Source organism: Pseudomonas sp. Marseille-QA0332 (assembly GCF_054950175.1).
The window spans coordinates 729,373-784,933 of record NZ_CM143106.1 but is presented as its reverse complement, the minus strand read 5'-3'; the positions used below and the strand labels follow the sequence as shown (position 1 = coordinate 784,933).

Here is a 55,561-nt window from a genome sequence, read left to right as displayed (position 1 = left end):
CTAACGCCTGAGAAAGGGCGAGGAGAACCCTCGCCCCGGCCCATCAGTACTTGCCCGACAACAGCGAACCGAAACCAGGTACGCAAGTCTCGAGGCCGAGCCGCTTGAGCATCATAAACGTGGTCGCCACCGACGATGAAAGCACGGGTAGACCGACACGGTCTTCGATGGCCTGGATCGCCTGCAGGGAAGGCATCTGCACACACGCCGAGGCCACCACCGCATCGACCCCGGAGGTCTGAAGCTTGCGGGTAATTTCAATCGGTGCGCGCGAATCCTGGCGCCCTACTTCCAGGTTGTCAGCGATCTCCAGCGAGATGCTGTCCACTACCTCGATGCCTTCACTTTCGATGTAATCGATGACCAGGCGTGTCAGTGGCTTCATGTAGGGCGCCAGCAGCGAGATCTTCTTAGCACCCACCGCGTGCAGGCCATCGACCAGAGCGCCCGCACTGGTTACCACTGGGGCTGGCGCGCCGTTGTCACAGGTGCGCTGATGCAGACGGCTTTCGGAAATGCGGTGATAGCCGTTGCCCATGCTCATGATCGCCACCAAGCAGGCATAACCAAGGACATCAACCCGAGCGTCGGACAGTTCCAAGGCACAACGATCACTGTCCGCGTCCATCGCTGCCAGCTCTTCCTTGGTCACGCGCTTCATCCGCATGCGGCTGGAGTGGAAGGTGAAGCGGTCAGCGGCGATCGCTTCACGCGCGCGCAGAATCGCAGGGATTTCCGTCTCCATGGTGGTGTTGGACGACGGCACGATTTGCCCGATGCGGTAATTTCGGCTGGCAGTCACGAAGCATTCTCCTGAAGTGGTTCCGCGGCGTTGTTTTGCGCCACGCTTACTGTGTCATTTGGGACATCCTCAAACCGTGCGGCCTGCAGTGAGCGCCGGTTCACCTTGAGGTCGAAGATGTCGAAGCGGTTGTAGTGCCCCGCAATGTCATGCATCTGCCGTGGCTGAATGCAGCGCGACAGGTCAATGTCGGCGTACACAATGCCTTCGGCATCGATCAGCGGCTCGCCGATCACCCGCCCATCAGGGCCGAGGAACCCGGAGAATGCGCTGTTCTTGCGGGTAAGCAGCTCCCGTGCGCGCGGGAAGTCCTTTTCCAACGCCGTGATGATCTCTTCCGAAACGGTTGAGCACGACACGGCGGTGAACAGCTTGCCTTCAAAGCAGTGAGCCGCCGCCCGCACCTTGATGGCGTCAGCCATGTCGTAGTCCGGCGGTGCGACAGGCAGGGAGATGTAACTCGCCACGTGCATCAACTCGCCTTGGGCTATGAGGGAGAAACGCGCCAGTGTATTGGTGTTCTCACCGCAAGCGAGTGCCCCAAGCGGGCCAACACTGGTTTCATGAACGCGGAGCGCCGACGCATCACCCGGAGCCCAGGTCAGTTTCTCGGCCCAGGTCGGCACGAGCTTGCGGTGCCGCCCCAGAATGCTGCCATCTTCGCCGATGGTGACCAGCGTGTTGTACAGCGTGCCGATACCCTGAGGGTTGCGCTCGTTGACGCCGATCACCACGTTGATCTTGTGACGGGCAGCGGCCTGCGCGATCTTGCTGATCTCCGGTCCCGGGATCTCGATCGCCGAGCGCGCTAGGCGTTCGAACCAGGCGCTCCCTTCGATCGGATTACCGATCCAGCTCCAGTAGGGATAACCGGAAATGAACACTTCTGGGAAGGCGACCAGCTTGGCGCCATTGCTCGCGGCTTCTTGGATCAGGCTGACGGTCTTCTCAACCGTGGCGTCCGTATCGAGGAAGACAGGGGCGGTCTGCACCGCCGCTGCTTTGAAACGAGGTAATTCGAGCATGAAATTTCTCTCTGCTTAAGAAACGGCTCATCAGCCCTGAGGGGTTGCGCCAGTGCGCGGCTCGCTACCGACTGCCACCACTGGGTTGCGCAGCTCACCGATCTTCTCGACATAGGCCTGCACCACGTCGCCTGGCCACAGCCATTCCTGCGGCGTGCGACCTGCCCCGACGCCGGCAGGCGTGCCGCTGGCGATGATGTCACCCGGTTCCAAGGTGATGCCGGCGCTGATGTCCGCGATCAGTGTCGGGATGTTGAAGAGCAGGTGACGGGTGTTCGATTCCTGCTTAACGACACCGTTGACCTTCAGGCTCAGGTTGAGGTTGTGCGGGTCAGGCAACTCGTCAGCGGTGACGATGACCGGACCGAACGGAGCATAAGTGTCCTGCCCCTTGGAGTAGATCCACTGGCCGGCACGACGGTTGTCGCGGGCGCTGATGTCGTTGATTACGCTGTAGCCGAACACGTAGTTCAGCGCATCCTGACCGCTGACACCCTTGGCCCGCTGACCGATGATGACGGCCAACTCGACCTCCCAGTCCATCTGGCGGGTGATGCTCTCGTTGTGTTCGATCGCGTCGCCAGGGCCAATTACGGTGGTTGGCGGCTTGGAGAAAATTACCGGCTGCTTCGGCAGTTCCTTCGCTGTGTCCAGGGTGCGGCTCGACTCCTCGACGTGTTCGACATAGTTGAGGCCGATCCCGAAGATGTTCTTACGCGGCCGCGGAATCGGAGCCAGCAGTTTGACGTTCCCGACCGGCGTTGCGGCCCCCAGGGGCCATTTACCCGCATAGCTGTTTAGCAAGGCGGTCGTGCTCGCCACGGCCTGTGGGCCCAGGTCGATGAAATCCAGCATGTTGTCCGGGATGGCGTGGCCTGCGTGCACGCCGACAGCGTGCAGATCGATCACCAGGCCTTCGACAATTGCACCCAGGCGGGCGGCGGCGTTGACGTTGCTGCGGTAAGTAACCAGGCGCATAAAAACTCCAGAATCTAAGTATGAATTGCGGTGAGTTAATGGTTGGATACGACGGGCTGGTGACCGTCGTTGTCAGCAAGCGCTTCTTCGCGGTACAGGCCGAGTTTTTCCATTACGGGCAGATCACTGAAGCAGAACAGGCAGGCGTCATCGGAGGCGCTATCGTTGATGTGTTCATGCCAGGCCCAGCTCGGTACGCAGAAAATGTCGCGCTCCTGCCAGTCGAGCCGTTGCCCATTGATGATCGAATGGCCTTTGCCCTTGGCGACTTGGTACAGGAAGCTGCCGGTATGCCGGTGGGCCTTGCCCACGAAACCGGGTCGAAGCAGTTGCATGCTCGCGCCGATCGTGGCCATGACGTGGCCACCGCTGACCGGGTTGGTGTAGTGCATCAGGGCACCGTCAAACGGGCTGTCCTCGCGTGCGGCGGCGTAACGGCGTAGCGCCTCGTAGGTGGGCTCCCACTGATACTTGAACAGTGGGGAGTACGGTTTGCTCCAGCCGATATCGTGGGGGCGCAATCCGGCAGCCCCCCACAGGCTGACGGAGTCGTCCACCGGGAAACCGACCGCCTGCTGCAGGTCCGGATGGACAGCATAGAAGCCGGCCTCGAGGGCGTTCACCAGCGGAATGTCGAGCCCATCCTGCCAGATGCATGGCGAGCCCTCGGCCTCCACCCCGTGCTCGTGCCAAGTCCCATTCGGAGTAAGCACAAAGTCGTTGGCGCCTAAGGTCATCTTGTGCCCATCGACGATGGTGTAGGCCCCACTCCCTTCCATGATGAAACGCAGTGCGGAGGACGAATGAGCGTGGGCCGAAGCCAGTTCGCCAGGGTGCATGACTTGCAAGCCTGAGTAGAGCCAGCCTACTGCGGCCGACACCTCGGTTCGGCCGGGGTTGTTGAGGTAAACAACTCGCCGACCCGCTTTCTCCGGGGTCACCAAGTCAACCGAGCGCAGGACGATGTCACGGAGATCCTTGTAGCGCCAGATAACCGGCACCGAGTCCGACTTCGGCTGCCACGGCTCGATCTTGTTGGCCACCGTCCACAAGGCGCCAACCTTCAGCTCCTCCAGTTGACGGTAATAAGCCAGCAGTTCGGGCGTGTCTTCAACATCTGCGCGGCCGAGCGTGCTTTCGCGGTATTGATCGTAGGATTTAGTCATTGTTTTCTCCTCTGGACGTCATGTCGTTCAGGTCTAACCACGGGGCGACAGGCTGCGCTCCAGGTAGTCTTTGCCCCACAGGTACTGCCTAGGCCACTGCGAAGTGCTCCAACCCAGCCGCGCAACCTCGCGCAGGAACCAGGTCGGCTCTGCCAGATAAGGGCGAGAAATTGCGCAGAGATCCGCCCGGCCGGAGGCGATGATTCCATTCACCTGGTCAGCATCGCTGATGGCCCCGACTGCGATGGTCGGCACGCCGGCCTCGTTGCGGACCCGATCAGCGAGCGGTGCCTGGAACATGCGCCCGTACACCGGACGCTGATCAGCCACTACCTCTCCGCTGGATACGTCGATGACGTCCACACCGGCGGCTTTCAGCGCACGGGCGATCTCAACGGCCTCGTCCACTGTGGTGCCACCAGCGGCCCAGTCGGTGGCCGAGATGCGTACCGACAACGGCAGCGTATCGGGCCAGGCCTTGCGGACTGCCGCCACCACGGCCAGAGGGAAGCGCAGGCGGTTCTCCAGCGAACCGCCGTACTGATCGGTGCGCTGATTGCTCAGCGGCGAGATGAAGCTGGACAACAGGAAGCCATGACCCGCCTGCACTTCCAGCCAGTCGAAACCGGCCAGCGCAGCACGGCGAGCGGCTTGGGCAAAGGCTTCGCAGATCTCCGTCAGGTCTTCTTCGGTGGCCACTTTCGGGGTCTGCGACACGCCTTCCAGGTAGGGAATCGGGCTCGCCGCCACCAGCGGCCAGTTGCCCGCAGCCATTGGCTGCTCTGGCTGTTCCCAGCCCTTTTGCGTTGACCCGCGGCGCCCACAGTGACTCAGCTGGATCCCAATGCGCGCCTGGCTATTGTTATGAACAAACGCGGTCACACGCTTCCAGGCCTCGACCTGTCCGTCATTCCACAGCCCCGTGTCGGCTTCCGTAACGCGCCCCTCTGGACTCACGGCCGTGGCCTCCGCCATGACCAGACCGGCACCGCCCATAGCCCGGCTGCCTAGGTGAACCAGGTGGAAGTCGCCCGCCATCCCATCGACCGCGCTGTAGAGCATCGTCGGCGAAACCACGACCCGGTTTGCCAGAGTGACCTGACGCACAGTGAACGGCGTCAGCAAAGGTGGGTTTGGGCGACCAGATGGATCGGCTTCCACGCCCGCGCGTTTGGCCAACCATTGCTCGTAACCGCCGAGCCATTGCGGATCCCGCAAGCGCAGGTTCTCATGGGAGATGCGCTGGGAGCGCGTCAGCAGCGAATAGGCAAACTGCTCGGGCTCGAGGTCTTCATAGCGCGCGACATTCTCGAACCACTCGGTCGAGTTTCGGGCCGCGTTCTGGATCTTGAGCACCTCCACCCCACGAACCTTTTCATAGTGTGCAAGACGCTCGCGCAGGGGGCCGGCGGCCTTGAGGGTGTTGCAGAGCTCGATAGCATCTTCCAAGGCCAACTTGGTGCCTGAGCCAATCGAAAAGTGGGCGGTATGAGCAGCATCCCCCATCAATACGACAGGCACTTCCTGGGCGCTTTCGCCGAACGGCTGGGTCCAGTGCACCCATCGCCTGCACATGACCCGCGGGAAGCGAATCCAGATTGCCGAACCGCGAAGATGAGCGGCATTTGAGATCAGCGGCTCGCCTTGCAGCCACGGCGCGAAGATCATCTCGCAGTAGGCGATACCCTCTTCCTGGCTCATCTTGTCGATGCCAGCGGACTGCCAAGCTTCGTCCGTCGTCTCGACGATGAAGGTCGAGAGACCATCTTCGAACTGGTAGGCGTGAGCCTGGAACCAGCCATGCGGAGTCTCGACAAACAGGAAGGTGAAAGCATCGAAGACCTTGCGCGTCCCCAGCCAGACGAAACGGCAGTTGCGCTGATCGATGTCGGGCTTGAAAATCTGCTCGTAGCGCGTCCGGATCGGGCTGTTGATCCCGTCGGCAGCAATGACCAGATCCGCTTCATACTTGCGGGCGATTTCCTGGTCGTCTTGCACTAGCGTCTCGAAGACCAGCTCCACGCCAACCTCTTCACAGCGTGCCTGCAGGATATTCAGCAGCTTCTTGCGGCCGATGCCGATGAAGCCGTGTCCACCGCTGCGGACCATCTCACTTTTGAAATGGATGTCGATGTCGTCCCAACGGTTGAACGCGGTCGCGATGGTTTCAGCGGATACGGGATCGGCTTCGCGCAAGTTGTCCAGCGTGGCATCGGAGAACACCACTCCCCAGCCGAAAGTGTCATAGGGGCGGTTACGCTCAATGACGACTACACGGTTACTGGGATCATGAAGTTTCATCAACAAGCCGAAGTACAAGCCCGCTGGCCCACCACCAATGCATGCAATATTCACGATTCGCTCCTTGATTTATTGTTGATCGGGCGAAGAAACAAGGGCCTGCCGCAAAACAGCAGGTATTTCAATGGCCTTATGTGTCAACAACGATGTGGTGACGAGGACCTGCGTAACATTGATCCGAACCTCTCCTTCGGGCGATCGGCACATCAACTGAAGTGTCAGCGACTTCGAGCCGATCCGGTCAACCTCCAGAGAGAGAATCACGTCATCGCCCATCTTGCTGACCGATCTGAAATCCGCTTCAATTCGCACCGAGGGCAAGCCGTACTTCAGCTCAGCGATGTAACCTGCAAAACCGACCTCCGGCAGCAGATGATCCACCCAGGCTTCGAGCAGGTTGTTGAACATCACGAAATATTGCGGATAGAACACAATTCCTGCCGGGTCACACTCGGCGAACTTTATCTTGTGCAGTTTTTCAAACTTCTTTGGAGTCATGAGAAGTCATCCTTCCACTGTCAGCGCATGACGATTGAGGCATTCCTTCAACTTGAGGCCATGCTCATCGGCGAGTGCAGCGTTTCTGAGTTCACGCAAGGTAGGTGCACCAAGGTTCTGGTGGTGGTTATCTACTGCCGCCATTAAAGTTTCGAAGTTCCTTAGCCCTCGACTATGGGTATCGCTGTACCCCTTCACGAGGCGCTGACACTGCACGACCTCCAAGGCGACCGTGGGGTCTATGGCAGCAAGACGCTTGATACGCTCTAGCCAGGACTCGATACGTGCATTCTCCAGCTGGAAGCGGAGCGTGACCCGACGCCAGCGACGCCACCTGGCCAAGCCGTGCAGGAGGATAAAACCGCCCAGCGAGCTGGTTTTCACCGTCCGTCCTTCCGTGGTCATGCGCGCTACTAGCCGGTGGACTGCGTGCGGCCTGGCCAACCAGCGCCCCAGGCCGGCGGGCAGCGTTTCGCAGATTTCTACCAGGCGCGGATGCATGTACTCCTGGATATGGACGACCTGATCGGCTTTACTGCGGATCTCACCGTGCACGCGCTCAAAGCGAGTGCCACGACTTTTGAGGTCCGCGACACGAATGGTGTCCTCGAAAGACATCCAAAGCGCGAGGTGTCGAGCGCCTTCTCGCAGCAGCGCCCGATCATTGCCGCCGGGGGCGGCGGCCAGGGCCTCCAGACGATCGAGGTAGAGGGCCGCATAGGCAGGATCCTGATAGTCGATCAGCCGCTTGACTCCCTCGAATGCCAGCTGAGCCACATCATTAGGAAAGACGTCGAACCGCTGCACCAGGCGCATCACCTCGGGATGGAGCTTTTGTGTCTTGGCGACCTGCCATGCCGAATCGTTGGTTCTGCCTGGTGTTGCCGCCGGCGCTTCGTCCCTGACCTGGGCGAAGCCCAGATCAAACGCCTTGAGGCTGGGTTTTACCCCGACACCACCACGCTCGATGGTTTCTTCGAACTGCTTGCGGTTGAACGGCAACACCCCAGCGCCACTGAGGGCGCCAAAGAGCACCGCAGAAATGACGCTGCCGGTCTTTTCTGCAGCCTTTTCCATGTCGAAGCAGAAGAATTGCTGCGCGGCTCCCCGGGCCTGGTCCATCAGCGCCTGACTGGATACGCGACCATCTCCCATGGCCGATTTTTCAGCGATGGAGTAGACCCGGTGCGTGGAGGAAATCAGCGTCGTCCGGTCGGTCGTGACAAATCCGCGCTGGACAGCACGACCAGCCTCCATCAGTTCGGAGGCGAGAACGATGTCAAGATCCCCGGGCAACGGCGCCTGCGACAGCACGGGTACTCGCCTGCCGCTTATATTCGCACCTGGAAAGAGTTCAACGTAATAGATCGTCGCCCCGGTACGCTGGGCTACACCTGGCACCGACGTGGTTTGGGCGAAATATCCATTATATTCGCCAAGATTGACGATCCAGTCGGCAAGTACACCGCCGCCCTCGCCGCCCATCGCAAGAATGGCAATTTTGATTGGCTCATCAGTCATCGAGGTTTTCCAACGAGTAATTGTTTTGTTTGTGAAAACTAATATGCAGCGACCACTCAACCCCATGTCACTGACGTGGCAACAGCGCCACTGCCAGTGCGGCAATCAGCGCAATGCCGGCGAAGACGTTAAAGTTCGACTGCACACACAGCCACCTCCGGCAAGCCATCTAATAACGGACCAGTCATTGCACCCCGCCGCGAGAAACTTAGCCCCCAGCCATTTGCTGCGGCCCTGACATTCGCCGGGTAGTAACTAGCCATATGCCCAGTCAGTATCAATGAAGCGGAGATAGTTCCCAGTCCTGCCATCGCCACCAATACATAGTTGATGATCATTGCGTGAGGCCACATCAGTGCTGCAATGGCTAGCGCCCCCAGCAGATAGAACAAAGCGACCATCATACGAACACCAAATCGATCAGCCGCCTTTCCGAGAAACAGGCCGCCAATTGCCGAGGCCAAGCTGAATACCACCAGCAAGCTGAGACTCGATCCCAAGTCATACCCGTTGCGCCGGATGATTGAAGGGAGCCAGGTGTTCAGCGCGTAAATCAGCAACAACCCGCAGAACAGCGCTACCCAGAAACATGCCGTTGCCCGGAAGTTGCGCGCGGAAAACACCTCGGTCAGTACCTGGCGCCATCCAGACTGCACAGGCCTGTCATGCGGGAACTGCGCCGGCAGCGCCACGCCAAGCGCACTTGCCACTCGCGCAGCCTCCTCCACACGTCCGCAGCCGAGCAGGTACTCAAGCGACTCTGGCAGCGCACGAGCCATGGGCAGGATGGCAACTAGCGGTAGCAGGCCAAGCCCGACTACGCTGCGCCACCCGTGATCCTGGATCAGCCACATCGCAGTGGCGGCTGCAGTCAGGATGACGATTGAGTAACCGGAATACATGATCCCGTAGTTGAAGCTGCGCCGATGCACGGCCGAGTACTCAATAGTCAGTGCGGCAGCCACGGGAATCACACCGCCCAGCCCCAAACCTCCGATAAAACGGAACGCACCGAACCATCCCGGGGTCGGGGCCCATGCCGCGCCACCCATGGTCAACGAGAAGAGCGTCACGCACAGCAGCAATATGCGACGACGCCCCAGGAACTCACTCACGGTGCCGACTGCAAATGCGCCGATGAACATGCCAATCAAGGCGTAGCTGCTGAGGGCCCCCAACTCGAGGGGCGACAGGTTCCAGGCACGGTCCTCGGCCATCGACGGCAGGATGGCCCCCATCACGCCAACGTCGTAACCCTCAAACAGGATCGCGAGCCAGCACACGAAGAGCACGCGCCCGGTAACCTTTGCCGGTGGATTGGCCGCTGACACTGCGGCGCCTTCGCTCTTCGTGCTCAATGCCTTCATAGTGCGTACTTCGCACGACGATTGGCCTCGTTACGCTGCATCCAGCCAATGATCGCACGGGTAAATCGTTGCCCCAGGCGATCCAGGAAGTTTGGATTGCTGACAATCTGCGCCCGGTAGAACGAAGGGCACAACACCGCCGCGTGTGCAACTTCGCCACAGTTGCCGCAACCGACGCAGCTATCGATGACGGTGGCAACCGGGTCCTGGCGCAACGGATCAGGATTCTCACGAATAGACAGCGACGGGCATCCAGACAGTCGAATACAGGAGTGATCCCCCGTACAGGTATCCGGATCAATGCCGAAACGTTCGCGAACTACGCGCCTGCCCTCGCCCAGCGCTTGACGGGTTTGCTTCTTCTCCCGGCGTTGGCGGTTGAGCATGCATTCGCTTTGGGCGATCAGCACCTTAGGCCCAGGTTCAGCAGTGGTCAGCGCCTCACGCAGCGTGGCGGTCATGGCCTTGAGGTCATACGTCCGTTTGATGGTCCGCACCCACTTGACTCCGACCCCTTTGACGGCCTCTTCAATCTCATGGCCGGTACTGCGCGTTGGGTTAACAGCGCGGGAGGACAACACGTCCTGCCCGCCCGTAGCCGAGCTGTAGTTGTTGTCGACGATAATTGTCAGGTTGTCACTTCGGTTGAACACCGAGTTGGCAATCCCGCTGGTCAACCCGTTGTGCCAGAAGCCACCGTCGCCCATGACTGCGATGGCTCGGCGCTTGGCCGGTGCGCTCCCAGGAGCGACGGTGAAGGCTGCAGCCGCCGCACCACCGAGGCCATAGCCCATGGTGGTATTGCCAAGGTTGAACGGCGGCAGAATCGAGAACAGATGACAACCGATATCGGCGCTGTAGTGATGCGGCCCCAGCTCTCGCTCGATGAGCTTCACGGCTGTAAAGATTGGCCGCTCCGGACAGCCAGTGCAAAGCCCTGGCGGGCGAGCATGGACCGTCTCGTCCAGAGACGGCAGCGCTGCAGGTAGGAACTCTGCCACCGGCGCCGACTCGGACACCGAATCCAGTTGCACCAGGGGGATCAGCTCCCCCCTTCCGGCGTCGGCTTGCGGAGCAGCAGCAATAGCTTTGCCGCTCTGCGGATCGAAACGCATCACTGCCACCGACGTGCTGACCTTGGCCGAGGCTGCCGCCCCCTTACCCGTCCGGGAAAGAAACTCTCGAATGCCTTTGAGCACGATTGCGGTGCTGTAATCACCCGCCAATGGCAGTACATCCTTGCCGTGGATGGCGACGTCGATCCCCCGCTGATGGAAAATTGCCGCAACGTTCTGCTCGACGAAATTGGGTTGTCCTTCTTCGACGATCAAGACCGCACGCTTGCCGGCAGCAAAGCGCTCAAGCTCATCGTCGACCAACGGATAGGCCACGTTCATGACATACAGCGGGATCTGCGAGTCCCCGTAGACGTTGGCCAAGCCGAGCTTCTGCAGTGCACGAATGACTGTATTGTACGAGCCACCTTGCAACGCAATGCCGATATCGCTGGCATCTTCCGCGAAGAACTCATTGAGCTGCTTTTCCTTGATGAAGCGGATGGCGGCAGGCCAACGTTTTTCGACTTTCTCGCGCTCATGCAGGAAACTGGCTGGAGGCAGAACGATTCGGTTCAGATCACGGGTGGGGTTTTCCAGAGCATCTTTTACCGTGAACGCCGGCGGGCGGTTTTCAGACGTGATGAACTGACCATGCAGGTGGCAGGAGCGGATGCGCATCTGCAGCATCACGGGGGTATTACTGGCCTCGGACAACTCGAAACCGTCTTTTACCGCCTGGACAATGCAGGGCAGGTTTGGCCGGGGGTCGAGCAGCCACATCTGCGACTTCATAGCGAAGGCATGGCTACGCTCCTGCATGATGGACGAGCCTTCGCCGTAATCTTCCCCGACGATGATCAGGGCACCGCCGGTTACGCCACCGGAGGCCAGGTTGGCCAACGCGTCGGAGGCCACGTTGGTGCCAACGGTCGCCTTGAAAGTAATAGCCCCTCGCAGTGGATAGTTCACCGAGGCCGCCAGCGTCGCCGCAGCCGTGGCTTCACTGGCACTGTTTTCGAAACGAATACCGTACTCAGCCAGCAGGTCCTGCGCATCCGACAGCACGTCCATCAAATGCGAAATCGGCGCGCCTTGATAACCCGCCACATACGCGACGCCAGACTCCAGCAGCGCCTTGGTGACGGCCAAGATGCCCTCACCACTGAAGACTTCGCCAGGTGCCATTCTGAGCGCCTTGACTTCCTCTACAAACGATCTCTCGGCCATCGTGCATCCTCAGGGCTGTCGCCCGCAAAGCTTGTATTTATGGACGCTACTTTTCCGCGCTTGCACGGGCACCGTCAATACATGATTTATCATGTACTTTGACTATCAGCGCTACGCGGATAGAGTTGGCAAAGGCTGGACAGAGCACCGTTCACGCGCCCTCCTAGAGGGCATGAATAGCGGCTTTTGCCCCGCATAAGAGCACCCTGATCAGCACCGTTTAAGCCGAAATACTCGGTGATAATGGGACTTCAATTCGTTACTGGAATAACGTCAGGTTGAACCGTTGCGGAACTGCAGCTGACGAACGCCCGTCGCCACGTATTTCATCGGAAATACTGCCTGCAATGGCCTACCCAATGCATGATGAATCATGCAATGATTGCCGTGTCGACTGCACTTACGCTGCTGTGGTCACGTTTCCAATAAGAATAAAGAGGCTGATCATCAGCCTACCTCCTGGGAGGTGATACCGTGCTTAACCACCCCGTTCACGCCGAGGTGTCAAACAGCGACCAGCTACCACTGGACGGCCTCCAAGCGCTGCTCAGCACCCCTGAGCGACTGCTGTTCGCTTCCTCGAACCTGGAAGATGCGAGATCCTTGGTTAGCCGAGTGATGAAGCCTCACCGCATTTCACAGGTGGATGCGTCCGAAAAACTTGATGCACGAATGCATCATGTCGCCCTGGGCGAAGTGTCCCTCAGTCGCCTCAGTTACGGGGCTTCGGTCGAGATCGACTGCGACCCACTCGATGGCTGCTTTCTGATCCAGATGCCAATCAGTGGCATGGCCAACATCAAGGTTGGCTGCCACGACCTGGGAACGTCTGGAGAGATTGCGTCAGTTTTGAACCCGTCCGACGCAGCACACATGCGCTGGAGCAAGGACATGGATCAGTTGATCCTGCGCGTCTCTCGGAGCTTGCTGGAGCGCACCCTGGTCGGGCATCTGGGCCATACGCTGGACGAGCCCCTGCGGTTCGAGCACAACTTTGCCTGGCGGCACAGCGCGGCTTGGCGATCTCTTCTTTCGTACCTCATGGGCTGTGCCACTCAATACCCGAATCTGGCACAACACAAACTGGTGCTGCCACAGATCGAGCAGCTCACTCACTCGATACTGTTGGCAACTCATCACCACAACTACAGCGAAACGGCGCCGGCGCGGCGCAATTCGATCCTGCCCAGGCATGTTCGCCGGGTCCAGGACTACCTGCATGCACATGCCCACGAACCCATCACTCCCGACCAGCTTGCCCAGATGGCTGGCGTCAGCCTGCGAAGCCTGTACTCGGGGTTCAAAGAGTTTCTTGGCATGAGCCCCATGCACTACTTGCGCGATCTCCGCATGGAAAAAGCTCATACCGAGTTGGTAAGCGGCGAGGCCGCCAACGTAGCCGGAGTGGCACTGCGCTGGGGCTTTGCCCACATGGGGCGGTTCAGCAACGAGTACAAGCAACGCTATGGGGAATCTCCAAGCCAGACTCTCAAGCGCATTTGACCTGGAGCAGCTGAATGAAGACACAAGCCTTTACAGCCCCACATGTCGGACTGACCGTTCCGGACCTAGAAGCAGCAATCGCCTGGTACTGTGACACGCTGCAATTCCGGCTATTGGCCGGGCCGCTGGGCGTCAGCGAAGTTGACGACCCGCTCGGACCTGTCGCGCAAAAGATCTACGGCGAAGGTTTCGGAGAGTTTCATTTTGCCCATTTGGCCACGCCTGACGACGTCGGCCTGGAGCTGTTTCAGTTCGCACGAACCCGCTTAGATCCCGGGAGTGAAGGCTTCACTTATTGGAAGAAAGGATTCAATCATCTGGGTCTGAGCGTGCCCGACATTGAGAGCGCAGTGAACAAGGTAGTCGCTGCTGGGGGGAAGGCGACAACGGAGGTCCTGACCGTCAACCCTATCAAGGGCTACAAAATCGCGTACGCCGAAGACCCTTGGGGTTGCACGCTTGAGCTGTGCTCCCACCCCTACGTGCAGATGTGGAGCACCTGAAGGGCAGGAACGGCACTGTCCGTCCGCCCTGCCAGGCGATACGGACAGTGCCGCAGCACTTCGTCAATCATGCACTGACAGCGCGGAATTGCCCCTCGAGGTAGCCGAGCGAGCCTGAGCGCTGCTCATCGCCCAGCTCTACCGACTCGACCTGACCGATCAGGACCAGGTGGGTCGCCACTTCATGGACCTGCACCAGCTGGCAGTGAAACACGGCGGCCGCACTGGGCAGACTCGGTGAACGCTCAGGCTGAAGGTTCCAGTCACCGTGCTCGAAGCGCCGCCCGGCCTCGATCCCTGCCATGCCGCCGAAGACCCGGGCCAGCCCCTCATCGTCAGAGCTCAACACATTCACGCTCAAACGCTGCCCGGCGCTGATTGCCTGGCCTAACGAGCTATTGCGATTGACGCACGCAAGCAGCGTTGGTGGATCTGCGCTGACCGAACAGACTGCAGTGGCGCACAACCCGACTGGCGTTCCATCCGACTGCCAGGAAGCGAGGATGTTCACGCCGCCGAGCAGTCGGCGCATCCCCAACCTAAAATCGCTGGCACAGGCCGCTGCAACGGTAGCGGCGGGTAAGGCAGTTGCTTGACTCATGCTGTTCTCCTTTATTCGGCGCGCAGGCCGGCTTCACGCATCAGCGGCAGTACCTGCTCACAGAAATACGGCAGCTCATCGGCATAGTTGACGAAAGTCAGCGCAGCACCGCCAAAGCCCGCTTCGTGCATCTTCACCATCTCGTCGACGATTTGCTGCGGAGTACCAATCAGCGGGTAGCTGCCGGTTCCTCCGGCAAAGCGCTGACGGTACAGCCGATAGGCATCATCGGAGTGACTCTGACTGAAGCCCTTCTTCTGCTGCATGTGATAGTCGAGGGCATCATTGTCGGCATGCGTGACGGAGTAGTGCTCGTAGTAGTCCAGCGCTTGCTGGGCCGTTGGCCTACAAACCACGTGGGCGACGGTGTATGCCCCCAACTCCCGACCCTGCGCTTCCCCCCGCTGGCGGATATCGGCGATCTGCTGGCGACCACCCTCCATGTCGGTAAAAGTGGTAAACAGATAGTCGCAATATTCCGCAGCAAAGTTGCGCCCCGCAGGCCCAAACGCGGCGTTCATGGTCAGCGGTCGCGGCCGCTGCACGGACACCGGGCTCGAGACAGCGCCTTTGAGTGAGTAGAAACGCCCCTGATGATCCAAAGGTTGCTCGCCGGCATAGAGCCGGAAGATGATGTCGGTCCATTCCGCCGCCTGAGCATAGGGATCCTCCGAGAGCTGGGTACCGAACATGGCAAATTCGTCGGGATTCCAGCCGCAGACGATGTTCAGTCCCGCCCTGCCATTGCTGACATGGTCGATCGTCGCCAATGCCTTGGCCGCGTACAGCGGGTGCACCAGCGGTACGTGCACTGTCGAGAACAGGGCCATGCGCTCGGTTGCGGCAGCCAAGGCCGCAGCAAACGTGAAGGTCTCAAACGACCACTCACGCACGCGCGTGGCGCCACCAAACCCTTTCCAGCGGGCAATGGGAAGGAAGAAATCAATACCGCCACGGTCGGCGATGCGGGCAGCCTTCAGCACATCGGCCCAGCTGGCAGACCAGCGCTCCTGGACCTTAGTGAAGCTCAAACCACCATCTGCGTTGGTTGAAAAGACCCCGACCTTGAAGCGGTTTGGACCGTACATCGGGTTGAGTGCTTCATTCGCCATTGCATTTTTCTCCAGGTGTTGGACGGCGCGACTGCTTCAACGCAGTCGGCGACTGATCATCGGGAAGTGCTGGTTGTTGCCCTCGAAGGGCGGAAAGGTGTGGTAGTCGGCACGCATCTCATGACGCAACGGTGAATTCAGCGCGGCGGTGAGGGCCTCCGGGCTGTCGAAGACCACCTTGTTGCGTTGCACGGCATGGCTGCGTGGCGCGACTAGCGTGCTTGCCCAACTCAGCGGCGTGTACAGCTCGAGCTCGCGGAGGGCGGGCAAGCGCTTCATCAGTGGGATGTGGTGGGCGGTGTAGTGCGCCAACCAGGCCGAATAGTCCAGTGGCTGACCGTGGTATGCGACCAGATAGCTGCAACGGCTGCCCTCCCCCTGCCCGGCCCCTTCGGCGCAGGCATAACGGCGCACCAGCATGGCCTGCTGGGTAATCAATTGCCCGTCAGGTGCAGTGAGCCGCAGCGCATCCACCAGCCCATGCAGGGCCCCGTTCGCACACGCTTGCTGCTCAAGCAGCTCGAGCTCTCCGAAGTAGAGCTGCAGCACTGCAGCCGGATGCTCGACTTCATGCAGATACGGATCGCAGGCATTAGCCGGGGTGTGCAGCAGTACCTGGTCCACACCCTGGATGTCCTGGGCGCGCTCAAGCCAATGCTGGTCATCTTGGGCGGGCAGCGAGCCATTGACGGTCAGAAAAAGGCAAACGGTCATCTCGAACTCCAACATTTGGTTTCTGAATCCAGTTTGCGAAACCTCGCTCGCCGAGTCAATGCAAGAGAACGCGATGAAGAAAATGAGGATAATGTTAGAAAACTATTTGGATATGCAGCTAACAGCCCAGGGATACGATAAAAAAGCTAGCGACCTCACAAGAATAATAAGCTTTCTGAATTCATAAGGCCCATTGTGCCGATCGCCTGCTCACACCCCAACTGGCACGCCCGGACATCCTCGACGCTCTGGGCGCGACCCGATCCTCGCTTTGACAATGAGGCAGCCATGAGCACACCCGAAACTGTCTACTCGCCCCCCACTGATATCCTTGCCAGTCCCCAGACCGCCTTGCTCAGCAAGATCACCTGGCGGCTGATGCCCTTCCTGTTCATCTGCTATCTGGCCGCCCAGATCGACCGTATGAACGTCAGCTTCGCCAAGTTGCAGATGCTGGAACGCCTCGAGTCCAGCGAAACCGTCTATGGCCTGGGCGCAGGCATCTTCTTTCTCGGCTACGTGCTCTTCGAAGTGCCGAGCAACATGCTGCTGCGCCGCTTCGGCGCTCACCGCTGGATCGCGCGGATCATGGTGTCCTGGGGCGCCGTGACGGTGGCGATGATGTTTGTGACCACCCCTCTGCACTTCTACGTGCTGCGCTTTCTTCTTGGTGTCGCGGAGGCAGGCTTTTTCCCTGGCGTGATCTACTACCTCACCTACTGGTTCCCCAAAGCACAACGGGCCCGTGCAACTGCGGTATTCATGACCGCAATCGCGGTATCGGGCGTGCTCGTAGGGCCAATCTCCGGGTGGATCCTGCAGGCCATGGATGGGTTTGAAGGCTTGTCCGGCTGGCAATGGCTGTTCGTTCTGGAAGGATTGCCAGCCGTGCTGCTGGGGATCGCCTGCCTGTTTTACCTACCGGCAAGCCCAGCCACAGCTCGCTGGTTGAGCCAAACAGAAAAGGACCTGCTCGCCCGGACACTGGCCGCAGATGTCGGCGACTCAGCGCGCGCCCCTCTGCGCGAGGCGTTGAAAAGCTCAAGGATCTGGCTACTCAGCGCGATCTATGGCTGCTACGGCGTGTCCTTCTTCGGCTTCGTGTTCTGGCTCCCCACCATCGTCAAGTCAGCCGGAGTGCAATCGCCGTTGCATATTGGCCTGCTCACCGCAATTCCCTGGACAGTGGCGGTCATTGCCATGTTCTTTGTCGCGGCCCAGGTGGAGCGCCGGCAAAACACTCTACCGGTGCTGATGGCGCTTTCCATCCTCGCAGCAGCCGGCTGGGTGGTAAGCCCAGCGGTAAGTCACAGTGTAGGGCTTTCGCTCGCGGCGCTCAGTCTTGCCATGTTCGGTTTGATGGCCTCTTTGCCGGTATTCTGGAACCTTCCTACCAGTGCATACCAGGGCGGTACCGCGGCAATCGCCATCGCCATCGTTACGTCCCTAGGCAATGTGCCCGGCTTCTTCTCGCCCTACATTGTCGGCTGGCTGAAAGAGGTAACCCGAAGCATGGACGCGGCGATGTACCTATTCGCGACTGTCACACTGTTGGCGACTGCTCTTCTCGCCATCTACCGCAAGTGCTACGGACGTAACGGTAACGGCTAAGTATGCAAAAAGTCCGGAGCCTTCATCAGGTTCCGGACTTTTCGATACGCACGCGATCAATCAGTAACAGTCAGCTGCGCCAGCCCCTGCCTAATTCACGGGATACAACGGCGCCTGCCCACGCAGCACAGCGGCCACGTTGGCAAATGCCTTGGTCCGCACTTCTGCGTAGGACTGCTCGGAATAATGCGCAGCATGCGGAGACAGCAACAGATTTGCCTGAGTCAACAGCGGATTATCTGCACCCAATGGTTCGCACGCCAGCGTATCCAATCCGGCGCCAGCAATCTGGCCGGAGGCTAAAGCGTTAGCCAGCGCCACCTCGTCAACCAACCCTCCTCGCGACACATTCAGCAGCAGCGCGCCAGGACGCATGCGCTGCAGCACCGACGCATCTATCAGGTTGGCCGTGTGCTCAGTTAAAGGCACATGCAGCGACACCACATCGGACACCGCCAGCAGGTCATCAAAAGACACCCCCCGTGCACCGCTTGCCTCGATGACATGCCGAGGGATGTGCGGGTCGTAGGCGTATACGGTAAAGCCCAGCACTGCAGCCTTGCGGGCGAAATCTCGCCCGATGCGCCCGAAACCGACCAGCCCCAGGTTCATGACCGAAGGTCGACGTATGCCCTGCCCGCCCCCCAAGGCATCCCAGTTACCCGCTCGCACCGCACGGTCGTATTGAGGCAAGCGGCGCAGCAACGCCAACAACATGGCGAGCGCGTGGGTACTGACCTCATCGAAATTGGCATCAGGCACATTGGTCACCTTGATGCCCGCCGCCGTGGCGGCCGCTACATCAATGGTGTCAAGCCCTACCCCGAAGCGGCTGATGACCTTACATCGCGGCATAGCCTGGATCACGCGTGCGCTGAACGGCTCCCGCAGAGCCAGCACCGCGTCAGCAGTGGCACACGCGGCAATCAGCGCCTCTTCGCTCAGGCAGGCGACGTCGACCAGTTCGACGTCCAAACCTTCAAATTGCTGAAGCTGCTCAGCTTCTGTGAGCAACATGCCATCGGTCTTTACAACCTTGAACATCAGCTCACCTCCTCCACCGCGGTCTTGAATGCAGCCACTGCGGCTTGCGCTCCTGCTGCGAGGAACAACGTGTCGCTGCCGAGAATGAAGAAGCTCACGCCGTGCTGCTGCCAACGGCCAACATCATCAGCCGAGGGCCGGAAGATGCCTACCACCTTACCGGCCTTGCGGCTCACTGTGACGATCTCGAGGATGGCATCATTAAGCCGCTGCGCATCGTCGGGCCCCATGGCATCCAGGGACACGGAAAGATCGCCTGGGCCGATAAAGATCACATCAATACCGTCGACGCTCGCGATGGACTCGATGTTGCGCAAGCCCTCGGCACTCTCAATTTGGATTGCCAGCATCAACTCGCGATTAGCGCGCTGCAGGTATGGACCGATGGCACCGCCGTAAGCAGCCGCGCGCCCAGGCCCGACGCCACGCTCGCCCAGTGGCGGATAGCGGGTCGCCTTGACCGCCGCGATGGCCTGCTCAGCAGTACCTACGCGCGGTACCAGGACGCCCCCGGCACCAGAATCAAGTACTGACGCAATGGCTTCCGGTACTAGGCCAGGCACCCGCACGATGGACGGCACACGTGCCACATCTGCGGCGCGAACCAGCTCTTCCGCGTCGTGACGATCAATTGGCGAATGCTCCGCATCGATACAGACGAAGTCAAAGCCACAACCGGCGGTCAACTCCACGGCACTTGCACTGACCACCGCACAGAAGGTTCCGACCACTGGCTGCAGGTCAAGCACGCGTTGTTTGAAAGACATGACACCCACCTCGATTACCTAACATGGAGGCCCATGTTAGAAAGCCGGTTAGTACCGGGCTGTCCGATTAGCTGGGGTTTTCTAGCCATTTGTTTTCGGACTGACTACACCGCACCCGCCAAGCCTCATGAAAAGACTTCTGGCTCGGGCTCTTCAACGGTATAGGTGATCAAGGCTTGTTCGGCCTGCCTGAGGAATTCCCCCATGGCCTCCTCCACCCGTTGCGGCTGACCCGCTTCGAAAGCCTCGAGAATGCGCGCCAGCCCTTCGACTGCCACTTCCTGAACCTGAACGATGGTCAGCGTCTTGCTTCGAACCATCCTCGCCTGGTCGCCGAACTTTTCGATGGTCGCCTTCAGACGACCGTTGGCGACACGGTCCAGCCAAGTCTGCCGAAATGTAAAGGCAGCTTCGATCAACATAGCGCTGTCGGCATTTACCAAGGCCCGACGTGCCTGGCGACAGGCTCGACTCAACAGACTCAGGTGATGGTCAGTCATCTGCGGCACCGTGCTGGCCGCGGCGGCGGGCTCCAGCAAGCGACGCATCTCGAATATATCCAGCAAATCCTGCCGACTATAGTGAGGCAGCACGAAACCTCGAGTGGTGGGCTGCAGATACCCATCGCTAACCAGTCGCAGCAACGCCTGGCGCACCGGCATACGCGTACAACCGAACTCTTCGGCAATTTCGTAATCGAGCAATCGACGTTGATCATCGAATTCGCCGGACTGCAGTCGCGCGCGCACATCCTGAAAGATCGTCTCACTCAAGCTGTTCTGCTTCAGCGTGGTAGCGCGGGGCGCCTGGCTGGCGCGGGCCGGTTTGGTTTCGGCAGATAGTTTGTCGGGCATAAGACCAGGTCGGTGAGTTTCAACGATTAATGTAAAGAGCGGCGGACTTTGCCGTCAATTGGAGCCGTCACGGTGTTGCGATCCGATTGCGCTGCGCTGTCACTGAGGGGCACTCGCCAAAGAGCTTTCGGTATTCGCTGGAGAACCGACTGAGATGCTTGAAGCCACAGTTAAGAGCCACAACCGAGACGTTCCGATTGTTTGGCTCTTCGAGCAAGGCACGCCGGGCCATCTCAAGCCGGGTACGTTTGAGACACGCCATGGGCGTCGTATCAAAGTAGCGCTTGAAACCCTCAAAAAGCTTCGCCCGCGAGATGCCCGCAGCCTGCTCGATGTCCTCGAGGCACAGATCCATTGCAGCTTGCTGCCGGATGAAGTCGCGCGCCTTGATCAGGTAGTGCGGCATCCTCGCGGCGCTGGCTTCGCGCAATTGCTGACTGTAGTTGTTTGGTTGCGCCAGGATCAGTCCCTTGACCAAGGCCGTCTCGATATCCCTGGCATACGCCACGTGGCTATACAGCGCTTGGCAACGCGGGATCTCTTCGAGCAGATAACGCACCGAGCGCCACCAGGAGGCGACCGTTTCATCCCCTGCATTCATCAACGGCTCAAAACGCAGCGGCTCGACGCTCGGGCTCTGCAGCAGTTCGTCCAGGCAACTGCGCATAGCTGCGCGCGTGATTGAAATCAGAAGCTTGCGGCAGTCGCCTGACATCATCAGTTCCTGGTCTTCATCAGGACTAAGAATGAGTCCGTGATCGGCATCGGAGACGTATCGCTGACCGTCCTTGCGCAGCACCTGAAAGCCAGTCAATGGCAGGCTCGCACTGTACCCTTTCAGGTGCTGCGCACGCTCGATTCCAACCGTTACGTCGGTACCATAACTGAGACAGCCCAGCGTCGTGGACATAGAGCGCATCACGCAGGCGCTGTGGCTGAATTCCACCATCTGAGGGGCCTGCGCTTGCAGCCAATGCGGCCCGTTGATCTGGGTCATCCAGCGCCGTGCACTTTGAATATCGCTTCGCCCCGTGTGGATTTCACGAAAATCCAGCCGATTCTGCTGATTCATTACGGTGACCCCGTTTTATCTTTGTTATGCCGCCATCGGTTCGCATGTTGCAGCAAGGAACGTACCAAAGCGCGGAAGTCATGAAGCATTACTGGATTCAGAATATACAACTGAATTGATCCAACTCCAAGCACCAATCAAGCGCAGGTCACCCTTTCGTGCGTTGTTATGCAGCACGACAAACCATAAATCTCTGTCAGGAAACGAAAAAATTGCGCCAACTCAGAATTTTATGCATTAAGTTCCTGCCCACCACTGAGTATCCGACCCGCCCCGCCATGCCGTCAGCTCCCAACATGCCCAGAATTCTGCATCCAGTTCTGCCCGCAATCATTCTTTAACAATGCGGCTAGCGAGGCAGCATTTTATGGCTATTGATCAGCGCTCCGTGATCGCAGAATGAGCCGGTCGAAGCCGTTGAGACAGACGGCAAGACACGGGCATGAACCGATAACCATAAAAGCCTATCGTGTTGGCGCCGTTCTTGCTGGAACGTCGTCGCTACCGCCATCAGTAACAACGCCGGCGATCAGTACACTGAGAATGCTTCACGGTTCAGGTCAGCGCCCATTGCACCCTCGCTACTGCTGATGACTGACTGGGGAACTGACCATGCGTTGCAAAATCCCGCTGAAAATCCTGAGTGCCGGCGCCGCCTGTGCAAGCATCCTGCTGCTGAGCAACGCCGCTCTGGCCGTGGGCGACCAATCCGAAAGCAAAGGCTTTATTGAGGAACAATCCCTCACCGGTTTACTGCGCAATTTTTACTTCAACAGGGACTTTCGCAAGGGTGCAAGCAACTCGTATGGCGCCGGAAAACGCGAAGAGTGGGTACAGGGCGCCTCGCTGAACTATGCCTCCGGTTTCACTCAGGGCACGGTGGGCTTTGGCCTGGACGCTTACACCCGCGGCGCCGTCAAGCTTGACAGCGGCGGCGGCACCACCGGCACTCAGCTGCTACCGATCGGCGATGACCGTAGAGCCAATGACACTTACGGTACCGCCGGTGGCACACTCAAGGTGCGGCTGTCGCGGACGCAGCTGAACATTGGCGACTTCATTCCCAACACGCCCGCCATCTACGCAGACGTCGGCGGCCGTCTTTTCCCGCAGATCGCCCATGGCTGGCAGTTGCAAAGCAACGACCTGGCGAACACGACCCTGGAACTGGCCAGTTTCACCTCTGGATTGGCCGGCTCAGGTTCCACCTATGACATCGTCAAAACCGCGTACGGCAACCGCGAGGTCAAGCGATATCGCTACGGAGGAGGTCGCTACGACTTCACCTCCAACCTTAACGCCTCGTTTTATGTGGCCGAAGCCAAGGACATCTTCACCCTCTACTACGCCGGCGGCAATTACACCTGGCCGATCACTCAAGGCCAGCAGTTGAAATTTGCAGTGAATACCTATCGCCAACAAGACACCGGGCAGTCGCTGGCCGGCAAGATCGATGGGTTTGCTGCAGCACTGACCGTAGCTTACAGCATCGGCTCGCACACCTTCACCGTCGGCGCGCAGAAAAACGATAGTGATACCGTGCTCGAAGATTTGGCGTTTGCCGACGGCAAGGCCACGGGACTGGCCATGCCGATGGCAATGCAAGTCGACGAATTCCAGGGACCGCGGGAAAAAGCCTTCCAGCTACGCTACGACCTCAACATGGCCGGGTACGGTATTCCTGGACTGAGCTTCATGATAAGACACCAGATCGGTCGCGGTGATGGCAGCCACGCCGACCCTAACGGCGACTATGCCCGCCGCTGGGGACCTGATACTCGGCACTGGGAGCGTAACATCGACGTCAAGTACGTCATTCAAAGCGGCCCCGCCAAGGACGTCAGCTTCCGCGTGCGACAAGCCACCGTGCGCGAGAACCCCGACCAGCCGTTGCGTAACATCGATGAAACGCGCCTGATTGTGGAGTATCCGTTCAAATTGCTGTGATCCAATATACGCAAACCCCTCAGCCCCGCAAGGCTGAGGGTGTTCAGATTTGCGTCTCGCTGAGGTGCTTTTTCAAATACCCGAGAAAGGTATCCACGACACGAGGCAAGGTGCGCCCCTGAAGCGTCTGAAGTTCGATGGTGCGATCATTGAGCACGCGATCTTTGATCGGGACCGCAGCGCAACTCCCCTGCGCCAGACGGTAACGAATCGACACTTCACCACACAAGGTAATGGCATCGCTGTTGGCCACATAGTGATGCAGGATCATTGGCGAATTGCTCACCACTGCGGGTTCGATCACCAGCCCTTGACGGCTGCAGGCCACATCAAAAACCTGCCGCAGGCTGGCCTCGGGTCCTGGCAACACCATCGGATAGGCACTCAACTGCTGCAACGAAAGGTACGCCCTCCCACTCAGCGGGTGCCCAGGTCTCATCGCTGCCAACACTATGGCAGGCTGTCGATATTCCACTTTGATATCTTTTTCAGCCAGGCGATTGAATGTCAGACCAATATCGGCACTCCCATCCTTGACCCATTCTGCAATTCGCAGCACGCTGCCAACCGACACATCGAAATGAATGTTAGGAAAATTTTTCTTGAACTGCAGTATCAAATGCGGCACATAGTCCAGCGCAAATCCTTCCGTACACGCCAGTGTCACTCGGCCTTTACGCAAGCCATCGAACGAAAAAATATCCGATATCACTCGATCAGCTTCGAGTTCAGCTTTTCTTGCGTAATCCGCAAGCAATTCGCCGGCTGCGGTCAGTACCATCCCGTGCGGTTTTCGATCAAAAAGCGCCGTTCCGATCAGCCCTTCGAGGCCGCCGATCTGACGACTGATTGCCGAATTGGCAACATGAAGTCTTTCAGAGGCCTCAGCAATCGACCCGCAGCGAGCCACCTCAAGGAAATAGCGGGTTGCAGTATTTTTTAGAGCATCTGATTTCATGCGAATAATTCTCGTATGCATTGCAAAAAAAGCAACGAAGCGTGCGACATTATCTAATTGTAGCATCGCTCTGTCCACGGTAACTTGACGACTGCTAGCCGTTTTTACCTCTTACAAGATGACACTTCGGCAGGTTTATAATGTTTATAAGAAAAAATGCTTTGCTGGCCCTTCCTCTCACCGGCGCTCTCCTCTGCGCAGCACCATGGGCACATGCCGGGAAGATCGACAACTCCCTGACTTACGCATCTGATGCGGAAATTGACAACATCACGCCTTATTACAGTTCGCTGCGCGAGAGTGTTATTGTCGGGCGACATGTTTGGGACACGTTGCTTTATCGGGACCCCACCACGGGCAAATATTCTGGCCAATTGGCCAAATCGTGGAACTGGGCTTCGCCGACTCAACTTGATTTCCAGCTCCGTGAAGATGTGAAATTCCATAATGGCGACAGTTTTACCGCCGACGATGTGGTTTTCACTCTCAACTACGTCACCTCTGCGGAAGCCCGGATCATCACCCGCCAGCAGGTAGAGTGGATTGCCAGCGCGGAAAAGCTGGGTCCATACAGCGTACGTATCCACCTTAAGGCACCGTTCCCCGCGGCACTGGATTACCTGTCCAGCGCATTGCCAATGCTCCCTGGCCAGTACTTCCAGCGAGTCGGCCTGCAAGGCTTTGCCAAAGCGCCGATCGGCACCGGCCCCTACCGCATCACTGAAGTCGTCCCTGGCCAAAGTGTCAGCATGGTGCGCAACGAGCACTATTTTGATGGCAGCCCTCAAGGCAAGCCGCAGATCGGCGCCCTCAAGTTCATGACCATCCCGGATCAAGAAACCCGAGTAGCCCAGCTGATGACGGGGGCAGTCGACTGGATTTGGCGAGTGCCATCTGACCAGGCAGAGTCGCTGAAACAGATGCCCAACCTGATCGTCAAAAGTGGCGAGACCATGCGGGTTGGCAGTTTGACCATGGACAGCCGCGGCACCTCAGACCCCTCCTCCCCATTTAAGGACGTTCGCGTTCGCCAAGCCGTCAACTACGCAGTTAACCGCGAGTCGTTGAGCAAAAACATGGTCGGTGGCGGCAGCAAGCCTGTCTATGCTGCCTGCTTCAGAACTCAGGTCGGTTGCAACACCGACTCTGTGGTCAATTACGCGTACAACCCGCAAAAAGCCATCGAACTATTGACGGCTGCGGGCTACCCAAAGGGCTTCGATACCACCCTGTACGCGTATCGCGATCGTGATTACGCCGAGGCTGTCATTGGTGAGCTACGCAAGGTCGGCATCCGCGCAAGGTTGCACATGTTAAAAGCCACGGCCATGCAGACCGATTACCGCGAGGGCAAGATGCCACTGACGTTCCAAGCGTGGGCCTCGCTGTCGATCAACGATGCATCAGCATTCCCCAGCGTGTACTTCAAAGGCGGTAGCGATGACCAGAGCCGCGACCCGCAGGTGCAGCAGTGGCTCGCCAGTGCCGACACCGATATGGACCCCGTTGCTCGCGCCGCAGATTACGGCAAAGCGCTGGGCCGCATCTCCGAGCAGGCCTATTGGGCACCGCTGTTCAGCTACTCGTTGAACTATGCCTACACCAGTGACCTGAACTTCCAGGACTACCCAGACGAATTGCCGCGTTTTTACAGCGCGCACTGGAACTGAGCCGACGAGGATAATGCGCCATGCTTGTATTCATGCTGCGCCGACTGTTCACCGCCTTGAGTGTCGCGCTCACGGTGTCGATGGTGAGCTTCATTCTGCTCAACCTGTCTGGCGATCTGGCAACGGCCATTGCCGGCCCAGATGCCACCGCAGAGCAGGTCGAGCAAATCCGCATCGACTATAAACTCGACCAGCCATTGCCTAACCAATACTTGAACTGGTTAGGCAAGGCACTCACGCTGGACTTCGGGCATTCGTTCTTTGTACCCGAACCCGTTAGTGAGCTGATCTCCAGGCACCTGCCAATTACCCTGGGACTGGGCGTGAGCGCCCTGCTGCTGGCAGTGCTCGTCGCCATTCCACTGGGTGTTCTGTCGGCTTTCTTTCGCGACAGCTGGATTGATCGGTTTGCCCAGAGCCTGGCGGTACTCGCTCAAGCCATGCCCACATTCTTCACTGGGCTGCTGTTTATCGTCGTGTTCGCTGTAACCCTGCACTGGTTCCCCGTCGCCGGTAATACCACTTGGAAGCATTTCGTGCTCCCAAGCGCCGCACTGGCACTGCATGCGGTCCCGGCCATGCTCCGGCTCACCCGTTCAGGGATGCTGGATGTGCTGGGGATGGACTACATCCGTACCGCTTATGCAAAAGGTCTCGGCCATACAACAGTGGTATGCAAGCACGCCTTGCGCAATGCCGTCATCCCGGTGATCGCGCTGGTGGCAGTCGAACTCGGCTTTATGCTGGGCGGTTCGATCGTCATCGAGTCAGTGTTCTCGCTACAGGGGCTGGGCAGCCTGATCTGGGTATCCATTTCCCGCAACGACTTCCCTGTGGTTCAAGCGGTGGTCCTGATCATTGCGCTGTTCTACATCGGCCTGACGTTCTTCGCGGACGTCCTCAACGCCTATCTCGATCCGCGCATGCGCGTGCGCCAAGGGTGATCACATGCGAACTGTAACTTCTAGCCGCGCCCTGCCGCCAACCGTGATGCCCTCTCCTGGAGTGCTCAATCGCCTGACCAGAAAACTGAGTGGCCGACGCAGCTTGCAGATCGGCCTGGCAATCTTCATCGTGATTGCACTCGCGGGCGTGTTGTCCCCCTGGTTGATGCCCCACGACCCGTTCACCCAGAACATGGCCCAGCGCATGCTGCCACCCGTCTGGACTGAGAAAGGCACCTGGGAACACATCCTTGGCACCGACAAACTGGGCCGCGATTACCTGAGTCGTCTGTTGTACGGTGCCCAGGTATCGCTGCTGATCGGCCTGAGCGCCGCGCTACTGTCCTGCCTGATAGGTACGACGATGGGCGTGCTTGCCGGCTACTTCGGCGGACGAGTAGACAGCGTGGTCAGCTACATCATCACCACCCGCCTGGCCATGCCGGTCATTCTCGTGGCCCTGGCGCTTTCGGCGCTTACTGGTGGCTCACTGAAAATGGTCATCTTGCTTCTTGGATTGCTGCTGTGGGACCGATTCGCCATCGTCAGCCGTTCGGCCACCCAGCAACTGCGTGACTCTGAGTTCATCGCGGCAGCCAAAACGCTGGGAGCATCGACGCCCTACATCCTGCTTCGCGAACTGTTGCCCAACATCCTCAGCGCCTTGCTCGTGGTGTTCACGCTCGAGATCGCTCACGCCATCCTGCTGGAATCGACGCTCTCTTTCCTGGGCCTTGGCGTGCAGCCACCGACCCCATCCTGGGGCCTGATGATCTCCGAGGGTAAGGCGTACATGTACTTCCAGCCCTGGGTCATCATGATCCCTGGCATTGCGCTGGTTGCGCTGGTACTGGCGATCAACCTAATCGGCGACGGTCTTCGCGACCTGCTCACTCCTGACGGCCGTCATTGAGGACTTCACGATGAAACCTTTGCTGGATGTAAAGAACCTACGGGTTGCGCTCCCTACCGCCAAAGGCACCGTCAATGCCGTCCGTGGCATCGACCTGCAAATTAACCGGGGCGAGATGTTGTGCATCGTCGGTGAGTCGGGTTGCGGAAAATCGCTGACCTCCCTGGCGCTGATGGGGTTGCTCCCGAAGAAGGCCCAGGTCGATGCCGATGTGATGAACTTTGATGGCATGGACCTGCGCAATATCAGCTTCAAAGAGCGCTCCCAACTGCGTGGCAATCGGATCTCGATGATTTTTCAAGAGCCGATGACCTCACTGAATCCCTCCTACACGCTGGGCAACCAGTTGTGCGAGGCTATTCGTCTTCACCAGGGTGCGACTCGGCAGGAGGCATTGGATCGGGCCGTATATCTACTGGAGCGTACTGGCATCCAGAATGCCGCTACCCGTTTGAAACAGTACCCGCACCAGCTGTCCGGTGGACTGCGCCAGCGGGTCATGATCGCCATGGCTCTGATGTGCAAGCCTGACCTGATTATCGCCGACGAACCGACCACCGCACTGGACGTGTCCATCCAGGCCCAGATCCTGCGGCTGATTCGAGAGCTTCAGCAGGAAACCGGTACTGCCGTGCTGTTCATCACCCACGACCTGGGCGTGGTAGCACGCATCGCTGATCGGGTCGCGGTCATGTATGCCGGCCGTGTCATTGAGCAGGCGCCGGTTGGGGAGCTTTTTGCCAACCCACAACACCCTTACACCCAGAGTTTGCTCAATTGCATCCCAGTTCGCGGCAAGACAGCGCCCGGCAGTCATCTGACGGCCATTCCAGGTGTGGTACCCAGCCTGATTGGCGCCGTTTCAGGCTGTGCATTTGCCAACCGCTGCAGCCATGCCTTTGATCGTTGCGGCAAGACAGTTGACAGCCGTGGTGCGGCCGAAACCCATTTGGTGCACTGCAACCTGACCCCGCAAGCTGCGCAGAGGGCAATGGCATGAGCCGCGAAACCGTTCTCGAGCTGATAGACCTCAAGCGTACCTATCAAGTGCGTCAAGGCCTTTTCAATCCACCCGTTGAGCTCAAGGCCGTCGACGGCATCTCGCTGAAAGTGCACAAGGGGGAAACCCTGGGCCTGGTAGGCGAATCCGGCTGCGGTAAAAGTACCCTGGCGAAGATGTTGCTCGGCCTGCTCGAACCAAGCAGCGGACGCATCCTCCTCAACAACCGCGACCTAAATGCACAAGAACGCCTGCAGCGGGCGCGGACCATCCAGCCGGTTTTCCAGGATCCGTACTCATCGCTGAATCCGCGCAAGACTATTGCAGAGATCGTGGGGCTGCCTCTGCAGCTGCATGGCCTGGGCACGCCGGCGGAGCAGCAGCGTGCAGTGCGCCAGATGTTAGACCAGGTGGGCATGCCTGAGCGCACGGCCGAGCAGTACCCTGGCCAACTGTCCGGTGGCCAGCGCCAGCGGGTGGCTATTGCGCGCGCCCTGATGCTCAAACCTGACATTCTGATCTGTGACGAGCCGACCTCAGCGCTGGATGTCTCGGTACAGGCGCAAATTCTCAACCTGCTGTTGGACCTCAAGCGCGAACTGAGTCTGACCTACCTGTTCATCAGTCACGACCTGGGCGTGGTTGAACATTTGGTCGACAACGTCGCGGTGATGTACCGCGGGCAGATAGTGGAACACCAGAGTCGGGAGCGGATGTTTGATCATCCTGAACACCCCTACACCCGAATGCTTCTGGCCAGTGCCCTGACACCCGAACCAGGTTTAGGCATACCGGACATTGCCCGGGATTTCGAGCTGAGCTAACGCCCTGCTTCATCACTTCTATCACTTTTGCATGAGCACAACGGAGCCTTCATGTCGCGTCAACATGCCCTCGAACTGGTAACTGACTACTTCGACACCGGATATTTCGAACAAACCCTGCGCGAACGTGTGGCCGTAGCCACCGAAAGCCAACGCAGCGAAAGCCTGCCTTTACTGTACAGCTACCTTGATCAGTTGATCATCCCCAAGCTGGAAGCGCTAGGTTTCACCTGCCGAGTGCAGGACAACCCGCTGCCAGGCCGCAGCCCGTTCCTGGTCGCCGAGCGCCTGGAGCAGGATGCTGCTGGCACCCTGTTGACCTATGGTCACGGTGACGTGGTCAATGGTTACGACGATCAATGGCGCGAAGGGCTGTCGCCCTGGAACCTGACCATTGAAGGCGACGTCTGGTATGGCCGCGGAACGGCCGATAACAAAGGTCAACACACCGTCAACCTGCTGGCGTTGGAAGCGGTGCTAAAGGCCCGGGAAGGACGCCTAGGCTACAACGTCAAGATCCTGCTCGAAATGGGAGAGGAAGCCGGTTCGCAAGGGCTGCACCAGTTCTGCCGCGAACAGAGCGAAGCCCTCGCCGCTGACCTGCTGATTGCCTCCGACGGGCCTCGCCTGTCCGCAGAGGACCCTACGATCTTCTGCGGCTCCCGCGGCGCCGTGAACTTCGACTTCACCATCAAGCTGCGCCCGGGCGGCCACCATTCCGGCAACTGGGGTGGCGTGCTGGCCAACCCGGGGATCCGCCTGGCGCATGCAATCGCGTCACTGGTCTCGCCAAGCGGCCAGGTCCTGGCACCCAAGCTACTGCCCAATGAGCTGCCGGCCAGCGTGCGCCAGGCGCTCAAGAGTGTTGAGGTTGGCAGCGATCCGAGTGCGCCGCCAATCGATCCGAATTGGGGCGAGCCGGGCCTTACCCCAGCCGAGCAGCTGTTCGGCTGGAACACCTTCGAAGTCATCGCGTTCAAGACCGGCAACCCTGACAACCCTGTCAATGCTATCCCGGGACACGCCTATGCGATGTGTCAGATCCGTTATGTGGTAGGCACGGACAACCGCAACTTCGTCAAGCACATCCGTGAGCACCTTGACGCCCACGGTTTCACCGACATCGAGGTCAAGCAAAACGGCGAAGAAGCAATGGCTACCCGCCTCGACCCGGACAGCGCCTGGGTGAAATGGGGGCTGTCGTCACTGCGCAAAACCACCGGCAAAGAGCCCGCCCTGCTGCCCAACCTGGGCGGTTCCTTGCCAAATGACGCATTCGCCGAGTTGCTGAACCTGCCAACCGTCTGGGTTCCGCACTCCTATCCAGCTTGTGCCCAGCACGCGGCAAATGAACACCTGCTCGGTAGCGTTGCCCGTGAATCCTTGCAGGTCATGGCCGGCCTGCTGTGGGACTTGGGTGACGATTTCGGCAAGCTCAAAGACCGTTGAACGTGTAGTCAGAATTGATGGAGGTCGATATGCAACATCCTTTCGCCGCCCAACGCGAACTGTTTCCCTCGCTGGAGCGCCTCAAGCAATTGTCGAGTTGCTCGCAGAGCGCGCTCGCCCTCCCCGTGCGCAGCGCGGCCCACGAGTACCTCGACAGCTTGAGTGAACGCGGTATGGATTGGGGCCTCTGGGTGGGTAAAGTGACTGCAGCCAAGGCGGAATTCGCCCGGCTGATCAACGCAGACCCGGATGAGATTGCGGTCTGCGCCAGCGTCACCGACGCGGCCGCATCCATCGCCAGCGCACTCGACTTCAGCGGCGCGCGCAATCGTGTCGTGCTTGGCGAACTGGACTTCCCCTCAGTGGGGCAACTCTGGCATGCCCAGCAACGCCACGGTGCCGACATCCAGGTCGTCGAAACCCATCCGCAGCAGGACAACTGCGCCGCCTATTGCAGCGCGATCGACGAGCGCACAATGTTGGTCAACCTGTCCGCGGTGTCCTACTACAACGGTCTGCGCCTGGATGTTGCCCGCATCACCGAGCACGCTCACCGCCAAGGCGCGCTGGTCTTCGTGGATGCCTATCAGGCCGCTGGCAGCGAAGTAATCGACGTGCGTCAGAGCGGTGTGGACATGCTTGCCAGTGGCGTGCAGAAGTACTTGCTCGGCGTCCCAGGGATTGCCTTCCTGTATGTGCGCCGCGAGCTGGCGCAGAAGCTCGAGCCATCCTTCACCGGCTGGTTTGGCCGTGCCAACCCTTTCGACTTCGACCTGAGACAGTTGGACTACGCGCCCGGTGCAGTTCGCTTCGATGTCGGCACTCCCCCCATGATGGCCGCCTTCATCGCCGAAGCGGCACTCAAGCTGATCAACGACACCGGGTCGGCCGCCATCCAGTGCTGGCAGCAGCACCTGTCACAAGTGACCATCGACATGGCTACGCGCTACGACCTCGAAGTCGCCAGCCCTCTCGATCCGGCACTGAAAGCCGCCAACACGGCAATCCGCGTCAGGGATGCCTCCAAAATCGAACAGCGCATGGCAGAGGCCGGGTTCATCGTTTCTGCACGCAATGACGTCATCCGCATCGCTCCACACTTCTACAACACCCAGCGAGATGTGTGTGATGCTGTGCGGATGCTGGCCGAGCTGGTTCATTCCTAACTACAACAAGGACTTTTCGATGCCACTCCACACCAAACAACCCAGTGGCCTGGACCCAATCTTGATTGCCTTCCAGGATTTCATGGCCGACCCGCGGGCAGAAAAAATCAATCTCAGCGTAGGGATGTGCTACGACGAGGACGGACGTATCCCGCTGATGAAAGCCGTCGCTCAAGCCCAACAAGCGCTGGCTCAACGCAATTACCCTTGGGGCTATTTGATGGGCGAAGGCCTGCCAGCGCTTCGCGAAAATGCCGCTCGAATGCTCCTGAGTGACGAGCTTTTCAACACACTTCAACCCCGCCTGGCCGTGTTCCAGACCCTGGGGGGCACTGGCGCTGTGAGGCTGGGAGCGGAGCTGGCTGGACAGCTCTGGCCGACAGCCCCAATGGCTTTGAGTCAGCCCACCTGGATCAATCACCCCGCAATTTTGCAAGCGGCGCAGCGGCAAGTTCTGCATTACGCCTACTACGACAGTAACCTGGGGGGCGTGAATTTCGATGCCATGCTACAAGGTCTGAACGGCTTGCCGAAGGGGGCGCTGGTTGTACTCCATGGCTGCTGTCACAATCCTACTGGCGCCGATCTCTCCACCGCCCAGTGGGAAGTTCTCGCTGATCGACTGCTGGAACTCGGTTTGAGGGCCTTTGTCGACGTGGCCTATGCCGGATTTGGCGAAGGTCTGGAGGGCGACTTGGCCCCCGTGCGCCTGCTGGCACGTAAAGGGGTACCGCTGCTGATCGCACTGTCCTTCTCCAAATCATTTGCGCTGTACGGTGAACGGGTCGGTGCGTTGATCATGATTGCGGAAGACTCCAGCCAGGCAGAAGCTGCCAATGATTTCCTCAAGGGCGTCACCCGCACCCTTTACTCCACGCCGCCAAGCCACGGCGCGATGGTGGTGAGCGAAATCCTGGCTGATCCCGCGCTGACCGCACTGTGGCGCCAAGAGCTGGAGGATATGCGCGTACGGATTCACGACGTGCGCGGCGCCCTGCTCGAGGCGGTTGGCGCTGGCCCCCATGACTTCAGCTGCCTGGTTCGGCAAAAAGGCCTGTTCTCTTATACCGGCCTCAGCGCTGAACAGGTTCACTGGATGAAGACGGAGCTCGCCGTGCACGCCGTGAGTGACGGTCGCATTTGCATGGCTGCAATCAACCGGAACAACATCCAACGAGTGGCAGAAGCGATGCGTGGTGCCGCTCGGATCTAAGCTGCTACCCGCTCATGTCTGCTGCCAATTGTAGGGAAAGCATTCCCGCAGAACCAAGCAAGGTGCGCATATAGTGGTGCGTCAAAGTGCCCCTGCCTGGTTGCACGAACTCCGTGCAGCTGGGCTACGGCTCAGCCTGCGGAGTCGCCGCGATCGCTAATTCGGAGGAAAAATCGGACAGGTCCTGTTCTGACGGGTTTCAGCGCCAACGCTCACCACCGCCATGCGGGTAGTGGCAACTTTTTTCAATGTTGCCTGTAAAACCACTGAAGCACGCAAACGTTTCTTAGAGCAGCACGTCCTTTTAACTCGATGCTCTCCCTGTGTACTAAACAGCTGATACGTGCAGCCCCTGAGGTTCTGCCGAGCCAACTAGCACGGGCAAGGCAAAATCCGGGAGAGCCCCCGCGGATTCAAATCCAACACTGTATCCCCGACCTATTCCCTCGTCTGCCCAACCCGGATCTGATCATGTACGTCTACCCGCATCTGGCCGGTACTGAAGTGGCTACGGCGATCGCGGATTTGGCCGGAGTTGCATTGCTGATCACACTCCTGGGAATTCTCATCAGAATTACGCTTCGCCAGTTCAATACCCACTCACACCTGGCGTTGGAAGCCGAGGAGCGGATTACGTTCACTGAGACATACCTAGCCTTGCTGAACGAAGGCAAGCTGAAGTCAGAAGAAGACCGGAAGCTGGTGCTGGAGAGCCTGTTCGGATCAACCAAGTCGGGCACTATGGACGAGATCCCGTTCTCCAGCCCTGTTGAGCTGATTTTCAAAACCATCTCTGACAAGAAAGTCAGTTGAGCGCATCACGGGTTCCGGCCTTGGTCATGTAGGCCGGGCCAACTCAGTGAGTGTTACGGCTGCCGCCACACGACTGTATTGGCCAGGAGCGCCCGGACTAGCAGCAGCTCGAACTTAGCCCGGCAGCGAAGAACTCTCACTCGACGGTGACAGAAGTACCTGCAAGGGCTTCTGGTCGATTTTTGCTCTCGATCCGAGACAGCTATAGGTCGAATGCCGCCACCCTAAATCCACTATCCACAAGGCCATTGATCGAAAGCACCTGGCCATTAGCCCAAAGAGGTAATCAGTCCCGAGCAGCTGTCCGCCACGGATTTTAATGTGCTAAACGGCATGCAGAATCTGCTCAGCATCTCGGTGGGGCAAAAAGTGGGGCAAATTTCTGATAGGCGTAAAAACACAAAGACATAAAAAAATCCAGTCACCGCTAAGTGACTGGATTCTTTGGAGTTATTTGGTCGGGACGGAGTGATTCGAACACTCGACCCCTTGCACCCCATGCAAGTGCGCTACCGGGCTGCGCTACGCCCCGACTGGTGTTGCCACTCCCAAACCATCTGAGAGCGTTGAGAAATGTACCCTAACCTCCTGATAAATGAAAGCTTTTTTTCAAAAAACTTTCCAACCAGCCGCTCAGGTCATTTCTTCAATACCACCAGTACATCCTCCAACTCGACGATCATCTGCCGAATAAGCTGCTTGTACTGGGTGGAATCTTCCTTGGCCTCGTCACTGGACATGCGCAAGCGCGCACCGCCGATGGTGAAGCCTTGGTCATACAGCAAGGCGCGGATCTGGCGGATCATCAGCACATCCTGACGCTGATAGTACCTTCGGTTCCCGCGCCGCTTGACCGGGTTGAGCTGGGGGAACTCCTGCTCCCAATAACGCAGCACATGCGGTTTCACCGCACAGAGCTCGCTGACTTCGCCAATGGTGAAGTAGCGTTTGCCTGGTATGGGCGGCAGCTCGTCGTTATGGCTTGGTTCCAGCATAGGCCTCAACCCGGGCCTTCAACTTCTGCCCTGGACGAAAGGTGACGACGCGGCGAGCGGTGATCGGGATTTCTTCCCCAGTCTTGGGGTTGCGGCCCGGACGCTGGCGTTTGTCCCGAAGGTCGAAGTTGCCGAAACCGGACAGCTTGACCTGCTCGTTGTCTTCAAGCGCGTGGCGAATCTCTTCGAAGAACAGCTCGACGAGCTCCTTGGCTTCGCGCTTGTTAAGTCCCAGCTCCTCGTACAGCCTTTCGGCCATCTCAGCTTTCGTCAGAGCACCCATACGCTATTTCCTTAACGTAGTGTTCAACCCTTGTTCGAGCGAGGTGAGGATTGCTTGCAGGGTGGCGTTCACCTCATCGTCGTTAAGAGTGCGCGATGGATGCTGCCAGGTCAAGCCAACCGCCAGGCTTTTTCTATCTGGATCAATACCTTTACCCTGGTACACGTCGAACAGCGTCAGGTCCGTGAGCCATTCGCCGGCATTGTTACGAATCGTCTCAAGCACGGCACTGGCGGAAACCTCGCGACCCGCGATCAGGGCCAGGTCGCGGCGGGTTTCCGGGAAGCGCGACAGTTCGCTGAACTTGGGCAGGCGTCCCTCGACCACCTCGCCAAGGACCAGCTCGAAAGCGAAGACCGGACGATCGAGACCGAGGGTCTTGGCCAGTTCAGGGTGCAGGGCGCCGATGTAGCCGACTTCCTGGCCGTCGCGCTCGATGCGGGCAGTCTGGCCGGGATGCAGGGCGGGATGCCGGCCGGCGACGAAGGTGAAGTCGTCGAGGGCGCCAGCGTAACCGAGCACCGCTTCGACGTCGGCCTTGACGTCGAAGAAATCGACGCTGTCACGGCCATTGGCCCAGGCTTCTGGCAGACGACTGCCGGTGACCACCCCAGCGAGCATCGGCTGCTGTTTGAGATCACCCAGCTGGCCAACGAAGCGCAAGCCGCTCTCGAACAGGCGCACACGGTCCTGCTGGCGATTGAGGTTGTGCTGCAGGGCCTTGACCAGGCCTGGCCACAGAGATGCGCGCATGGCGGCCATGTCACTGGAGATCGGGTTGGCCAACAGCAGCGGCTCGATGTCGGGGGTGAACAGTTCGAACAGCTTGGGGTCGATGAAGCTGTAGGTAATCGCTTCCTGGTAGCCGCGGGCGACCAGCAGTCGGCGCAAGGTCGGCAGCTCGCTGCGGGCTTCGCTGCGCGGCGTGGGCGCCAGACGCGCCTGCGGATAGCGGACCGGCAGACGATTATAGCCGTACAGGCGGGCCAGCTCCTCGATCAAGTCGACTTCCAGGCTGATGTCGAACCGGTGGCTCGGCACTGCCACGCTCCACTGCCCTGCCCCATTGGCGCTGGTTTTCAGGCCGAGGGCATTGAGCAGCCGTTCGATCTGGGCCGCTTCCATCTGCAACCCGAGCATCTGCTCGATGCGTTCGGCGCGCAAGATGATGGGCGCGATGCCTGGCAGGTGCTGCTGGCTAACGCTCTCGATGATCGGCCCCGCCTCGCCGCCGACGATCTCGAGCATCAGGGCGGTCGCGCGCTCCATCGCGTCACGGGCGAGCTGCGAGTCGACGCCCCGCTCGAAACGGTGCGAGGAATCGGTATGCAGGCCGTAGGAGCGAGCCTTGCCGGCAATGGCGATCGGATCGAAGAAGGCGCTCTCGAGGAACAGGTCGCGCGTCTTGGCGGATACGCCGCTATGCTCGCCACCCATGACGCCGGCGATGGCCAGGGCACGGACGTGGTCGGCGATGACCAGGGTATCTGGGCGCAAGGTGATTTCCTGGCCGTCGAGCAAAACCAGCTTCTCGCCTTCCTCGGCCAGGCGCACACGGATGCCACCGTTGATTTCGGCAAGATCGAAGGCGTGCATAGGCTGGCCGAGCTCAAGCATCACGTAGTTGGTGATGTCGACGGCAGCGTCGATGCTGCGCACGTCGCTGCGACGCAGACGCTCGACCATCCACAGCGGGGTCGGCCTGCTCAAGTCGACGTTACGGATGACGCGGCCCAGGTAGCGCGGGCAGGCAGCCGGCGCGGTCACTTCGACCGGGCGCGTTTCGTCGTTCGCGGGCGCGATGCCTGGAACGCTCGGGCGAGTGACCGGGACGTCATAGAGAGCACTGACGTCGCGAGCCAGGCCAGCGATGGACAGGCAGTCGCCACGATTGGGGGTCAGGCCGATCTCGATGCTGGTATCGTCGAGCGCGAGGTAGGTACGGACATCCTCGCCAACCGGCGCATCGGCGGCCAGCTCGAGCAAACCGTCGTTCTCTTCGCTGATCTGCAGCTCGGCTGCCGAACAGAGCATGCCGAACGACTCCACACCACGCAGCTTGGCTTTCTTGATCTTGAAGTCGCCGGGCAGCTCGGCACCGATCATGGCAAAGGGAATTTTCAGGCCGGGGCGCACATTGGGCGCGCCGCAGACCACCTGGAAGGTCTCGCTGCCGTTGCTGACCTGGCAGACGCGCAGCTTGTCGGCGTCCGGGTGTTGTTCAGTGGCGAGCACTTCGCCCACCACGATGCCGCTGAATTGTCCGGCGGCCGGGGTCACGCTATCGACCTCCAGACCGGCCATGGACAGACGAGCCACCAGCTCGTCGCGGGAGACATGCGGGTTTACCCAACCGCGCAGCCACTGTTCACTGAATTTCATGCTGTTCTCCTGGAATGTGCGTCGGATACGGGCCTAGCGGAATTGCGCAAGGAACCGCAGGTCGTTGTCGAAGAACAGACGCAGATCGTTGACGCCATAGCGCAGCATCGCCAGGCGCTCGACGCCCATGCCGAAGGCAAAGCCCTGGTACTCTTCGGGGTCGATGCCGGACATGCGCAGCACGTTCGGATGGACCATGCCGCAACCGAGCACCTCGAGCCAGCCGGTCTGCTTGCAGACGCGGCAGCCGTCACCGGAGCACATCACGCACTGGATGTCGACTTCGGCGGACGGCTCGGTGAAGGGGAAGAACGACGGTCGGAAGCGTACCGCCAGCTCCTTCTCGAAGAACACCCGCAGGAATTCTTCGATGGTGCCCTTGAGGTCGGCGAAGTTGATCCCCCGATCGACCAGCAGGCCTTCGACCTGGTGGAACATCGGCGAGTGAGTGATATCCGAGTCGCAGCGATAGACGCGGCCCGGGCAGACAATGCGGATGGGCGGCTGGCTGGACTCCATGGTCCGCACCTGCACCGGCGAGGTATGGGTGCGCAGCAGCATGTTGGCATTGAAGTAGAAGGTGTCGTGCATCGCCCGGGCCGGGTGGTGGCCGGGGATGTTGAGCGCTTCGAAGTTGTGGTAGTCGTCTTCGACCTCGGGGCCTTCGGCGATGCCGTAGCCGATATGGGTGAAGAACTGCTCGATGCGCTCGAGGGTTCGGGTGATCGGGTGCAGGCCACCGGTGGTCTGGCCACGGCCTGGCAGGGTCACATCAATGCACTCGGCAGCCAGACGCGCGCTCAGCGCGGCTTCCTCGAAGGCGGCCTTGCGTGCATTGAGCACCTCGGTGACACGCTCCTTGGCTTCGTTGATCAGTGCGCCGACCTTCGGCCGCTCTTCGGCCGGCAGGTTGCCCAGGGTCTTCATCACCTGGGTCAGTTCGCCCTTCTTGCCGAGGAACTGGACCCGGATCTGCTCCAGGGCATTGATGTCTTCAGCGCGCTCCACGGCTTCCAGGGCTTGGGAGACCAGCGCATCCAGGTTTTCCATGTACAGACTCCAGATACGAAATAGGGGAAGAGCTTTGCAGGCTCTTCCCCTATCGATGACGTTCAATACCCGGCGGCGCGAGCGTCGCCGGGTGATTGTCGTGGGTACTTAAGCCAGGACGGCTTTAGCTTTCTCGACAATCGCAGCAAACGCCGCTTTTTCGTTCACTGCCAGATCGGCCAGAACCTTGCGGTCGATTTCGATCGACGCCTTTTTCAGACCAGCAATCAGACGGCTGTAGGACAGACCGTTAGTGCGGGCACCGGCGTTGATACGAGCGATCCACAGAGCGCGGAACTGACGCTTCTTCTGACGACGGTCACGGTAGGCATATTGACCTGCCTTGATGACCGCCTGCTTGGCGACGCGGAATACGCGCGAGCGTGCACCGTAGTAGCCTTTAGCCAGTTTCAGAATTTTCTTGTGACGCTTACGAGCGATGACGCCACGCTTTACACGAGCCATGAGTAACTTCCTCTATCGTTGACCAGAATTAACGTACGCGCAGCATGCGCTCGACTTTTGCCACGTCGGACGGGTGCAGCAGGCTGCTACCACGCAGTTGACGCTTACGCTTGGTCGACATTTTGGTCAGGATGTGGCTCTTGAAAGCGTGCTTGTGCTTGAAGCCGGAAGCGGTTTTCAGGAAACGCTTCGCTGCACCGCTTTTGGTTTTCATCTTTGGCATGTTCGGAACTCCGCATTGAGTTGATAAACATAACCGCAAGGCCTGCCGTGCCCTGGTGGTTATTTTTTCTTTTTGGGGGCGATGACCATCATAAGCTGGCGTCCTTCCATCTTCGGATGCTGCTCGACGGTGCCGTATTCGACGAGGTCGGCTTCGACCCGCTTCAACAGCTCCATCCCCAGCTCCTGGTGGGCCATCTCACGACCACGGAACCTCAGAGAGATCTTGGCCTTGTCCCCATCACTAAGGAAACGTACCAGGTTGCGTAGTTTTACCTGGTAATCCCCTTCCTCCGTCCCTGGACGAAACTTGATTTCCTTGATCTGGATCTGCTTCTGGTTCTTCTTGGCTTCGTTGGCCTGCTTCTTCTTCTCGAAGAGGTGCTTGCCGTAGTCCATGACCTTGCAGACAGGCGGTTGCGCGTCTGCAGAGATTTCCACCAGATCCAGCTTCGCTTCTTCAGCGATACGAAGCGCTTCATCGATCGAGACGATGCCAATCTGCTCGCCGCCGACACCAATTAACCGAACCTCGCGGGCCGAGATATTCTCGTTGATCGGGGCCTTCGGGGCAGTTCGTTTATCGTTTCTCATATCACGCTTAATAGTCATTACTCCAATTCTTGGCGACCACGCCGGGAAACCGCATGCGCAAGATGCTCGGCGAACTGGGCGACGGGCATGGAGCCCAGGTCTGCGCCTTCGCGAGTACGCACAGCGACGGTTTGCGTTTCGACCTCACGGTCCCCTATAACCAAAAGGTACGGGACCTTGAGCAAGGTATGCTCGCGGATTTTAAAGCCGATCTTCTCATTTCTCAAGTCGGACTTGGCACGGAAACCGCTGGAATTCAGGGTTTTTTCCACGTCAAGGGCAAAATCGGCCTGTTTGTCGGTGATGTTCATGATCACCGCCTGGGTCGGTGCCAGCCAAGCCGGGAAGACGCCGGCGTAGTGTTCGATCAGCATGCCGATGAAGCGTTCGAACGAACCGAGGATGGCGCGATGCAGCATCACCGGGCGACGACGGTTGTTGTCTTCGGCAATGTAGCTGGCGTCGAGCCGCTCGGGCAGGTTCGGGTCGTACTGCAGGGTACCGCACTGCCAGTTGCGGCCGAGGCAGTCACGCAAGGTGAACTCGATCTTCGGACCGTAGAACGCGCCCTCGCCCGGCTGGTATTCCCACTCCAGGCCCGACTCGTTCAGCGCATCGGCCAGGGCGCCCTCGGCCCGATCCCACAACTCTTCGGAGCCGACCCGCTTGGCCGGACGAGTGGACAGCTTCATGGCCACGTCGGTGAAGCCGAAGTCCTTGTAGACGTCCAGGGTCAGGCGGATGAAGTCGGCCGCCTCTTTCTTGACCTGTTCCTCGGTGCAGAAGATGTGCGCATCGTCCTGGGTGAAGCCACGCACGCGCATGATCCCGTGCAAGGCACCCGAAGGCTCGTTGCGGTGGCAGGCACCGAATTCGGCCAGGCGCAGCGGCAGGTCACGATAGGACTTCAGGCCCTGGTTGAATACCTGTACATGGCACGGGCAGTTCATCGGCTTGACCGCGAAATCGCGACTTTCCGAGGAGGTGGTGAACATGTTCTCGGCATAGTTGGACCAGTGCCCGGAACGCTCCCACAGCACCCGATCGACCACTTGCGGGGTCTTGATCTCGAGGTAGCCATTCTCGCGTTGGACCTGGCGCATGTACTGCTCGAGCACCTGGTAGACGGTCCAGCCGGCGGCATGCCAGAACACCATGCCAGGAGCTTCTTCCTGCAGGTGGAACAGGTCGAGCTGCTTGCCGATCTTGCGGTGGTCGCGCTTTTCGGCTTCCTCGATGCGCTGGATGTAGGCTGCCAGCTGCTTCTTGTCAGCCCAGGCGGTGCCGTAGATGCGCTGCAGCTGCTCGTTCTTGGCGTCGCCGCGCCAGTAGGCGCCAGATAGCTTGGTGAGCTTGAAGGCCTTGAGGAAACGCGTGTTGGGCACGTGCGGACCGCGGCACATGTCGACGTATTCCTCGTGGTAGTACAGGCCCATGGCCTGCTCCCCCGGCATGTCCTCGATCAGGCGCAGCTTGTATTCTTCGCCACGGCTGGCGAACACATCGATGACCTCGGCGCGGGGCGTCATCTTCTTGATCACATCGTAGTCGGTGTCGATCAGCTGGCGCATGCGTGCTTCGATGGCGGCCAGGTCTTCAGGGGTGAACGGGCGCTCGTAGGCGATATCGTAATAGAAGCCTTCGTCGATCACCGGGCCGATCACCATCTTGGCGGTCGGATAGAGCTGCTTGACCGCATGGCCGATCAGGTGGGCGCACGAGTGACGGATGATTTCCAGCCCCTCCTGGTCCTTCGCGGTGATGATCTGCAGCGTGGCGTCATGGTCGATCAGGTCGCAGGCGTCGACCAGCTTGCCATCGACCTTGCCGGCGATGGTGGCCTTGGCCAGGCCAGCGCCGATCGACGCGGCGACTTGGGCAACGCTGACGGCCTGTTCGAAGGTCCGCTGACTGCCATCGGGAAGAGTGATTATGGGCATGGCGCCTCCTCTCCTAGTGGTGACCCCTACCAAAGGTCACGTGGGTTGGGATGAGCCAGTACAAGATCCGCCCTGCCTTTCCGTCGGGAAAGCCTGCCTCACAGTGGCAGAAGCCTTTCGGCCTGCCAGGGTCGAACCAGAGTGACTGGAAGATGAACAGCGACGCAAGCGGTCCGCTGCAAGCCGGCCATGCTAGCACGCGACTGGTCGCCAACGGAGAAAATTTTGGAAATGTCGGATTACGGTGAACTTGTAAGGAAAATTCTTCGTCACATTACCGGAAGCGTCCTACTCTTTATGAGACCTTACCCAAGGAGTTATCGGTTATGCGACTTCAGTCTCTTCTGGCCCTGAGCGCGGCAGGTGCCTTGCTGCTGCCACTGGCGGCGAACGCCGAGGCGTGGCCAGCCGGCAAGAAAGACGGCTACATGGCCCAGTGCGTCCAGGTAGCGAGCGGACAGGGTATCGATGCCAGCGCGGCCAAGCAGCACTGCGAGTGCGGCGCCAATGCCATCGAAAAGAATTTCACCACCAAGGAGATCGAGCAACTCGACAGCAAGGATGGCGTTGACGCCAAGCTGATGCAGCGCGCGCAGAACGTTGTCAAACAGGCATGCGCACCCAAGCGCTGATCATCTCGACACATGAATCTGGGGCGAAATTGCGCTCGATCATATTTGTGCGAGGTAATTGGCGCTAGACACTGAGAATTAGACTATGATGTTGTCCGTGCACCCTGTAGCCTCGGCCACATCGCACTACTGAAAAATTTCAAGTTTCCGGAGATTCACCCAATGTCCAATCGCCAAAACGGCACCGTCAAATGGTTCAATGATGAAAAAGGCTACGGCTTCATCACCCCACAAGGCGGCGGCGACGACCTGTTCGTACACTTCAAGGCCATCGAAAGCGACGGCTTCAAGAGCCTGAAGGAAGGCCAGACCGTCTCGTTCGTTGCCGAACGTGGCCAGAAGGGCATGCAGGCTGCACAGGTTCGTCCGGAGTAATTCGGCTTCCCCGCTGCAGAAAGAACCCGCCTTCATGGCGGGTTTTTTCATGGCTGGAATGTGCCAGCTCGACCGGATGGTTCGCGACCTGCTGGCAGAACGCCGAACGCCCTGCCCGCAACAGGCACCAGGGCAGCCATGGAAATGACCGCCTCCCGGCCAGGCCACCTACCCGCAGTTGACGCGGCTTACCACGCCCCGTTCGTCCACGTTCAGGTTCAACCGCTCGGAGCGATACTCCAAGGTCACCATGTCATGCGGCTTGAGGATCCGGGCGTACTGCGCCCCACTGGCCTGGCGTGCCTGTTCCAGCAACTCGGCACTGGCAGGCTTGCCAAGGGCGAATTCGGCGCCACTGGCCGAGCAGCGCCCATCGTTGGCAGCCGTGGTGACAGGCGCATGGTCGCCAGCCTTGGGCGCACCGCCAGTGCTGCAACCTGCCAGGACTGCGGCCACCAGCAACGTCGCCAGGGAAGCACGGGTACGGAACATGGATCCTCCTATCGATCACGGGAACTGACTAGTGCGACAATGCCATCAAGAGTTTGTTGCAAAACTGGACGAGTGTGCCTTAAATCCCGAGGCGCTGGCGAACCGCAATCGTGACTGGATTTTGCTTCGCACGATGGATAACCCGGCGTGCCAGGCCAGGTCTGGCTCTGGTCGCGTGACGCATGGCGTCGATCCGACGTCCGAAGCGGAGCACAGCCCGATTGGTCTGGGTTAGCAGGCCAGGCCTTCGACTCCATACGTAGTAGAGAATTTCCTATGAGCCGCCACAGCATCGATGCCGATATCAAGGTCAAGTGGGCCGAGGGCCAGAGCGCCTACAGCCCGGGAAGCGCGGAGGAACTGTTGCTGATTGCCGTGGACCTGCTGGTTCGCGAGCTTGGCGGCGAGGCAGCGCGCGGCTTCGTCGATCAGGTACTGGAGCGTTACGCCCCGGTGACATCTGCATGACCAGGTGCGCTACCTGCGCACGCCATCGGCGACGCTGGCGCCCGTCAATGCCTCTTTCTAGAGCATGGTCGAGCCGTTGAAAATAAATACCGCCAAACCGAACAGGATTTCCTAGTCTTGTTCGGAGTCCCGAACGAAGCCGTCGAAGAGCGAGCGGGCTTGTAGCGTCTCCACCTTGTCCTGCCGCAGCCCACAGCCCGTGCACGCCAAGCGCCCCGACTGGTACGAAACGTGCCTGTCCTGTCGCGCAACACAGCAATCTCAATAGGAAGAGAGAGAACAACAATGATCCAAGCTGCCATGAAAACCTTCGTACCGAGCGCGCTCGTGCTGCTGCTCGCCCTACCCACTGGCGCCAGCGCCCGTGAGGCCGAGCAACAGCAACAACAGCAACAACAGCAAGCATTGGCCAACGTGGTGATCCTTGCCACTGGCGGCACCATTGCCGGTGCCGGAGCAAGCGCCGCCAACAGCGCCACCTACCAGGCCGCCAAGCTGGGTGTCGACAAGCTGATCGCTGGCGTGCCAGAACTGGCCAACCTGGCCAAGGTACGAGGCGAGCAGGTGATGCAGATCGCCTCGGAGAGCATCACCAACGAGAACCTGCTGCAGCTGGGCAAGCGCGTCGCCGAACTGGCCGACAGCCCGGACGTGGACGGCATCGTCATCACTCACGGCACCGATACGCTGGAAGAAACAGCCTACTTCCTCAACCTGGTGGAGAAGACCGAAAAACCGATCGTGGTAGTCGGCTCGATGCGCCCGGGCACGGCCATGTCGGCTGACGGCATGCTCAACCTGTACAACGCCGTGGCCGTGGCCAGCAGCAAGGACGCACGCGGCAAGGGCGTACTGGTGACCATGAACGACGAGATCCAGTCAGGCCGCGACGTGAGCAAGATGATCAACATCAAGACGGAGGCCTTCAAGAGCCCGTGGGGCCCGCTGGGCATGGTCGTCGAAGGCAAGTCCTACTGGTTCCGCCTGCCGGCCAAGCGCCATACGGTGAGTTCGGAGTTCGACATCAAGCAGATCAGCAGCCTGCCAGCGGTCGACATCGCCTACAGTTATGGCAATGTCAGCGACACTGCCTACAAGGCTCTGGCCCAGAACGGCGCCAAGGCACTGATCCATGCCGGCACCGGCAACGGCTCGGTATCGTCGCGCGTGGTACCAGCCCTGCAGGAGCTGCGCAAGAACGGCGTACAGATCATTCGCTCGTCCCATGTGAACGCCGGCGGCTTCGTGCTGCGCAACGCCGAACAGCCGGACGACAAGAACGACTGGATCGTTGCGCACGACCTGAACCCGCAGAAGGCGCGGATTCTGGCCATGGTGGCCATGACCAAGACCCAGGACAGCAAGGAACTGCAACGCATCTTCTGGGAGTACTGAGCTCGCCGGAACGGTTGGAGCCTGCCGGCTCCAACCTCCTCCACCCCGCCAGACCACGCTTGCAGCGCCCCCCGTATTGCTTGCCTTACACATGGTTGCGAAATGGCCTACAGTCAAATACTGTACGCACATACAGCCAACCCAAGGACAAGCCTATGGCCACCTCTGCCGAAGACACCCCAGCCAGCTATGGCCAACTGGGCACGCGCATCCAGAAGATCATCAACAGCCCTGCCGCCCAACGCAGCCGCGCGGTGTTGATCCATCGCCTGGAGCATGAATGCCCGAATGACTGGGAAACGTTGCTCGCCGAAATCGCCGAGAACGACAACGTGACCATCGCCCATCGTGATGACGGTGGCGTGCAGCTGTTCTGGACCGTGACGAAGGAAGACTGATCGCTCATGAGAGCTCCGTTTTTGACCGCTGTATGCCTGTCGCTGGTCGCCAGCCTGGCCAACGCGCAGGCGCCACGGACCTTTCAGGAAGCGAAGAAAGTCGCCTGGAAGCTGTACGCACCTCAGTCCACCGAGTTCTACTGTGGCTGCAAGTATCAGGGTAACCGGATCGACCTGAAGGCTTGCGGCTATGTACCGCGCAAGAATGCCCAGCGCGCGTCGCGCATCGAGTGGGAACATATCGTCTCGGCCTGGGAGATCGGCCACCAGCGCCAATGCTGGCAACACGGCGGACGCAAGAATTGCGCGCGCAACGACAAGGTGTTCGAACGCGCCGAAGCCGACCTGCACAACCTGGTACCAAGCATCGGCGAGGTCAATGGCGATCGCAGCAACTACAGCTTCGGCTGGCTGCCCGAGCAGCGCGGGCAATACGGTAGCTGCCTGACCCAGGTCGACTTCAAGGCACGCAGAGTCATGCCGCGCCCGTCGATTCGCGGCATGATCGCGCGAACCTATTTCTACATGAGCAAGCGCTACGACCTGCGCCTGTCCAGGCAAGATCGCCAGTTGTTCGAAGCGTGGAACAGGGCCTATCCGGTCCAGCCCTGGGAACGGCAACGCAACCAAAGGGTCGCGTGCCTGATGGGCCATGGCAACGACTTCGTCGGCCCGGTCGACCTCAAGGCCTGCGGCTGAAGCTCAGGCCAGCGCCTGCAGATAGGCGCTGGCCTCGCTGTAGCGCGCCAGCCTGGCCATGTCGGCAGGCCCGGGATAGGGGATGCGAGACAGGTCGCTGTTATCGGCAAGATCGGCCAGCTTGACCACGCGCGCCAGCGGATCGCTGCCCACCCGCACGACGAAATCCACATAGCTTTCATCACGACGACGGCTCAACGCCAGAAGCGCAGCCAGAATCTTCAAGGGAAAACCCTGACGCGCCAGATCCGCCAGGGTGATGGAGGTGTCCTCCAGGACATCATGCAGGACCGCGACGATCCGCTCTTCCTGGGTGGACACCCGCATCATCACCCGTAGCGGATGAAGGATATAGGACGAACCACCCTTGTCGTACTGCCCCTCATGGGCACGGGCCGCTACTGCGATCGCCCTTTCCAACGTAGACATGCGGCCCTCCTGCTCAGCCTTGCCAACCCAAGCATAGCCGGGAGCGCAGGAGTTTTACCATGCCTCGTCAGCGTTTTCAGCGTGTTGCGCCGTGCTGGATGACGATCGAGTCGGTTCCAAGGCGAGCCATGACGTCGGCCCTGCGCGCCTCGGCCTCGGCCTTGCTCGGGAACGGCCCCATCAACACTATCGGCCGGCCTTCGCGATACTCGACGGACGAAGGAATGCCCTTCTCGAGCAGGCGGGCAGTCATGTCGGTGAGGGCGCCCATGTTGGCACCCTGGATGATCTCGACATCCCAGCCTTGCGGCGCCGGCTGGTCGGCCAGCGCTTCGGCCCGGCGCTGCAACTCGGCCCCGCCGCAGACCTCGCGGATCTCCAGATTGTCGCCGGTGGTATCGACGATGATGCGGTACTGCGCACCCTGCCTGATGGCGACATAGCTGCGGTACGCCTCGTACTGGCCGGCATCGTCCTTGCCCCGGAACTGGCCGCAGATCGTGCCCTCGGGAGAAATCCGCACGTTGGCGAACTTGGCGGTCTCGGGATTGCGCAGGTTTTGCGCGACCTGCTTGTGTACACCTTCGACTTCATTGTCACAGCCAGCCAGAACCAGCATTGCCATTACCACCGCGAGTTTGCGCACGCGAATATCTCCTTGTTGGAAGCCGGCGATTCTACCATGCGCCAGGTCCGCAGCGCTGCCAGGCGAGGCCGCCTCCGCAGGCGCAAGCCAGGCGGCACAAGGATCCTGGAGCGTGAACGCGACACAGGGCCGCAGCCACCGGCCAGGCAAACGCAAAAAGGGCGATCTTTTCAGATCGCCCTTTTCAATTTGGTAGGCACAATTGGACTCGAACCAACGACCCCCACCATGTCAAGGTGGTGCTCTAACCAACTGAGCTATGTGCCTGTCGTGTGGCGCGCATATTAAGAGCGATGGGCTAAGTTGTAAAGCATTTTTTCAAAAAAATCAGAAGCTTTGCGAACAGCGGCGAACGCTCGCGCGCCAGCCGGAACGTGTCTTGGGCCGGCGCCTGATGAACTCAGCAATACGCTGGAGTCATCCCCGCTTGCTGTCGACGCACCAGCGCCAGCAACGAGTAGAACATTGCAAGCGGCCACCATTGCCCGCCCGCCTGCCCTGCGATCAAGGTACCGACCATGGGTGTGGTGCCGCCGATCAGTGCCCCGCAGGCCTGGTAGGCCAGAGAGATGCCGGAATAACGTTGATACACCGGGAACACGTTGACGATATAGCCGGCGATGACGGCACAGAAGGCCGAGGAAAACACCTTGGTCAGGGAAATCCCTAGAATGATCATCGATGCCTGGCCCGTCTCGACCAGGCTGACATGACGTACGGGACCAGGACGCTGAATCCCGAAGCCAGCAAAAGTAGCAGCACGCTACCCAAGAATGGCAAGCGCCAGCCCCGTATAGATCGCCGGCCCGCCACAGGCGCGCCGGGAAACCCGAGACGGCGAGTAGATAGCCCCCACGTGGCCGCAGGCAAGGTAACGACGAATCAGGCATAGCCAAAGGGATTGCGCTTACGCGCAACGCGCCATGCCTGGCGCACGAACAAAAAGGGCGACCCTTTCGGATCGCCCTTCAGCTGCCCGGAAACCGGGACTTCGTTTGGTAGGCACAATTGGACTCGAACCAACGACCCCCACCATGTCAAGGTGGTGCTCTAACCAACTGAGCTATGTGCCTGTCGATGAGGGCGCATTCTACGCGTTCCAAAATCGCTGTCAACATTTTTTTCAAGGCTAACCCACTGAATCTGAAAAGATTATCCGCAGCCAAGGAAAAGCGCGTCCATCGGGGATTTTCAACGGATGACTAGCCGGTGTTTATTATTATTGATAGCATCGGCGCATTCGTTAAAAATATAAAACACGAGGTCCAGCGAGCATGGCTCATACTTCTTATCCCCAGTCCTACTACGCCGCCTCGGCGAACCCGGTGCCAGCCCGTCCGGCGCTGCAGGGCGAGGTAGAAACCGACATCTGCATCATCGGCGCAGGCTATACCGGCCTCTCCAGCGCCCTGTTCCTGCTCGAGAACGGCTTCAAGGTCACCTTGGTCGAGGCCGCCAAGGTCGGCTTCGGCGCGTCTGGTCGCAATGGTGGCCAGATCGTCAACAGCTACAGCCGTGACATCGATGTCATCGAACGTACCGTGGGCGCGCGCCAGGCGCAGCTGCTCGGCGAGATGGCCTTCGAGGGCGGCCGCATCATCCGTGATCGGGTAGCTCGCTACAATATCCAGTGCGACCTGAAGGATGGCGGCGTGTTCGCCGCGCTCAGCACTCGTCAGATGGGGCACCTGGAATCGCAGAAGCGTCTCTGGGAACGGTTCGGTCACAACCAGCTGGAGCTGCTGGACCGCAAGCGTATCCGCGAGGTGGTGGCTTGCGACAACTATGTCGGTGGCATGCTGGACATGAGCGGCGGCCACATCCACCCGCTCAACCTGGCGCTTGGCGAGGCGGCAGCGGTCGAATCGCTCGGCGGCACCATCTATGAACAGACTCCGGCGGTGCGTATCGAGCGCGGCGCCAATCCGGTGGTGCACACCCCGCAGGGCCGCGTGCGCGCCAAGTTCATCATCGTCGCTGGTAATGCCTACCTGGGCAACCTGGTACCTGAACTGGCAGCCAAGTCCATGCCATGCGGCACCCAAGTGATCACCACCGAACCACTGGGGGACGAGCTGGCCCGTTCGCTGTTGCCGCAGGACTACTGCGTCGAAGACTGCAACTACCTGCTCGACTACTATCGGCTGACCAGCGACAAGCGCCTGATCTTCGGCGGCGGCGTGGTCTACGGTGCGCGTGACCCGGCGAACATCGAGGCGATCATCCGACCGAAGATGCTCAAGGCGTTCCCGCAGCTCAAGAACGTGAAGATCGACTACGCCTGGACCGGCAACTTCCTGCTGACCCTGTCGCGCCTGCCGCAGGTCGGTCGCCTGGGCGACAACATCTACTACTCCCAAGGCTGCAGTGGTCACGGCGTGACCTATACGCATCTGGCCGGCAAGGTACTGGCCGAGGCCCTGCGCGGCCAGGCCGAGCGTTTCGACGCCTTCGCCAGCCTGCCGCACTACCCCTTCCCTGGCGGCCAGCTGTTGCGTGTCCCGTTCAGCGCCCTGGGCGCCTGGTACTACAGCCTGCGCGACCGCCTGGGCGTCTGACCCTCGGCCTTACCGGTGGTCAGTGCCAAGGCTGCTGACCGCCTGCCGTGCAGCACGCTCCTGGCCGGCCCGCGCCAGTTCCTCGGCGGCGCGCAGCCAGCGCTGCCGGTCCACCTGGGCCGGTAGCTGCCGGGGCGGCTGCACCAGCACCGCCCAACTGCCCTCTTGCGCCCAGGCCTGGGCGAATGTCTCGAACGCAATCATCTGCCGGCGATTCATGCCCGCACGCAGCACCACGCGCTGCTTGTAGCTGTCATAGCCGACCAGCAGCGCATAGCGGGGTCCACCCCACAGCGACGAGCCTTCCCGATAGCGCAACAGTACCGGATTGCCAGCCGCCACCTGGGCGAGCAAAGCCTCGAGCTGTTCGTCCAGCCGGTACACGACCATGCCGTAGTCGCGAGCCACGCGAGCAATGCTGGCCTGCAACGAATCCACCTGTTCGGGCAGACCCAGCGGCTCGTCCAGCAGGCCTGGCGTGACTTGCACACCCTGCTGGGACAGGATCGCCGCCAGGGCCATCGCTCCACTCTGGTTGGCCTGGCCGCGATAGAAGGGCACGCTGCTGATTTCGACCCGCTGCGGCAGGCCCTTGGTCTGGAGTACAGGATGGCTGGAACAGCCAGCCACAATGGCGCCCGTCACACAGGCCAGCAGCAGCCGGCGCAAAGTGGCGAGAGGCTTGGAGAGAACTGGCAGCATGGGCACTCGCTTTGTAGATGCGCCAGGCACACGGCACCTGGTGCGGGACAGGCATGATAGGCCGCGTGCCTGTCTCGGTACAGCCCACCTGCGCCGCGGCGGCATCGGTTTTCACGAAGAAGGCCGCCCGGCCGGCGCTGTCCGAGCCGACCAGGGCGAGCCTGGCCGGTCCAGGCGGCGCGAAGCTGCGTATTCCCGGCAACGTCTTCGCTACTCTTGCGGCGCCTCCTTCTTCAGCCTGGCGCGACGCGCCAGGATGTTGAGCACTTCGATGGCGGTCGAGAAGGCCATGGCGGCGTACACGTAGCCCTTCGGCACATGCGCGCCGAAACCTTCGGCGATCAAGGTCATGCCGATCATGATCAGGAAGCCCAGCGCCAGCATGACCACGGTCGGGTTGTCATTGATGAACCTGGCCAGCGGGTCGGCGGCTACCAGCATCACGACGACGGCTACGATCACGGCGATGATCATGATCGGCAGATGCTCGGTCATGCCAACGGCGGTGATGATGCTGTCGATCGAGAAGACGATGTCCAGCAGCAGGATCTGGCCGATCGCCGCGGCGAAGCCCAGGGTCACGGTGGATCCTGCCTTGGACGCTTCCTTGGCGCCATGCGGGTCGACGCTTTCGTGGATCTCCTTGGTAGCCTTCCAGAGCAGGAACAGGCCACCGGCGATAAGAATCATGTCCTTCCAGGAGAAGGCATGGCCGAACACCTCGAAGACCGGCTCGGTCAGTTGGACGATCCAGGCCACGGTGCTGAGCAGCGCCAGGCGCATGACCAAGGCCATGCTGATGCCGATGCGCCGGGCTTTGGAACGATAGGCTTCGGGCAGCTTGTTGGTGAGGATGGAGATGAAGATCAGGTTGTCGATGCCCAGCACCACTTCCATGGCGACCAGGGTGGCGAGTGCCACCCAGGCGGTCGGGCTCGAGGCGAGTTCCAGCAAGTATTCCATGATCGATCCTGTGTCGGTTGAAGGTCAGATGTCCTGGGTGTCGCCTGGCTGGTCGGTGTCCTTGTCCTGCCTGTCCGGCGCACCGATGGCTTCGCTCAGCGTCTGCTGCGCGGCCTGGTGGGTCTCGTCGATGGCCTGTCTGGCCGATTCCGACGCCTGATCGATCATCTGTCGAGCCGACTGCTCCGCCTGGTCGCAACCGACCGTGGCGACCAGCGCCAAGGTCAGCACCAATGGCGTTCCGATCGATTTGAAGTGAAACATGGGTCCCTCGCTTGTCAATGATTCCAGCGCCAACGGCGTGGCTGATGGGCTGATTCTAGAGCGCTGAACACCTCAGGAAAATTCGTATTTTCATCGGGTATACTTCGGTTTTCCCGAACAGATCGACCTTATGCTCAATTATCGACAGCTGCATTACTTCTGGGTGGTGGCCAGGACCGGAAGCATCGTGCGTGCCAGCGAACAGCTCAACCTCACCCCTCAGACCATCAGCGGGCAGATCAGCCTGCTGGAACAGACCTACGGGGTCGAGCTGTTCCAGCGCGTCGGGCGCCAGCTCGACCTGACCGAAAGCGGGCGCCGGACCCTGGACTACGCCGAGCAGATGTTCCAGATCGGCAGCGAACTGGAGGCGATGCTGCGCGCGCGCCCCGAAGAGCAGCAGATCCTGTTCCGCGTCGGCGTGGCGGATGTGGTACCCAAGTCGATCGTCTACCGACTGCTGGCTCCGACCATGGAGATGGACAATACGCTGCGCATCAGCTGCCGCGAGGACAAGCTCGAACGCCTGCTGGCGGACCTGGCCATCCAGCGTCTGGATCTGGTGATTTCCGACAGCCCCATGCCTGGTCATCTGGACATCAAGGGCTATAGCCAGAAGCTGGGAGAGTGCGGCTTGAGCTTCTTCGCCACGGCGACGCTTGCCGAGCGCTACACACAACCCTTCCCTGCCTGCCTGCATAACACACCGCTGTTGATTCCCGGGCAGGAAACCGTGGTGCGCAGCCGCTTGCTGCGCTGGCTGAGCGAGCAACAGGTACAGCCGCGGATCATCGGCGAGTTCGACGACAGCGCCCTGATGCAGGCCTTCGGGCAGTCCGGCAGCGGCGTGTTCATCGCCCCCAGCGTGATTGCCGAAGAGGTCTGTCGACAGTATGGCGTCAGGCTGATCGGCCAGACCGACGCGGTGATCGAGTCGTTCTACGCCATCTCGGTGGAACGCAAGGTCAAGCACCCAGGCATCGTCGCCATCACCGAAGGGGCTCGCCGCGAGCTGTTCAACTGGTAGCCGCGGCGCGGCAGGCATGCGCCGTGCCGCTTGTCTTTGTCACGACACGATCCTAGGCTAAGGCCCCTTCCAAGTGATGAGATCGGGCCATGTCAGAGCAGCAGAGTGTCAATGCGGGCCGCTTCAACAGTGTCGAGATCCGAGTGCTCGGCGCCTTGATCGAAAAACAGGCGAGCAACCCGGAAAGCTACCCGCTCACCTTGAACGCCGTGGTCCTGGCGTGCAACCAGAAGACCAGCCGCGAACCCGTGATGAGCCTGACGCCTGGGCAGGTCGGCCAGGCCCTGCGCGCCCTCGAGGCGCAAGGCATGACGCGCTTGCAGATGGGCAACCGGGCCGATCGCTGGGAGCAGCGGGTCGACAAGGCGCTGGAACTGGTCCCGGCGCAGTTGGTATTGCTGGGGCTGCTGTTGCTGCGCGGACCGCAGACGCTCAACGAACTGTTGACGCGCAGCGCCAGGCTGCATGCCTTCGAGGATATCGAGCAGGTCCAGCACCAGCTCGATCGTCTGGTATCGCGCGAGCTTGCCTTGCACCTGCCGCGCCAGGCCGGCCAGCGCGAGGACCGCTACACCCATGCCCTGGGCGATCCGGCCGAGGTCGAGGCGATCCTCGCGGCACGTCAGCAGGCGGGTAGCGAGCGCACCGTGGCGAGCAATGTGGCGCAAGAGCGCATCGACGCGCTGGAAGCCCGGGTCGCGGCACTGGAGGCGCGCCTGGCAGAGCTGGAGGGATAGAGCCGAGCCTGCCGCACACCTGGGCGAAAGGGCCAATGATCATCGAAGCTGCAAGAGCGTCGCCCTTGCCCGGGACCTGACAAGTCATGGCAGGCTCAGGGCTTCCCTTCGACCGTCGGGAAATTCCGGCAGCTCTTGCGCTCGGCCAGCTCCCTGTCGCTCGGCCGCTGGTCGACGAACACCGCGCGTCCATCGGCATGGATTTCCAGGTAGCCCCAGTGCAGGTCCTGCTCCCGCTGGCCGGGTTGGGGTGGATCGCGCCACCAGGGTTCACGACTGATCAAACGCATCAGGGCCTCTCCGACAACTGTCTGTCTTCACTATAGACAGCCGTCGGAAGAGGCCCTGCGCGAGTTGTCAGCGGATCTGTCGGGGCTAGCCGCAGCGAGACCGCCGCGGCTGCGCCGCCCTCAGGCTGGCGCCGAGGTGCGGATCAGGTGGTCGAAGGCCGACAGCGAAGCCTTGGCGCCCTCGCCCACGGCGATCACGATCTGCTTGTACGGCACGGTGGTTACGTCACCGGCGGCGAACACACCGGGGATGTTGGTCTGGCCCTTGGCGTCGACGATGATCTCGCCACGCGCAGACAGCTCGACGGTCCCCTTGAGCCAGTCGGTGTTGGGCAGCAGGCCGATCTGCACGAAGATGCCCTCGAGCTCCAGTGCGTGCTCGGTATCGTCGGTGCGATCCTTGTAGCGCAGGCCGGTGACCTTCTCGCCGTCGCCCAGCACTTCGGTGGTCAGCGCGCTGGTGATGACCTTGACGTTCGACAGGCTGTGCAGCTTGCGCTGCAGCACGGCGTCGGCACGCAGCTGGCTGTCGAACTCGATGAGCGTCACGTGGGCGACGATACCGGCCAGGTCGATGGCCGCCTCGACGCCGGAGTTGCCGCCGCCAATGACCGCCACGCGCTTGCCCTTGAACAGCGGACCGTCGCAGTGCGGGCAGTAGGCCACGCCACGGGCGCGGTATTGCTGCTCGCCGGGGACGTTCATCTCGCGCCAGCGGGCACCGGTGGCCAGGATCACGGTCTTGGCCTTGAGCGAGGCACCGCTGGCCAGGCGCACTTCGTGCAGCCCACCGTCGACGCCCGCAACCAGCGCTTGGCCACGCTGCAGGTTCATGATGTCCACGTCGTACTGCTTGACGTGCTCCTCGAGCGCGGTAGCCAGTTTGGGTCCTTCGGTTTCCTGGACCGAAATGAAGTTCTCGATGGCCATGGTG

Annotated in this window: 55 protein-coding genes, 3 tRNA genes and 1 pseudogene (1 of these 59 cut by a window edge); 22 read left to right on the top strand and 37 right to left on the bottom strand. The window is 60.1% G+C overall.

The annotated features are described in order from the left end of the window. Window positions 1-43: 43 nt before the first annotated feature. From ACY8GK_RS03920 to ACY8GK_RS03880, 9 genes are all read right to left on the bottom strand, one after another. Window positions 44-745 carry a maleate cis-trans isomerase family protein gene (locus ACY8GK_RS03920; RefSeq protein ID WP_462402977.1) on the bottom strand — a complete coding sequence of 234 codons (702 nt, stop codon included), beginning with the start codon at window positions 743-745 and terminating at the stop codon, window positions 44-46. A 53-nt stretch (window positions 746-798) separates the two neighbouring features. Then, the gene (locus ACY8GK_RS03915; RefSeq protein ID WP_462402366.1) at window positions 799-1,827 is read right to left on the bottom strand and encodes a carbon-nitrogen hydrolase family protein; all 1,029 of its coding nucleotides are present in this window, start codon (window positions 1,825-1,827) and stop codon (window positions 799-801) included. A gap of 30 nt (window positions 1,828-1,857) precedes the next feature. Continuing rightward, on the bottom strand, window positions 1,858-2,805 hold the full coding sequence (locus tag ACY8GK_RS03910; protein ID WP_462402365.1) for a fumarylacetoacetate hydrolase family protein: 948 nt from the start codon (window positions 2,803-2,805) through the stop codon (window positions 1,858-1,860). Window positions 2,806-2,840: 35 nt separating this feature from the next. Further along, window positions 2,841-3,971, bottom strand: a complete 1,131-nt coding sequence (locus ACY8GK_RS03905; protein WP_462402364.1) for a cupin domain-containing protein — start codon at window positions 3,969-3,971, stop codon at window positions 2,841-2,843. Between the two features lie 33 nt (window positions 3,972-4,004). Next, window positions 4,005-6,326, bottom strand: a complete 2,322-nt coding sequence (locus ACY8GK_RS03900) for a bifunctional salicylyl-CoA 5-hydroxylase/oxidoreductase (RefSeq protein ID WP_462402363.1) — start codon at window positions 6,324-6,326, stop codon at window positions 4,005-4,007. Window positions 6,327-6,341: 15 nt separating this feature from the next. Then, entirely contained in the window at window positions 6,342-6,770 is a 429-nt protein-coding gene (locus ACY8GK_RS03895) for an acyl-CoA thioesterase (RefSeq protein ID WP_462402362.1), read from the bottom strand. A 6-nt stretch (window positions 6,771-6,776) separates the two neighbouring features. Continuing rightward, window positions 6,777-8,291 (bottom strand): indolepyruvate oxidoreductase subunit beta family protein, encoded by a 1,515-nt coding sequence (locus ACY8GK_RS03890; protein ID WP_462402361.1) that lies wholly within the window; start codon window positions 8,289-8,291, stop codon window positions 6,777-6,779. A gap of 128 nt (window positions 8,292-8,419) precedes the next feature. Further along, on the bottom strand, window positions 8,420-9,658 hold the full coding sequence (locus tag ACY8GK_RS03885; protein WP_462402360.1) for an MFS transporter: 1,239 nt from the start codon (window positions 9,656-9,658) through the stop codon (window positions 8,420-8,422). Next, the gene (locus ACY8GK_RS03880; protein ID WP_462402359.1) at window positions 9,655-11,943 is read right to left on the bottom strand and encodes a thiamine pyrophosphate-dependent enzyme; all 2,289 of its coding nucleotides are present in this window, start codon (window positions 11,941-11,943) and stop codon (window positions 9,655-9,657) included. The genes ACY8GK_RS03885 and ACY8GK_RS03880 overlap by 4 nt, the downstream gene beginning before the upstream one ends. Window positions 11,944-12,417: 474 nt before the next feature. On the opposite strand from ACY8GK_RS03880, the gene ACY8GK_RS03875 reads away from it, so the two are divergent. Both ACY8GK_RS03875 and ACY8GK_RS03870 read left to right on the top strand, forming a co-directional pair. Next, the gene (locus ACY8GK_RS03875) at window positions 12,418-13,446 is read left to right on the top strand and encodes an AraC family transcriptional regulator (protein WP_462402358.1); all 1,029 of its coding nucleotides are present in this window, start codon (window positions 12,418-12,420) and stop codon (window positions 13,444-13,446) included. A gap of 14 nt (window positions 13,447-13,460) precedes the next feature. Beyond that, window positions 13,461-13,949, top strand: coding sequence for a VOC family protein (locus ACY8GK_RS03870; RefSeq protein ID WP_462402357.1), 489 nt, complete (start codon window positions 13,461-13,463; stop codon window positions 13,947-13,949). Window positions 13,950-14,016: 67 nt separating this feature from the next. Here ACY8GK_RS03870 and ACY8GK_RS03865 read toward each other — a convergent pair whose 3' ends face one another. The 3 genes from ACY8GK_RS03865 to ACY8GK_RS03855 are packed head-to-tail and all read right to left on the bottom strand — an operon-like array spanning window position 14,017 to window position 16,376. Next, window positions 14,017-14,550 (bottom strand): flavin reductase family protein, encoded by a 534-nt coding sequence (locus tag ACY8GK_RS03865; RefSeq protein WP_462402356.1) that lies wholly within the window; start codon window positions 14,548-14,550, stop codon window positions 14,017-14,019. 11 nt (window positions 14,551-14,561) lie between these two features. Beyond that, a complete protein-coding gene (locus ACY8GK_RS03860; RefSeq protein ID WP_462402355.1) occupies window positions 14,562-15,662 on the bottom strand; it encodes an LLM class flavin-dependent oxidoreductase in 1,101 nt (366 codons plus the stop codon). 36 nt (window positions 15,663-15,698) lie between these two features. Further along, complete coding sequence (locus tag ACY8GK_RS03855) at window positions 15,699-16,376, bottom strand: EthD family reductase (protein WP_462402354.1); 678 nt, start codon at window positions 16,374-16,376, stop codon at window positions 15,699-15,701. Between the two features lie 288 nt (window positions 16,377-16,664). Between ACY8GK_RS03855 and ACY8GK_RS03850 the strand changes: the two genes are divergently transcribed. Beyond that, window positions 16,665-17,987 carry an MFS transporter gene (locus ACY8GK_RS03850; RefSeq protein ID WP_462402353.1) on the top strand — a complete coding sequence of 441 codons (1,323 nt, stop codon included), beginning with the start codon at window positions 16,665-16,667 and terminating at the stop codon, window positions 17,985-17,987. Between the two features lie 90 nt (window positions 17,988-18,077). Here the strand turns inward: ACY8GK_RS03850 and ACY8GK_RS03845 are convergent, their stop codons facing one another. From ACY8GK_RS03845 to ACY8GK_RS03830, 4 genes are all read right to left on the bottom strand, one after another. Beyond that, window positions 18,078-19,031 carry a C-terminal binding protein gene (locus ACY8GK_RS03845; RefSeq protein WP_462402352.1) on the bottom strand — a complete coding sequence of 318 codons (954 nt, stop codon included), beginning with the start codon at window positions 19,029-19,031 and terminating at the stop codon, window positions 18,078-18,080. Next, complete coding sequence (locus ACY8GK_RS03840) at window positions 19,031-19,798, bottom strand: HpcH/HpaI aldolase family protein (RefSeq protein WP_462402351.1); 768 nt, start codon at window positions 19,796-19,798, stop codon at window positions 19,031-19,033. Before ACY8GK_RS03840 ends, ACY8GK_RS03845 begins: the two co-directional genes overlap by 1 nt. Before the next feature lie 125 nt (window positions 19,799-19,923). Further along, window positions 19,924-20,652 carry a GntR family transcriptional regulator gene (locus ACY8GK_RS03835; protein WP_462402350.1) on the bottom strand — a complete coding sequence of 243 codons (729 nt, stop codon included), beginning with the start codon at window positions 20,650-20,652 and terminating at the stop codon, window positions 19,924-19,926. 67 nt (window positions 20,653-20,719) lie between these two features. Beyond that, window positions 20,720-21,724 carry an AraC family transcriptional regulator gene (locus ACY8GK_RS03830; RefSeq protein WP_462402349.1) on the bottom strand — a complete coding sequence of 335 codons (1,005 nt, stop codon included), beginning with the start codon at window positions 21,722-21,724 and terminating at the stop codon, window positions 20,720-20,722. A gap of 612 nt (window positions 21,725-22,336) precedes the next feature. On the opposite strand from ACY8GK_RS03830, the gene ACY8GK_RS03825 reads away from it, so the two are divergent. After that, window positions 22,337-23,671 (top strand): OprD family porin, encoded by a 1,335-nt coding sequence (locus ACY8GK_RS03825; protein ID WP_462402348.1) that lies wholly within the window; start codon window positions 22,337-22,339, stop codon window positions 23,669-23,671. Between the two features lie 43 nt (window positions 23,672-23,714). Here the strand turns inward: ACY8GK_RS03825 and ACY8GK_RS03820 are convergent, their stop codons facing one another. Continuing rightward, window positions 23,715-24,695 (bottom strand): LysR family transcriptional regulator, encoded by a 981-nt coding sequence (locus tag ACY8GK_RS03820; protein WP_462402347.1) that lies wholly within the window; start codon window positions 24,693-24,695, stop codon window positions 23,715-23,717. Window positions 24,696-24,769: 74 nt separating this feature from the next. Here ACY8GK_RS03820 and ACY8GK_RS03815 point away from each other — a divergent pair, with 74 nt between their 5' ends. The 9 genes and pseudogenes from ACY8GK_RS03815 (at window position 24,770) to ACY8GK_RS03775 (ending at window position 34,621) form a co-directional block, all read left to right on the top strand. Then, the gene (locus ACY8GK_RS03815; protein WP_462402346.1) at window positions 24,770-26,299 is read left to right on the top strand and encodes an ABC transporter substrate-binding protein; all 1,530 of its coding nucleotides are present in this window, start codon (window positions 24,770-24,772) and stop codon (window positions 26,297-26,299) included. A gap of 20 nt (window positions 26,300-26,319) precedes the next feature. Continuing rightward, entirely contained in the window at window positions 26,320-27,243 is a 924-nt protein-coding gene (locus ACY8GK_RS03810) for an ABC transporter permease (RefSeq protein WP_462402345.1), read from the top strand. 4 nt (window positions 27,244-27,247) lie between these two features. Then, on the top strand, window positions 27,248-28,156 hold the full coding sequence (locus ACY8GK_RS03805) for an ABC transporter permease (RefSeq protein WP_462402344.1): 909 nt from the start codon (window positions 27,248-27,250) through the stop codon (window positions 28,154-28,156). 10 nt (window positions 28,157-28,166) lie between these two features. Beyond that, a complete protein-coding gene (locus tag ACY8GK_RS03800; protein ID WP_462402343.1) occupies window positions 28,167-29,156 on the top strand; it encodes an ABC transporter ATP-binding protein in 990 nt (329 codons plus the stop codon). Next, window positions 29,153-29,956, top strand: a pseudogene (locus ACY8GK_RS03795) (ATP-binding cassette domain-containing protein); the annotation flags it as partial. The gene ACY8GK_RS03800 and the pseudogene ACY8GK_RS03795, both read left to right, overlap by 4 nt. Window positions 29,957-30,031: 75 nt before the next feature. Further along, window positions 30,032-31,429, top strand: a complete 1,398-nt coding sequence (locus ACY8GK_RS03790) for a M20 family metallopeptidase (protein WP_462402342.1) — start codon at window positions 30,032-30,034, stop codon at window positions 31,427-31,429. 17 nt (window positions 31,430-31,446) lie between these two features. Further along, complete coding sequence (locus ACY8GK_RS03785; RefSeq protein ID WP_462402976.1) at window positions 31,447-32,595, top strand: aminotransferase class V-fold PLP-dependent enzyme; 1,149 nt, start codon at window positions 31,447-31,449, stop codon at window positions 32,593-32,595. Window positions 32,596-32,614: 19 nt separating this feature from the next. After that, the gene (locus ACY8GK_RS03780; RefSeq protein ID WP_462402341.1) at window positions 32,615-33,808 is read left to right on the top strand and encodes an aromatic amino acid transaminase; all 1,194 of its coding nucleotides are present in this window, start codon (window positions 32,615-32,617) and stop codon (window positions 33,806-33,808) included. Between the two features lie 471 nt (window positions 33,809-34,279). Continuing rightward, window positions 34,280-34,621, top strand: coding sequence for a DUF6161 domain-containing protein (locus tag ACY8GK_RS03775; protein ID WP_462402340.1), 342 nt, complete (start codon window positions 34,280-34,282; stop codon window positions 34,619-34,621). A gap of 455 nt (window positions 34,622-35,076) precedes the next feature. Here the strand turns inward: ACY8GK_RS03775 and ACY8GK_RS03770 are convergent. The 9 genes from ACY8GK_RS03770 to thrS all read right to left on the bottom strand — a co-directional run bounded on the left by ACY8GK_RS03770 (window position 35,077) and on the right by thrS (window position 42,552). Further along, a tRNA-Pro gene (locus tag ACY8GK_RS03770) sits at window positions 35,077-35,153 on the bottom strand. Between the two features lie 106 nt (window positions 35,154-35,259). After that, window positions 35,260-35,616, bottom strand: a complete 357-nt coding sequence (locus ACY8GK_RS03765; protein WP_196179845.1) for a MerR family transcriptional regulator — start codon at window positions 35,614-35,616, stop codon at window positions 35,260-35,262. Beyond that, window positions 35,597-35,899: an integration host factor subunit alpha gene (gene ihfA / locus ACY8GK_RS03760; RefSeq protein WP_009394049.1), complete on the bottom strand. Its 303-nt coding sequence runs from the start codon at window positions 35,897-35,899 to the stop codon at window positions 35,597-35,599. The genes ACY8GK_RS03765 and ihfA overlap by 20 nt, the downstream gene beginning before the upstream one ends. A gap of 3 nt (window positions 35,900-35,902) precedes the next feature. After that, a complete protein-coding gene (gene pheT / locus ACY8GK_RS03755) occupies window positions 35,903-38,281 on the bottom strand; it encodes a phenylalanine--tRNA ligase subunit beta (protein ID WP_462402339.1) in 2,379 nt (792 codons plus the stop codon). A gap of 33 nt (window positions 38,282-38,314) precedes the next feature. Beyond that, a complete protein-coding gene (pheS, locus tag ACY8GK_RS03750; RefSeq protein ID WP_462402338.1) occupies window positions 38,315-39,331 on the bottom strand; it encodes a phenylalanine--tRNA ligase subunit alpha in 1,017 nt (338 codons plus the stop codon). Window positions 39,332-39,439: 108 nt separating this feature from the next. After that, on the bottom strand, window positions 39,440-39,796 hold the full coding sequence (rplT, locus tag ACY8GK_RS03745) for a 50S ribosomal protein L20 (RefSeq protein ID WP_003250671.1): 357 nt from the start codon (window positions 39,794-39,796) through the stop codon (window positions 39,440-39,442). Between the two features lie 28 nt (window positions 39,797-39,824). Continuing rightward, entirely contained in the window at window positions 39,825-40,019 is a 195-nt protein-coding gene (gene rpmI / locus ACY8GK_RS03740; protein ID WP_009394045.1) for a 50S ribosomal protein L35, read from the bottom strand. Window positions 40,020-40,078: 59 nt separating this feature from the next. Further along, window positions 40,079-40,630: a translation initiation factor IF-3 gene (gene infC / locus ACY8GK_RS03735; RefSeq protein ID WP_196179839.1), complete on the bottom strand. Its 552-nt coding sequence runs from the start codon at window positions 40,628-40,630 to the stop codon at window positions 40,079-40,081. Next, on the bottom strand, window positions 40,630-42,552 hold the full coding sequence (thrS, locus tag ACY8GK_RS03730; protein ID WP_462402337.1) for a threonine--tRNA ligase: 1,923 nt from the start codon (window positions 42,550-42,552) through the stop codon (window positions 40,630-40,632). Before thrS ends, infC begins: the two co-directional genes overlap by 1 nt. A 326-nt stretch (window positions 42,553-42,878) precedes the next feature. Between thrS and ACY8GK_RS03725 the strand changes: the two genes are divergently transcribed. Both ACY8GK_RS03725 and ACY8GK_RS03720 read left to right on the top strand, forming a co-directional pair. Then, complete coding sequence (locus tag ACY8GK_RS03725) at window positions 42,879-43,184, top strand: hypothetical protein (RefSeq protein ID WP_196179837.1); 306 nt, start codon at window positions 42,879-42,881, stop codon at window positions 43,182-43,184. Between the two features lie 162 nt (window positions 43,185-43,346). After that, window positions 43,347-43,559 carry a cold-shock protein gene (locus tag ACY8GK_RS03720; protein WP_196179836.1) on the top strand — a complete coding sequence of 71 codons (213 nt, stop codon included), beginning with the start codon at window positions 43,347-43,349 and terminating at the stop codon, window positions 43,557-43,559. A gap of 168 nt (window positions 43,560-43,727) precedes the next feature. Here the strand turns inward: ACY8GK_RS03720 and ACY8GK_RS03715 are convergent, their stop codons facing one another. Further along, the gene (locus ACY8GK_RS03715) at window positions 43,728-44,051 is read right to left on the bottom strand and encodes an I78 family peptidase inhibitor (protein WP_462402336.1); all 324 of its coding nucleotides are present in this window, start codon (window positions 44,049-44,051) and stop codon (window positions 43,728-43,730) included. Between the two features lie 276 nt (window positions 44,052-44,327). Between ACY8GK_RS03715 and ACY8GK_RS03710 the strand changes: the two genes are divergently transcribed. From ACY8GK_RS03710 to ACY8GK_RS03695, 4 genes are all read left to right on the top strand, one after another. After that, window positions 44,328-44,519: a hypothetical protein gene (locus tag ACY8GK_RS03710; protein ID WP_196179834.1), complete on the top strand. Its 192-nt coding sequence runs from the start codon at window positions 44,328-44,330 to the stop codon at window positions 44,517-44,519. 300 nt (window positions 44,520-44,819) lie between these two features. Continuing rightward, complete coding sequence (locus ACY8GK_RS03705) at window positions 44,820-45,914, top strand: asparaginase (RefSeq protein ID WP_462402335.1); 1,095 nt, start codon at window positions 44,820-44,822, stop codon at window positions 45,912-45,914. A gap of 155 nt (window positions 45,915-46,069) precedes the next feature. After that, on the top strand, window positions 46,070-46,312 hold the full coding sequence (locus ACY8GK_RS03700; protein WP_196179832.1) for a DUF1654 domain-containing protein: 243 nt from the start codon (window positions 46,070-46,072) through the stop codon (window positions 46,310-46,312). A gap of 6 nt (window positions 46,313-46,318) precedes the next feature. Then, the gene (locus ACY8GK_RS03695; RefSeq protein WP_462402334.1) at window positions 46,319-47,011 is read left to right on the top strand and encodes an endonuclease; all 693 of its coding nucleotides are present in this window, start codon (window positions 46,319-46,321) and stop codon (window positions 47,009-47,011) included. Between the two features lie 3 nt (window positions 47,012-47,014). Here ACY8GK_RS03695 and ACY8GK_RS03690 read toward each other — a convergent pair whose 3' ends face one another. The 5 genes from ACY8GK_RS03690 to ACY8GK_RS03670 form a co-directional block, all read right to left on the bottom strand. Then, on the bottom strand, window positions 47,015-47,440 hold the full coding sequence (locus ACY8GK_RS03690; RefSeq protein WP_196179829.1) for a GTP pyrophosphokinase: 426 nt from the start codon (window positions 47,438-47,440) through the stop codon (window positions 47,015-47,017). A gap of 76 nt (window positions 47,441-47,516) precedes the next feature. Continuing rightward, window positions 47,517-48,086, bottom strand: a complete 570-nt coding sequence (locus ACY8GK_RS03685) for an SPOR domain-containing protein (protein ID WP_462402333.1) — start codon at window positions 48,084-48,086, stop codon at window positions 47,517-47,519. A 190-nt stretch (window positions 48,087-48,276) separates the two neighbouring features. Further along, window positions 48,277-48,353: transfer RNA gene (locus ACY8GK_RS03680), tRNA-Val, on the bottom strand. Window positions 48,354-48,486: 133 nt separating this feature from the next. Next, a complete protein-coding gene (locus ACY8GK_RS03675) occupies window positions 48,487-48,765 on the bottom strand; it encodes a hypothetical protein (protein ID WP_462402332.1) in 279 nt (92 codons plus the stop codon). A 317-nt stretch (window positions 48,766-49,082) separates the two neighbouring features. Further along, window positions 49,083-49,159: transfer RNA gene (locus ACY8GK_RS03670), tRNA-Val, on the bottom strand. Window positions 49,160-49,360: 201 nt separating this feature from the next. Between ACY8GK_RS03670 and ACY8GK_RS03665 the strand changes: the two genes are divergently transcribed. Then, the gene (locus ACY8GK_RS03665) at window positions 49,361-50,644 is read left to right on the top strand and encodes an NAD(P)/FAD-dependent oxidoreductase (RefSeq protein WP_196179825.1); all 1,284 of its coding nucleotides are present in this window, start codon (window positions 49,361-49,363) and stop codon (window positions 50,642-50,644) included. Window positions 50,645-50,653: 9 nt separating this feature from the next. On the opposite strand, the gene ACY8GK_RS03660 is transcribed toward ACY8GK_RS03665, so the two are convergent. The 3 genes from ACY8GK_RS03660 to ACY8GK_RS03650 form a co-directional block, all read right to left on the bottom strand. Next, the gene (locus ACY8GK_RS03660; protein ID WP_196179822.1) at window positions 50,654-51,346 is read right to left on the bottom strand and encodes a peptidase C39 family protein; all 693 of its coding nucleotides are present in this window, start codon (window positions 51,344-51,346) and stop codon (window positions 50,654-50,656) included. Between the two features lie 210 nt (window positions 51,347-51,556). Continuing rightward, window positions 51,557-52,309 (bottom strand): TerC family protein, encoded by a 753-nt coding sequence (locus ACY8GK_RS03655; protein ID WP_196179820.1) that lies wholly within the window; start codon window positions 52,307-52,309, stop codon window positions 51,557-51,559. A gap of 24 nt (window positions 52,310-52,333) precedes the next feature. Further along, window positions 52,334-52,573, bottom strand: coding sequence for a hypothetical protein (locus ACY8GK_RS03650; RefSeq protein WP_462402331.1), 240 nt, complete (start codon window positions 52,571-52,573; stop codon window positions 52,334-52,336). 130 nt (window positions 52,574-52,703) lie between these two features. On the opposite strand from ACY8GK_RS03650, the gene nhaR reads away from it, so the two are divergent. Beyond that, on the top strand, window positions 52,704-53,600 hold the full coding sequence (gene nhaR / locus ACY8GK_RS03645) for a transcriptional activator NhaR (RefSeq protein ID WP_462402330.1): 897 nt from the start codon (window positions 52,704-52,706) through the stop codon (window positions 53,598-53,600). An 89-nt stretch (window positions 53,601-53,689) separates the two neighbouring features. Continuing rightward, window positions 53,690-54,337 (top strand): YceH family protein, encoded by a 648-nt coding sequence (locus ACY8GK_RS03640; protein ID WP_462402329.1) that lies wholly within the window; start codon window positions 53,690-53,692, stop codon window positions 54,335-54,337. A 95-nt stretch (window positions 54,338-54,432) separates the two neighbouring features. Here the strand turns inward: ACY8GK_RS03640 and ACY8GK_RS03635 are convergent, their stop codons facing one another. Both ACY8GK_RS03635 and ahpF read right to left on the bottom strand, forming a co-directional pair. Beyond that, window positions 54,433-54,627 (bottom strand): hypothetical protein, encoded by a 195-nt coding sequence (locus ACY8GK_RS03635; RefSeq protein WP_196179814.1) that lies wholly within the window; start codon window positions 54,625-54,627, stop codon window positions 54,433-54,435. Window positions 54,628-54,747: 120 nt separating this feature from the next. Next, window positions 54,748-55,561, bottom strand: the 3' portion of a protein-coding gene (ahpF, locus tag ACY8GK_RS03630; protein WP_462402328.1) for an alkyl hydroperoxide reductase subunit F. It continues 749 nt past the right edge of the window; only the last 814 of its 1,563 coding nucleotides appear in the window; the start codon falls outside the window, past its right edge — the gene reads right to left on this strand; its stop codon occupies window positions 54,748-54,750.

Bases quoted from the DNA above. Each gene is read 5' to 3' on its own strand.
- nhaR (WP_462402330.1), top strand. From the start codon at position 52,704: ATGCTCAATTATCGACAGCTGCATTACTTCTGGGTGGTGGCCAGGACC.
- infC (WP_196179839.1), bottom strand. From the start codon at position 40,630: ATGACTATTAAGCGTGATATGAGAAACGATAAACGAACTGCCCCGAAG.
- ACY8GK_RS03845 (WP_462402352.1), bottom strand. From the start codon at position 19,031: ATGTTCAAGGTTGTAAAGACCGATGGCATGTTGCTCACAGAAGCTGAG.
- ACY8GK_RS03810 (WP_462402345.1), top strand. From the start codon at position 26,320: ATGCTTGTATTCATGCTGCGCCGACTGTTCACCGCCTTGAGTGTCGCG.
- ACY8GK_RS03695 (WP_462402334.1), top strand. From the start codon at position 46,319: ATGAGAGCTCCGTTTTTGACCGCTGTATGCCTGTCGCTGGTCGCCAGC.
- ACY8GK_RS03790 (WP_462402342.1), top strand. From the start codon at position 30,032: ATGTCGCGTCAACATGCCCTCGAACTGGTAACTGACTACTTCGACACC.
- ACY8GK_RS03860 (WP_462402355.1), bottom strand. From the start codon at position 15,662: ATGGCGAATGAAGCACTCAACCCGATGTACGGTCCAAACCGCTTCAAG.
- ACY8GK_RS03885 (WP_462402360.1), bottom strand. From the start codon at position 9,658: ATGAAGGCATTGAGCACGAAGAGCGAAGGCGCCGCAGTGTCAGCGGCC.
- ACY8GK_RS03775 (WP_462402340.1), top strand. From the start codon at position 34,280: ATGTACGTCTACCCGCATCTGGCCGGTACTGAAGTGGCTACGGCGATC.
- ACY8GK_RS03690 (WP_196179829.1), bottom strand. From the start codon at position 47,440: ATGTCTACGTTGGAAAGGGCGATCGCAGTAGCGGCCCGTGCCCATGAG.
- ACY8GK_RS03920 (WP_462402977.1), bottom strand. From the start codon at position 745: ATGGAGACGGAAATCCCTGCGATTCTGCGCGCGCGTGAAGCGATCGCC.
- ACY8GK_RS03650 (WP_462402331.1), bottom strand. From the start codon at position 52,573: ATGTTTCACTTCAAATCGATCGGAACGCCATTGGTGCTGACCTTGGCG.
- ACY8GK_RS03825 (WP_462402348.1), top strand. From the start codon at position 22,337: ATGCGTTGCAAAATCCCGCTGAAAATCCTGAGTGCCGGCGCCGCCTGT.
- ACY8GK_RS03870 (WP_462402357.1), top strand. From the start codon at position 13,461: ATGAAGACACAAGCCTTTACAGCCCCACATGTCGGACTGACCGTTCCG.
- ACY8GK_RS03830 (WP_462402349.1), bottom strand. From the start codon at position 21,724: ATGAATCAGCAGAATCGGCTGGATTTTCGTGAAATCCACACGGGGCGA.
- ACY8GK_RS03785 (WP_462402976.1), top strand. From the start codon at position 31,447: ATGGAGGTCGATATGCAACATCCTTTCGCCGCCCAACGCGAACTGTTT.
- ACY8GK_RS03855 (WP_462402354.1), bottom strand. From the start codon at position 16,376: ATGACCGTTTGCCTTTTTCTGACCGTCAATGGCTCGCTGCCCGCCCAA.
- ACY8GK_RS03840 (WP_462402351.1), bottom strand. From the start codon at position 19,798: ATGTCTTTCAAACAACGCGTGCTTGACCTGCAGCCAGTGGTCGGAACC.
- ACY8GK_RS03850 (WP_462402353.1), top strand. From the start codon at position 16,665: ATGAGCACACCCGAAACTGTCTACTCGCCCCCCACTGATATCCTTGCC.
- pheT (WP_462402339.1), bottom strand. From the start codon at position 38,281: ATGAAATTCAGTGAACAGTGGCTGCGCGGTTGGGTAAACCCGCATGTC.
- ACY8GK_RS03660 (WP_196179822.1), bottom strand. From the start codon at position 51,346: ATGCTGCCAGTTCTCTCCAAGCCTCTCGCCACTTTGCGCCGGCTGCTG.
- ACY8GK_RS03635 (WP_196179814.1), bottom strand. From the start codon at position 54,627: ATGCGTTTGATCAGTCGTGAACCCTGGTGGCGCGATCCACCCCAACCC.
- rplT (WP_003250671.1), bottom strand. From the start codon at position 39,796: ATGGCTCGTGTAAAGCGTGGCGTCATCGCTCGTAAGCGTCACAAGAAA.
- ACY8GK_RS03905 (WP_462402364.1), bottom strand. From the start codon at position 3,971: ATGACTAAATCCTACGATCAATACCGCGAAAGCACGCTCGGCCGCGCA.
- ihfA (WP_009394049.1), bottom strand. From the start codon at position 35,899: ATGGGTGCTCTGACGAAAGCTGAGATGGCCGAAAGGCTGTACGAGGAG.
- ACY8GK_RS03890 (WP_462402361.1), bottom strand. From the start codon at position 8,291: ATGACTGATGAGCCAATCAAAATTGCCATTCTTGCGATGGGCGGCGAG.
- ACY8GK_RS03725 (WP_196179837.1), top strand. From the start codon at position 42,879: ATGCGACTTCAGTCTCTTCTGGCCCTGAGCGCGGCAGGTGCCTTGCTG.
- ACY8GK_RS03910 (WP_462402365.1), bottom strand. From the start codon at position 2,805: ATGCGCCTGGTTACTTACCGCAGCAACGTCAACGCCGCCGCCCGCCTG.
- ACY8GK_RS03675 (WP_462402332.1), bottom strand. From the start codon at position 48,765: ATGATCATTCTAGGGATTTCCCTGACCAAGGTGTTTTCCTCGGCCTTC.
- ACY8GK_RS03655 (WP_196179820.1), bottom strand. From the start codon at position 52,309: ATGGAATACTTGCTGGAACTCGCCTCGAGCCCGACCGCCTGGGTGGCA.
- ACY8GK_RS03710 (WP_196179834.1), top strand. From the start codon at position 44,328: ATGAGCCGCCACAGCATCGATGCCGATATCAAGGTCAAGTGGGCCGAG.
- ACY8GK_RS03805 (WP_462402344.1), top strand. From the start codon at position 27,248: ATGCGAACTGTAACTTCTAGCCGCGCCCTGCCGCCAACCGTGATGCCC.
- ACY8GK_RS03915 (WP_462402366.1), bottom strand. From the start codon at position 1,827: ATGCTCGAATTACCTCGTTTCAAAGCAGCGGCGGTGCAGACCGCCCCT.
- ACY8GK_RS03835 (WP_462402350.1), bottom strand. From the start codon at position 20,652: ATGCCCGACAAACTATCTGCCGAAACCAAACCGGCCCGCGCCAGCCAG.
- ACY8GK_RS03880 (WP_462402359.1), bottom strand. From the start codon at position 11,943: ATGGCCGAGAGATCGTTTGTAGAGGAAGTCAAGGCGCTCAGAATGGCA.
- ACY8GK_RS03765 (WP_196179845.1), bottom strand. From the start codon at position 35,616: ATGCTGGAACCAAGCCATAACGACGAGCTGCCGCCCATACCAGGCAAA.
- ACY8GK_RS03720 (WP_196179836.1), top strand. From the start codon at position 43,347: ATGTCCAATCGCCAAAACGGCACCGTCAAATGGTTCAATGATGAAAAA.
- ACY8GK_RS03815 (WP_462402346.1), top strand. From the start codon at position 24,770: ATGTTTATAAGAAAAAATGCTTTGCTGGCCCTTCCTCTCACCGGCGCT.
- pheS (WP_462402338.1), bottom strand. From the start codon at position 39,331: ATGGAAAACCTGGATGCGCTGGTCTCCCAAGCCCTGGAAGCCGTGGAG.
- ACY8GK_RS03820 (WP_462402347.1), bottom strand. From the start codon at position 24,695: ATGCTACAATTAGATAATGTCGCACGCTTCGTTGCTTTTTTTGCAATG.
- ACY8GK_RS03780 (WP_462402341.1), top strand. From the start codon at position 32,615: ATGCCACTCCACACCAAACAACCCAGTGGCCTGGACCCAATCTTGATT.
- ACY8GK_RS03895 (WP_462402362.1), bottom strand. From the start codon at position 6,770: ATGACTCCAAAGAAGTTTGAAAAACTGCACAAGATAAAGTTCGCCGAG.
- ACY8GK_RS03640 (WP_462402329.1), top strand. From the start codon at position 53,690: ATGTCAGAGCAGCAGAGTGTCAATGCGGGCCGCTTCAACAGTGTCGAG.
- ACY8GK_RS03700 (WP_196179832.1), top strand. From the start codon at position 46,070: ATGGCCACCTCTGCCGAAGACACCCCAGCCAGCTATGGCCAACTGGGC.
- ACY8GK_RS03715 (WP_462402336.1), bottom strand. From the start codon at position 44,051: ATGTTCCGTACCCGTGCTTCCCTGGCGACGTTGCTGGTGGCCGCAGTC.
- rpmI (WP_009394045.1), bottom strand. From the start codon at position 40,019: ATGCCAAAGATGAAAACCAAAAGCGGTGCAGCGAAGCGTTTCCTGAAA.
- thrS (WP_462402337.1), bottom strand. From the start codon at position 42,552: ATGCCCATAATCACTCTTCCCGATGGCAGTCAGCGGACCTTCGAACAG.
- ACY8GK_RS03665 (WP_196179825.1), top strand. From the start codon at position 49,361: ATGGCTCATACTTCTTATCCCCAGTCCTACTACGCCGCCTCGGCGAAC.
- ACY8GK_RS03705 (WP_462402335.1), top strand. From the start codon at position 44,820: ATGAAAACCTTCGTACCGAGCGCGCTCGTGCTGCTGCTCGCCCTACCC.
- ACY8GK_RS03865 (WP_462402356.1), bottom strand. From the start codon at position 14,550: ATGAGTCAAGCAACTGCCTTACCCGCCGCTACCGTTGCAGCGGCCTGT.
- ACY8GK_RS03800 (WP_462402343.1), top strand. From the start codon at position 28,167: ATGAAACCTTTGCTGGATGTAAAGAACCTACGGGTTGCGCTCCCTACC.